Origin of the sequence: Carnobacterium gallinarum DSM 4847 (assembly GCF_000744375.1) — a bacterium.
Classification (GTDB): Bacteria; Bacillota; Bacilli; order Lactobacillales; family Carnobacteriaceae; genus Carnobacterium; species Carnobacterium gallinarum.
On sequence record NZ_JQLU01000005.1, the window covers coordinates 980414 to 1038084 of the forward strand.

Below are 57671 nucleotides of genomic sequence, written 5' to 3' on the forward strand. Positions count from 1 at the left end.
CGGCCTTCATTTGTGTCCAGAATTCACTATTCGCTGACCCCCCCATCGCACGCATCTCCCCAATTATCGCTCCAGCACTTTCCGCAACTTCGAGATTATCCTTTAAAGAATAGGCTACACCTTCTTGGCTAGCGCGAATTAAGTGAGATCTAGTTTTAGTAAAATCAAAGCCATAGTAGACTCCTTTGGCATGTGGGTTCCAAATTGGCGAACGTTCTCCTGCCATGTACGGTAAGAAAACTACTCCATCTGAACCCGCTGGGACACTTTTAGCCATTCGATCCATCTCATAATAGGCATCTGTTTCATGGAATTGAGCATTCTGCTTTTCTTCTAAACAATAGTTATTTTTCACCCAATCTAACACACCACCGCCACCAACTGTGCCTCCTTGCAATAACCAGTGATTCGGCACAACATGGTACCCTAGAATCAATCGCTTATCTGCTATACATTCATTCAGACAGATGCTCATTCCTTCAGCCTGTCCGCCTTGTTCTTGAGTTTCCCCATGTGCAATTACGCCAACCCCCAATGTGCCACACGCCGCATCTACTCCGCCAGCAACAACTGGAATCCCTATTTCTAAACCCGTTAACTGGCTAATCTCAGCTGTGATACTACCTACAACTTGATCTGATTTAACAATTGGTGGCAAGATTTCTAGCGGAACGCCCAATAACTCACAGATTTCTTGATTCCATTCACCTTTTTTCATATCAAAGCATTGCAATCCATAACCTTGAGACAAATCTTGCGTTTTAGCCCCAGTTAATTTATAGACGATATAACTATTAGCTTGCAGAACTTGATCGATTTTTTTGAATATTTCTGGATGATGTCGTTTTAACCAAAGAAGTTTTGGCAATGAATAGGTTGGTTCAAATGGGTTCCCCGATACTTCAAAAATTCTATCGCCGTACGCTGCCTTGACTTCATCACAAATATCCTTAGCACGTGTATCCATCCAAATTGGATTATTATATAAAACCTTGCCATCACTATCAATCGGAATCATTGACCAGCCTTGGCCGTCTACGCCAATCCCTACGATCGTAAACTCTTGCATTTCAGGCATTTTTAATAATTTTTGAATTGCTGAAACAACACTATCCCACCATTCTTCTGGCTTTTGCTCTGCCCACCCTTTTTCTGGATAATAAACAGCATATTTCTCACTAGCTGTCGCAATCACCGTACCATCGATGGAAAAAGTAGCTAATTTGCAGCTAGATGTTCCAATATCAATTCCTAATAAAGCTTCCTTCATTAACTTTCACCCCCGACTTCGTATAATACCTTCACTTCCTTTGAATCTCGTTTGCGACTATCATAAAATGGTCGCGCTTCATCTTCCAACTGATAAATACTTGTAATAAACGGCGCTAAATTAATCATTTCCCGTTGTAAATAGTCTAACGTTCCTGTCCATTCATAGCCGGGAAATGGCGCTGAATAAGACATCATTGAACCAGTAATTAATAATTCTTTTCTAAAAATCTGTTCAAAAACTTTAGCTGGGAAAACGACATCTTTCTCACTTGTTCCAACATAAACAACCTGTCCTTTTTTCTTAGTAAACTCTATTGCTTGAACTTGCGTAACTGGATTGCCAGCTGTTTCAAAGGTCGCATCAGCAAAACCATGCTTGGCAAACCATTCAGCTAAATTAACTTTTGTGGGATTCAAAACCTTATCCACTCCAATCGTTTTGGCAAATTCTAATCGATAATCATTTAAATCAACGATTATAATCTCTCCAACCCCTCGAGCTCTCAGCGCTGCTACCGTTAATAGCCCAATAGGACCAGCGCCTAAAACTAAGATGCGCCCATCCGCTTTAATCCGAAATCGCTCAATTGCATGTAATCCCACTGTAAATGGTTCAATTAAGGCTGCCTCTTTTAAGGAAACCGTATCTGGAATTTTGATGATATTTTCTTGTGGAACGACTACATATTCAGCGAATGCTCCTGCTTGATGGGAACCAATAAAGCCATAATCCTCGCACATTTGGGGATTGCCTGACATGCACTGAGAACATTTGCCACAAACAGTTAATGGCGCTACTACAACACGGTCGCCAACTACTGACCTTGTCACCTGACTACCAATTTCTGTTACAATTCCTGAAAATTCATGTCCTAGGATTTGTGGAAAAGCATGAACCGCTCCTTCAAAAAAACGTGGCATATCTGATCCACACACGCCACAATAAGCAACTTTCACTAAAACTTGAGTGCCTTCTTCAATCATAGGCACCTCAACATCTTGCAAAGTCATATCTTCTTTGCCATTTAAAACTAACGCTTTCATTTTATCCCACCTTCCCTATCCGAATCCAATCAACTCAGAAATCTTTACAATCACCCACATCAGTAGATTTCCACCTTCATCCCACGCACTGACTAGGGTTCCAGCAGCGATATTGTCTCCAAGAATATTGGTTAATTCTGCCGCTCCTGTCGTTAATCCAGCTAATGACGTTGCTACTAAAGTTGTTGGAATAATCCAAATTGTAGTTAGAATGACATTATACACAATATTTCCCTTCGTATAAGGGGCCATTCCACCAATCCAATAAGGCAAAGCTGCAAGACTCGCTACCGGTAGAAAATTATTTCCCGGCAATAAAGCTGATACAAAAATAGCAATTGGATACATAATAATCACGGTTGACATAACCGATGGGTCTGACAATAATAACACTGGATCCACTGCAATATTTAATTTACGCCCTTTAAATCGGTCTCTCATAAAGCTAGCCAAATTATCCGTAATCGGTAAAATTCCATCAGCTACAAATTGTAACATTGCTGGTAGAATGACTAAAATAGCTGCTAATTTAATCGATAATTGAATAATTTCTGCTATACTAATACGGCTAACAAGCCCAATAATAACGCCTAATAATGCCCCGATAACACTATTTTCTCCTAAAAGACCAAACTTTTCCTTAATATCACTTGATGATGCTTTGACTTTATTTAATCCCGGAATAATGTTGATAATCTTCATTGCAAAAAAAGCAAACGTTGCTGGGAATGTTGCTGATGGTGCAGGAACGGTTACTCCCTCCAGATGATTAAATTCCTGAAATTTCTTTGCATGAAAATCGGCTAAAAACATTGATAGAACTAACGTTCCAATTCCAACAATAATTCCTAAAGTAATACTTCCAGTAAATGCCCAGAACATGACGCCAAGAGCTTGACCATGCCAAATATTCCACATATCTACCCATAAAGTTGATGTTAAGCGCAGAGAAACTAAAATAATATTAATGACCACAATTCCTAGAATGACCCACGGTACACCTGGCCAACTCCAAGCAGCGGTAACACTACCATACCCAATATCAACGATTGAAAAATCAGCATTTAATTGTTCCGAAAGCTTTTGAGTAATAGGTTGCATCGCTTGCACCGAAAAATCAGTGATCATATTTAAACCAGTTAACCCAATTCCAATCAAGAGAGCACTTTTGATACTGACTTTAAAGCCAGCTTTACAGCATAATCCAATAATTAACATCACAATTGGAACAAAATAAGTTCCACCTAAGCCGATAAACCATTCAATTGCAGATTTTAAAATTTCCAACAAATACACCTCCATTTATCTTTAGAAAGCGATTACATTAAATCTGTTTAAATCGTGAAGAATAAGAAGATGCTCATTCCTATTCTTCACTTCAATCAGAACAAACTAATTCGTTTCATGAACAATAGTTAAGAATGTATCTAGTGCTTTGGCAGGATCTTCTGCTTGATAAATATTCCGCCCAAAAACAATTCCTGCTGTGCCTGCTGAAATCGAAGCCGCTGCCATTTTTTCAGCATCTGCATCTGCGATTTTCGAACCGCCAGCAATCAATAGCGGAGCCGGACTAATATCCTGTAACTCTTTTAGACGTTCAGGTGTATCTGGATATTTCACTTTAATAAAATCAGCCCCTAATTCAGCTGCCATTCTAGTATGAACTTTCATTAATTCTAACTTCATCGTTCCATCAGGATTGGTTTCTTTATTTTTAACCACCCGAGGTTCAATAATATGAATCAGTCCATATTTTTGACAAAGCTCATTCACTTCATAGTTACGACGCATCTCTTTCGCTTCCATCTCTGGATCATCAAATCCAATAAATAAATAGGTCATCACACCCGTTGCTCCACTTGCTAAGACACGTTCAATCGACGTAACGGGTTCAATGCTTCCCTCATTGTAACCAAGATGCTGACTAGGACGGCTGACACTTTGCCAATCATATAAAGCAATCATTTCTGGTGCATCTTTCCCTTCAAATAACGGCTGGCAATAAGGTAAAAAGCCCATCGGCATTAGGATTGCATCAGATTTTCGTAATGTTTCTGTTTGCTTTTTGATCTCTTCATTGGTCTCCATCCCTTTAATCGGTCCCAGTAAAATCCCATGTGCATACGCTACCATAACTGTTCGTTGTGACTTTGGATTTAAAAACCGACTAATACGTAACTCTTTCCCAACTTGATTTGTTACTTTTACCATCTTTTTTTCCTCGCCTTCTCTATATTAATTGATGTTTATAAATCTAATAGCCCTGGGTTAAAAACTTTTTCTGGATCAAGAGCTGTTTTAATTTCCTTAAGAATGTCGTATGAATCACCGATCTCTTGCTTAAACCACGGCAAACGTTGACGTCCAATTCCATGATGATGCGCTGTTGAACCACCTTCTGCAAGAACATTCTCCATAATGATTGACCAGATTTCATTGAATTGATTCAAGGTATCTTCTCGATCTTTTCCTTCTGCAAAAACAATGAAATAAATATTCCCACCACTTGGATAAAAATGCGAACAATGAGCCCAGAGTTTAGCGACTTTGCCTTCTAATTTTCCAGAGACAACTTCAAATATTTTAGCTAGTTCACGCCAATTTGCGCTAATCTCAATAGCATCTGCAATAATCGTATCTTCTGAATTGCCTTCTTTTAACCAATCTGCGTTATAGCGATGCTCTTCCCAACGAGTTCCGATTTCAGAACCAATATCCACACCATCACGTTTTTCAGCTGTCAATAAAACTTGCTTTAATAATTCTGGTACAACCGTTTCTGCTCCTACAATCCCGACAATCATTAAAACCTTATCTGACTGGCGCTTGATTTTATTATATAGATTTTGAGCCTCATCTGCGTTGTAAATCCGAATAACTGCTGGAACAATATCTCTTAAATAAAAATCACGAGCAACTTGAATCGCCTCTTGTAATGAATTAAATTCAATCCCACGAAATTCAGTTCTTTCAGGTATTTTTCTGACTTTTAACGTTACTTTTGTAATCAATCCTAGCGTCCCTTCTGAACCAATAAATAAATTCGGAATATGTGGGCCTGTTGCAGAGCGAGGAATATTATGATTTGTATACAGTTCGCCATTTGGTAAAATAACTTCCAAACACTGCACCATATCTTCAATATTTCCATATTTGCTACTAAATGTTCCTGCCGATTTTGTTGCCACCAGACCACCAACCGTTGCCAAATCAATTGATTGAGGATAATGACCAGTTGTATAACCACGTTCATTCAGATAATCTTCCAGCTCACGACCGAATAACCCAGCATTCACTGTAATCAATAAATTCTTTTCATCAAAATCAACAATGCCTGTAATTTTTTGCATATCAATCGTTAAAGATGGTTTTTCTGGAACGATTCCACCCAAGACTCCTGAAGCTCCACCAAACGGAACTACTGCTAAATGATGGTCAAATGCATACTTAATTGCTTCTTGTGCTTCTAGAACTGTCTCTGGAACGGCAACGATTTCTGGCAAATGAGCTTGAATTTTTCCCTCAGGCCATTTTGCAATTGCTGGCCACCAGTCGATGATGTACTTTCTTTTCTCTTGAGAATCCGTAATCCACTGAATCATAAAATCTTCCTCCTAATTAATTAATCTGTTCTACAATATACAGTATACTGTATATTGGTATAAAGTCAATGCCTTTTAATAAATTGGATTGACTTTCTCAGAAATGACTGCTGTTTGAATCTTATGAACATTCGTCAGATCAATATGTTCTAGGACTGCTCTTGTAATCTCATTTTCATGATTAATAGTTAAAACTGCTTCTGAAATTTCTTCAGTGATAGACTGATCTAAATCAATATCTGTTAAGTAAATCGACTCACTAATCACTAAGTTTGTTTGCTTTGTTTTATGCCAAATAGCGCAATCAATCTCTCCTTTAGTTACCTTCAACGGAACATTTTCATATTCCACATCTACACTAACATATTCTTGATTCGGGAAAATTGCTTTCGTTAAAATCATGTGATCGTACGACCGATAATCAATGCCGATTCTCAACTTTTCATTTTTATCTAAAATTGGACGATTTGAAACAATAACTAATGAATCTTTCTCGTAAAAAGAATGAGCTCCGAATTTTAAAGACATCTCTAATTGCTCTGCCGTTTTTTGTCGATCAATTGCTGAACCCACTGATGAAACAACAAAATCTTCCTCTGAAACCTCAGATAAAATCTTATCAAAACGTACACTTGAGCCATAACCATAGACTAAAATTAAAGGAATCCCCTGTTTGTGAAACTCTTCTCTTAATCCCATAGCAAGTCCTTGCATTTCTAAACTAATCGGGCTAGGCATCAATCCGACGATATTATTTTTCTGCAAATATTGCCACAGCTGTCCCATATTTTTATCTTCTAACACCGTTCCATAACGCGGTTGCGCTTTGATTTGAACTACACCTAAGCTTTCAAACTCTTTGATCGCACTTTGAATGGTTCCTGTACCTACGCCTAATTCCTTTTGTAAATCACTAATCGTCGCAATTCGCTCACCAATTTTTGTTACAAAGAATTTTTTAGCCAATATTTTTTGAACTTCATTTTTTTTACTTAATTGCATGTTTCTCACCACTTTCCTTTGTCTAAACACTGTAAATCATACTCTATTTTAGTTTGCCTGCTAGCACTTATTTTAGCGCTATTTTCCGATTTTTCACTTCACAATGTCTATTCTATCACGTTGTTGTGAGAGATGATACTTTGGGCGGTAAAAGACCTTAAAGAGCGACTAACTTTATAGCAAACAGAGCTTTAACTAAAAAAGCCATTTACCTATTATATTGGCTCTATAATTTAAAGACGAATTAGCGACGCCTACCTAAAAAGAAAATGGATCATTAATCATTCAAAATATAAGAGTTGGCAGAGTTTTCGACCCCCTAAATATCCTTATCAAACAGAAACAATAATTATTGACCGTCTCCTTGGCTATTTAGAACCATTAAAATTAGCTTATAGCTGCTTCCATGATATGATGGATTCTTTTAGAAATAAAGATCCTAACTTATTTATCAACATTTTAAAAGAATTATCTGAAACTTTAGATTCTGAGTTTCGTAAGAAATTCCAAAATCTCCTACCGTATGAAGAAGACCTTCGAAACTCGATGATCTACTCTTACTCCAATGGTAAGATTAAAACTAAAAATACTCATATTAAAATACTAAAACGCGTATTCTATGGATTCAACTCATTTGAGAACATGAAATTAAGAATATTTATGATTAATCATCTTATTGAAATAAGAGAATAAAAAAACTATGAATGAGATGACTTCGTTTCATTCATAGTTTCTCTTCAATTTAATTCATCAGTCCTTATTGACAAAGAGCCAAGAAACCCATCTGCTATGCAAATGAGTTTTTCTTCTTTATTGAAAATTATATTTGGTATAAATTCCTTTTTTATCTGTTATTAAAAGGATTCCCTTGGGCGGATTAGCCTTAGAAATATCTTTCATTGTAATCGTCATTGATTTTATATTTTCACCGGGTTTCAGTTTACTATCCACTTCCATATTATCATCAAACATCTCTGCCTGAGTAATATCTCCCTTATCATTCATAAAGAAAAATTTGTCTATTGGAAATTCCGCCGCTTTATTCGAAGTGATCGTAACCTTAATTTTATCATTTAAATAACCTTCACTATCCTCAGTTATTTTATGCTTCATTTGGTCAATTTTAAACGTTGAGTTAATTTCATTATTTTTTTCTTTTGAAATCAAAACTTCATTTATTTTAGTGTTCTCATACTTTTTATTTATATTTACATAACTATTTCCTAAAAATACAATCAAAAAAATACATAACAAAGTGATGATTACTAGTATTGGCCATCGATATTTTTTTAAATACACTTTCTCACCTCTTATTTTTTACTAGTTAAACAATTCTACCCTCTGATATGTTGATAATTCGGTCACTAATTTCTTCTAAGAATAGTCGATCGTGACTAGATACTAGTACAGTCTTCCCCTCGTTTTTTTGAGTTAAAATTAATTTTTTTAAAAAGACTTTCCCTTTATCATCTAATGCATTGGTCGGTTCGTCTAAAATGATAATTGGTGAATCCGAAATTAAGGCGCAGGCTAAAGATAATCTTTTTTTCATTCCAAGTGAAAATTCTTTTACTTTTTTCTCATCTTGCTTCAATCCAACATATTCCAATAATTCTTTAATTTTCTCAGCCGTCTTTGGCTTGTCATTTAATAGACTGATTAATTCTAAATTTTTACGCGCTGAAAATTCTTCCAATATGCCTTCATTATCCATTGAAAAAGCTACATCACTTGCAAACAATTCATCTTTTCTTATCTGCTTTCCATTAACAATTACATTTCCTTCATCTGGATTTAAAAAACCAATAATTGTTTTAAATATCATTGATTTTCCAGATCCATTCGGACCACTAAAACCACAGATTACTCCATCATCAATAGTAAAGCTGACTTCATCTAAAATCAGTTTGCGCTTAAGTTTCTTGGATACATTATTAAACTTGATAATTTCCATAATTAAGTCCTTCTTTCAACAAAATCAATTTTTTTAATTTTAATCATTGTTAGTAAATTAATTACTATAAAAATCAGTAGTAATATTAAATAGTTTTTAAATAGATAGTTACTATCAAATCTAGATAACATAGTTCCATCGATAATTGCGGAATAAGGAATATAGACATCTACAATAAGAAGTCCAAAAAATAACATTATAGTCATAATATTATTTAGGAAAATCGATGAAATTAATTGAAAGGTAATTAAAAAAACAAAACTAAATATACAAATATAAATGAAAAAAAACATATTTTGAAATAACATTCGATTAATTAATAACATAACTGTAAAAAAAACAATTTCGATTAATAGACTTAGAACTATCGTTGAAAAAAAATACGTAGCCAGTGAAACTCGGCTTACAATTGGATAATCTTTTCTTAATAGCTTTTCTTGGGAATCACCAACTATCAAAATAGGCGTCATTAAAAAAAACAACCACATAATCGGCAATGTTTTTCTTTCTACATCAGGCTGAACCCCATAGAGAATACTACTAATCCCATCTAATTCATTATTTTTAGAAATAACAATTAAAAATATTGATACTAAAAAAAGGATTCCAGCTCTAATTTTTATATAATTAAACAATAAAAAACCATTTCTAATCAGCAGATTAGTCATTATTTGGCTTTTTTGATATAATTTTTTTCGAATATCATCCATCGTTGAGCAACCTCCAAGATAGTGAATAGTAATAGTAAAAACAAACTATTTTTCAAGAAAACCTGCTTACTGGCATTCGCTGCATCTTTCATAAAACCATGTGCAAAAAATAATTGAATTCCTAATTTCTGTAGAAATAAGTCGCCATAACATAATAAATAGACCATTAAAACTGTCGTAATTTTATTATTCGTAAAAATATAAATGACATTCATCAGCTTTAAAAAAATAAAAATAGCAGAAAAATAAATGACTAGCGCTAAAATCTGCCAGATACTAACCTCGGGAATCAGTCTACTACCCATGAAAATTTTCATCACAAAAGAGGTTCCTACAAAAACGAGAAAATAGACTATAAAGTAAAAATAAATTTGTATATTTATAAACTTATTCGGTTGTTTTATATAAAATATTTGTGAAAATAGAATTGAAATTATTGGAAAAATAAAAATTATCGGAAGAAATGGAATCATGATCTTCTCAACATTATTATGACTTTGCAGGCTCCCTCCTGCTACCTCTAAAAAGGTAAGTTTTGGATCACTCCCTATAAATAACGAGAACTGAACAATAAAGAAAACACATAATAACAGTACATATAATCCATCAAATAAATAACTATTTCTCGATTTCATTTTAAAATAATAGCTAAATAACTCCATTTTTCTTTACCCCTTTAATGAAATAATAAAAAGATAAGCATAAAATAATAAAATAGATTGCCATAACTATACTCAAATGAGGCAGTTGTTGCACTGGGCTTAATTCTATGAGTATAAATACTGGTGAATAAACTATTGTTGGAAGAACATAAGACAATATTGTCATGACTAGCACAATTAAAAATCCAGAACTGATAGCCGTATAAATATTTTTAGTATATAAACTAATCGTGGCCGATACACAAGAACATAGCGCTGACAAACAACCTGTCATAACCATATAGAAAAAAATCAATAGGTACGGATTTGAAAAAAACAACTGACTAAAATACGTACTACTTGTACTAACACCTAAATTCGAGTTAAGCAATGCATCTGGTGCTATATTTGGAAATAGGGCTAATGCAATCAATAAATTCAGACCTAATGGAATAAATGAAATTAAAAATCCAGAAAAAAAACTAATACTAAACGTACTCAAAGAATACTTAGTAATACTTCGTTTTTGAAGAAATCTCAGAAAGTAGCCATCTTGTTTGTCTTCAAATACAATTAAATTTGCACCTAATGCCGAAAATAATGGTAACAAAAAATAGAATAACATCGAGTAACCACCACTAAAATCGTTACCTATCCATGCAGTACTTGGAATATGTAATAAATTTATACCGTCTAAATAATGCGTTCTAGGTACCATATCAAGAAAAATATGAATACTGATTAATAACAAGCCAACAAAAACACCACTTAAATATTTTACGTTCGATAATCGAATAAACCAATATTTCATATGAGAACTCCTTAATTATTCATTTATAGTCGCTTTTAAATTCTATATAGGCTAAGTTTGTGACATTATCATTTATTATATTGAGTTAACTATCGATCAGGTCGCCATGTACCATAGGCACTACCATATGTTCGGATATTATCTGAAATCCAAGCATTATTCCCTGTTCCATACCATTCTACAAGATAGTTTGTTAAATAAGTCGTTCCTCTTGATGAAATTCTATAAGTATTTCCATTGGCAACAGAAACATTACCAGTACGACCAGCTTTACTAGAGTGTCCCCATGCCTCTGCACTAATCTGTCCGCTTATTTTAGTAATATTTAAAACATATGAAGAAGTCGTCCATTTTTGAATTCGATAAGTTGTATCATAAGGATCGTTCCATCTATTTTCTAAATGAACATAATTAGGATCATATGCTTCCACTGATCCTACACTTAAAATTGCCATTCCAATAAAACTCATACTAACAAACAATAAACTAATCCACTTTTTTTTCAATACTTTCTCCCCCTTTCACAAACTTAGCTTATTCTAACTATAACATTTGAATTTTTAAAAAACAATCATTATTAATAAAAATGATTGTTTTTATATTTCATAAAATTTTTATATTTTATAAAAAATGATTCTATTGCAAAATTTTTTGATTCATAAAAGGTATGGCTACCCCTCATTTAGACCTTACTTTTTATGCAGTGCAATTACTAGCATTACTTCAATTTCATCCCATACGAAAAAGTCGAAGAACTGAAACGTTCTTCGACTTTATATTCTAGGTAAATGGCTCTTCTTTTATTTTTGACTAAAGATTTCCTCAGTCTTTCCGTCAATCGTCTCCTGAATAATAAACTCTTTAGTAGCTAGATTGGCATTTAAAGTCGCTTTCACATCTTGATTTTCCCATGTAATTAACACTGTCTGCTCGTCTAGTTGCTCTACAGAAAAAGTCCCAGAGAACGCCGTAGAACGGTTTCTAAACTTCAATAGTTCAAATAAGTTCTGGACAACTGGTCTTTGAACTTCTTGTTGAATTTCTGCTAAATCATAGTAATGACGGTTGATATTTCGTCCTTCTTTTGACGACTCTAATAACGCAATATCATTTTCCCCAGCCAGTAAGCCCACGTAATAAATCTGCGGAATCCCAGGAGCAAAACACTGAATAGCCCGAGCTAACGTGTATGCTCGATCGTCATTACCTAGAGCGCTATAGTAGGTGCAGTTAATCTGATAAATATCTAAATTATTGTACGCCTCTGAGCTATAAATCTTTTTCACGTTAGCTCCTTGACTGTACAACGATTCTCGCGTGAGTTCTATCTCTTCATCCGTCAATAAATCTTTGACATCCACTATCCCAATGCCATCATGAGTGTCTAACGTGGTAAATTGCTTTCGAGGACAGATGGTCATCCAATGAACAAGTCGTTGCACACTCCCACTGTATAATCCATGTAAAACCAACATTGGCAACGCAAAGTCATAGACATAATAATCTTGATTCGCAATTTTTTGTTGAATCGTATAATGTTCGTGGATTTCAGGTAAAACGATAGTCTCATACGGCGTCACAAGTTGACTACAAAAATCCAACATCTCCCAAATATCTGGTTCCACAAAGAAATCATTGGTTCCAATTTTTTTATTTGCATAGGCGAAAGCATCTAGACGAATAATCGACGCGCCCTGTTCTGCAAGAAACTCTAGTTGTTCCTTGATAAAATTTCTTGTGGTTTCCGTCGTAACATCTAAATCAATCTGCTGCTCGTCAAAGGTACACCAGACCTTTTCCTTTGTGCCATCAGCAAAAGTCACCTCAACATAAGGCGCTCTCGGCTTGCGCTTATAGATTAAATCAACATCCGCTTGAGTGGGTTCTCCATTTGGCCAAAAATCTTTGTACCGAATAAACATATCTTTGTACGCTGATTGATCTTTCTTAGCTAAAAAATCTTGAAAATAAGGTGATTTTTGTGAAATATGGTTAATCATGAAATCCATCATAAAATAATACTTCTCGCTAATTTTTTTAACGTCTTCCCACTCACCAAACGCTTCATCAACCTTCGTATAATCCATTGGTGCAAAACCTCGATCACCAGATGACGGGTAAAATGGAAGCAAATGCACACCGCCCACGACATCCTTTAAATGAGTCTCTAACACTTGATGCAACTCGTTTAGATTTTTCCCTAAGCTATCCGAATACGTAATTAGCATTGCTTGATTCTTTATTTTCAACTGATTTCCCCTCCTTTAAAAATTTGCCAGAACCAGACTCTGATAAGGCTGTAACTGAATTTCATCTGTACTAATGGCTATAGCATCTTGATAATTATTCAATACTACTTGTGTAAATAGTGGATCAACTGGATAAGCTACAGATTGATCTGAGAAATTAATCAAAACCAGTACGCTTTGTCCATCAAGCTTGCGTTCATAGGCAATGATTGCTGGTGTCGTCCCTGTAATTGGACTGAAATTGCCATAAGTTAGCACGTTTTTATATGGAGCGGTTGTACGTAATGTAATCATTTTTTTATAATAGCTTAGAAGCGTATCCTCAGTTTGTTGATTATCTGCATTGATGTCTTGGTAGTTAGGATTCACCTTTAACCAAGTCTGATCTGAAGTTGAAAATCCAGCATTTTTTGTGTGATCCCATTGCATCGGTGTTCGCGAATTATCACGACTACGACGATTCATACCAGCAAAGGCTTCTTCATGGCTAATTCCTGCTAAACGAGCACGTTTATACTGATCGTGAGTGGCGATGTCGTCGTATTCAGCCAATGAATCCATGTGAATATTGGTCATGCCTAGCTCTTGTCCTTGATAAATAAAAGGTGTCCCTCGTAAGAACATAAATAATGTGCCTAGCATTTTTTTACTATACTCGTTGATATCCTTCTCAGGAATGTATTTGTTAATCGATCTTGGTTGATCGTGATTTTCCAGATATAAAGCTCCCCAACCTTTTTCTTGTGTAACTAGCTGATTAGCAAAGATATTTTCCCGCAGTTCATCCAATGTCCAATTGCTAAATTTAAACCATTCACCTGTTTCAGGTACGTCAATATCGGTATAGCTAAAATCAAATACCATGCTAAAGAATCCATCTTCGCCAATATATTCTGCCAAACGTTCATCTGGAACATCTGCTTCAGCAACCGTCATACTGTTGTGTAATTTAAACGTTCTTTCATTTAATTCTTTCAGCCAGACTTCGATTCCTGGTTGATTCAAAATCCAGTCGCCAATAAATACTAAACCATCTTCACCATCAGCTTCAAAATTCCCTAGCTCAATCCTTTTCTTAACATTTAAAATCGCGTCAATTCGGAAACCGCCGAGACCTTTTTCTAGCCAGTAATTCACCATGTCGTACAAATCTTCTCTCACTTCAGGGTTTTCCCAATTTAAATCAGGCTGCTTTTTAGTAAAAGCATGCAAATAAAACATATTGTCTTCATTAGGTACCTTTTCCCAAGCCGAACTACCGAAATAAGAACGCCAATTATTAGGTGGTAACCCGTTCACGCCTTCTTTAAAAATGTAATAGTCGCGATACTTACTTGTTGGATCGTTTAAGGCTTCTTGAAACCAAGCATGTTCGTCAGACGTATGATTAATAACTAAATCCATCACGATTTTAATCTCTAGCTCAGCCGCTTTTTGAATCAACTCATCTAACTCTTCATTCGTACCAAACATTGGATCAACCGAATAATAATCTGCGATATCATAGCCACCATCGTCCATCGGCGACTTGTAAACTGGACATAGCCAGATGACCGTAATTCCTAATGCTTTTAAATAATCCAAACGTTGGATAATGCCTTGAATGTCTCCTAAACCATCTCCGTTGCTATCCTGAAAGCTTTTTGGATAAATCTGATAGACAATCGCCTCTTTCCACCACTTTTTATGCTCCATTATATCTCGTTCCTTCCATACCATAATTTTTCATTTATTTAATTGCTCCGTCTACAACACCAGAAATAATTTTCTTTTGCATCACAAAATAGAAAATCAAGACTGGCAAGAGAACTAAGACTAACGCTGCCATTGCGACATTGTAATTTGCCGTGTATTTCCCAAAGAAGTAAAAAGTCGATAAGGGTAGTGTCCGTACGTCATCATTTACTAATACTAACGAGGGAAGTAGGTAGTCATTCCACACCCAAAGGACATCTAAAATCGCAATCGTCGCTGTTGTTGGTTTTAGCATCGGCATCACGATTTTAAAGAATACTTGAAATTTATTGGCGCCATCAATAATTGCGGCTTCCTCTAATTCCACTGGAATATTTTTAATAAAGCCATGAAACATAAACGTTGCCATGCTAATTCCAAAGCCTAAATAAAAATAAATCAACATACCACGGCTGTTCAATAAATTTAAATTTCCAAAAATAGTGACAAAGGGAATCATAACAGATTGAAACGGGATAATCATAGATGCAACAAGTGCCATAAAAATAACTTTGTTAATCTTCCAGTTCCAACGAACTAAAAAGTAGGCTAGCATCGATGAAAAAATGATAATAATCGTCACTGAAATGACTGTAACGATTAATGAATTCAATACGGCTGATCCATAATTCATCGTTTGATACGCTTCAATAAAATTCGCAAAACTAAAGCTTTTTGGTAAAGATAACGGATCAGCTACTACTTCTAATCGTGTTTTAAAAGAATTTAATAGAATCAATAAAAATGGAAAAACGTATAAGACAAATAACAAGGCACACATCGTAAAGAAAATGATTTTATTTAGATTTTTCTGTAATTTCATTCCCACTATGCTTCAACCTCTTTTCTCTTCATAACAGCTACTTGTGTTAAAGCAATTGTCGCTACAATGACAAATAAAATAATCGCTTTAGCTTGTCCCATACCGTAATTTTGATATAAAAATGCATCATTATAAACATGCATTGAAATTAATTCGGTTGAACGATAAGGTCCGCCCTTTGTTAAAGACAGATTCGTATCGTAAACCATAAAGCTACGTTGTAGCGTCAAAAAGATACTGATTGTAAATGATGGCAACATCATTGGTAGCTTGATTTTTTGTAGAATTTGCCAGCTATTTGCTCCATCTAATTCGGCTGCTTCAATTAACGATTTTGGAATACCAGATAATCCGGCAATATAAAGCAACATCATGTAACCTGAATTCTGCCAAATTCCGACAATAATCAACGCCCATAAGGATTTATCAGGATCCGCTAGCCAAGAACCATTAAATAACCCAATATCAAAAGAAGTTCCTAGATAAACTAAAATCCGTGAAAAGACAAATTGCCAGATAAAACCAAGAATGACGCCACCGATTAAATTAGGTGTAAAAAAGCCCATTCGGAAAAAGTTTTGCCCTTTAAAACCACTAGTTACTAATAACGCTAAAACAAATGCAATTAAATTGGTTAAAATTAATGACCAAAATGTGTATTTAAAGGTTAAAATAATGGACTCTAAAAACTTAGGATCACTAAAAGCATCAAGATAATTCTTAAACCCAACAAATTCTGTTGAGATGTTCGTTCCTGTTGAATTGGTTACCGTCATAAAAATCCCCACTACAAATGGAATGATGACAACGGTTAGAAATACAAACACCGGAATCGCCGCAAAAATACCAAAGACTTTTATTTTATCGATTAATTTCTTTTCAGAATACATGGTTGATTCCTCCTCTATAAATGAGAGACTAGCGGGTTATTTCCCGCTGGTCTTCCAGTATTCTTCTAATTCTGTTGCTAGTTCTGTTTGATTGATTTTGCCATCAAGATATTTTTGCAAGCTTGCTCCCATTGCTGGAAATGCAGTTGCTGGATAGTGAGCATTCATCCACTCTAACGTTTTACCCTCTTGTAAATAGGCTAGAACTTCTTTTGATAGCTCATCTTTAGGCTCAACTTTATTGCTTTTTGAGACTGGAATAAAGCCTAATTTATTGACATAATATTCTTGTCCTTCGGCATCTTCGTACAACCAGTTCAAGAAGTCTTTTGCCCCATCTTGTTGTTCTTTAGAGGATTGTTCTCTATCAATTCCCCATGTTTGTGGAACCCCAATTGAAATTTGAGAGTTGCCATAACCATTAGATTCATCACTCATTGGCACTGGCATAATGCCGATTTTTGCATCTGGATTTGCTTCTTTTATTTGTGGATATGCCCAATTTCCCATAAACCACAGTCCGATATCACCGTTAGCTAAACCAAGTGTTGCTGAATCGTAATCTGCTGATAGTGGTGCTTTTTTCGCAGCGTTGTATTTTTTCATTAAATCAAAGGTAGACACCCAGTCACTATAAACCTTATTATCCTTAAGTTCAGCTGAACCTGATTTCATAGAAGCCATAAATTCTTGTCTTTTTTCAGTTGTGTCAGCTTGATCGGTAAACAATAGATTTGTATAGTGGGCACCTAAAGACCAGTCCATTGGCGATAACTCTAACGCTTTTTTCCCGTCTAAGTCAGCAATCTTTTTCATCAAATCTTCTAAATCTTTACGACTGGTAATTGATTCTGGCTTAAATTTTCCATCAACGGCTTTATCTAAAACATCTTTATTATATAAAAATCCAAAAGATTCAATAGATGTTGGAATCCCAATAACTTTACCGTTAACTGTTCCAGCATCTAGGTATTGCTGGTCGATATTTTTTACAAGTGGCAAATCAGAAAGGTCTAAAAATTTATCCTCCCATTGCGCCAATTCAGAATAAACTCCCGTATTAATTAGAACAGGAGCATTTTTAGAGGCATATAAAGAGGTTAACTTTTCTGTAGCATTCTGGCCTGCTAGCGGAATAATTTTTACTGTATATTTTTCTTGAGACTTATTATAGGTTTCGACTGTCTCATCTAATTCTTTGGCAATCTCTTCTTTACCAATCAACATGCTAACTTCCGTTTTATTTCCTTTACTAGAAGTTCCGCTGCCACTGCTACAACCTGCCAATACTGCAGCTGTTATCACTGCACCAATCATCATTGCTTTAAATCTTTTTTCATCTCTATTCCCTCCAATTTTCATTAAGTAATCGTTTTCTGATATCGATATCAGAAAACCTTCAAAAGAAATCTGCATCTCTCTAAATTATGCAGATTCTCTTATCACCAAAGTCATTTCTAACTTTTCACACTCTAATTGATAAGAGTGATTATTCAAAATATTAATCATTAATTCAACTGTTTGTCGTCCCAGCTCTTGAATAGGTTGTCTAACCGTTGTAATTCCCGGTGTAGTTAACTCTGCTAACGGCTGGTCATCAAAACCCATTACCGCAATATCTTCTGGAACTGCTAATCCTAGCTTTTGTGCTTCAATAATAAAACCTGCCGCTACTTCATCACTACCCGTAAAGATAGCATCCGGTGGATTTGTTTTCATTGCCGCAATCTTTCTAGCAATATCCTTTCCATCTGAAATTGTATGCTGATCTACAAAAATCCATTCAGGATTAACTTTTAGTCCACTCTCCGTTAGCGCTTGATAAAAGCCAGAATTTCGATCCTTATCTTTGCCGCTATCATCAAACAAACCGCCTGTGCAGTATGCAATTTTGCGTCGCCCTATATCTAAAAGATACTTCGTTCCCATATAGGCACCCTTCATTTGATCCAAGCTTACCGTTGGAAGCACACCACTTTCAAAACGTTCATTACATAAAATAACTGGACCATAATGCGTAAACGATTCAATAAAAGCTTCATTATTTTCCAACGCACACATAATGACACCATCTATTTGTTTTCTAGAAAGCAACTTTAAAAAAGAGGTTTCTTTTTCCTTATCCTCATTACTTTGAAAAATCATGATTTGAAAATCATTCTTATAGGCGACTCGCTGAATCTCATCTACGAGATAGGAGAAAAATGGATTCGTAATTCTCGGCACAATCACACCAATAATCTTAGAATTCTGCCCACGAAGCTGTCTAGCAGCCGTACTAGGTTGATAATTCAACTCTTTCATTGCCTTCAAAACCGCTTCTCTTTTATCTTCAGAGACATACTTTTGATTATTAATCACTCTAGAAACCGTTGATACGGATAACCCAGCTAATTTTGCGACATCTGATATTTTAGCCACTTCTTCACCTCACCTTTTGATAACAGCGTTTTCTGATATCGATTTCATAAATAAAATATATCACTTAAGTCAGCTTAGGTCAATACGTTTTTTAAGAAGATGACCTATCTAATTTTATTTTAATGTTATTTATAATTTTCTACGGTATTCGTGTGTTTTTGTAATTTGACCTTTTATAAACACCATCCCCCTCGGCGAATCCCAATTACGGCTTCAACAAAATAATTCAATGAGCTGAGGCAGCTCCATTTACAATAATATCAACTGCGATATCACATTTCTATTCAGAGAATGAATAATACTTAAACGCTTTACTCGTATAAGAGGCTGACCGCACAAGGCAACCAGATTACGAGCTTTGATTGCCTTAACTTGTGAACATTTAAGCCTTGTTTACTTCTTTTAAAATTTCATTTGATACTAGTAAATATTTTTCTTCATTTTCATTAATAATCCCTTTTCCAAATGAATCCAAAAATATTTTTTCAATCGCTTTTCCTAAATCAACATTAGTAGGATCTTTCTTCAATACACCTAAAATTTTATTAATTTCATTTTCATATTCATCCTTTGGGGCAAAAGGAAATAATTCCAACGGGTCCCAATTATTTATGACTTTTTCAATTTTTTCATACATATTTTCACACTACTCCCCAAATAATTTTATTATCAATTCATTCATTGGACCATCAAAATAATCGTTTGACCATGCAGTTACCAATTTACCTTCTTTTGAAATAACAACCACTCCATCTTTAGTTATAAAAGCACATTTATTCCCACCAGCTTGTTCTAATGATTTTCCATTTTTTACTATAGATTCAACTAATTCTTCTGACATTCCCCTTTTATTAAGGCTTTCTAACCCATGTTCTGCATATAAACTCCAGTCAACAGTAATATTAGGGTGGCTAATCAATTTACCCATTTTTCCCATATCATCACCAACAATGACTAATTTTTTCTCTATTTTAATCGCATTGCTTGATTTATCCAAAACTTTTAATGCGTTCCATTCTTTTTCTGTTAATTTTACCGCATCAAAGGCTTTATTGGAATGCTGTGCTAGTTTTGCACTTTTTAAAATAATGAAGTCTTCCACATACTCGACATTCCCATATTGAACCAGAAGGCATTTTATCAACAAGTTCTTTACAAACATAGGCTTCATTAATTGAATCTACTACTTTTTGAGAGCTCCATTCATCTGGAAAAAAGGTAGACTTCCCTCCATTTGATTTTTTAGGAATCCCATTCACTTCAACTTGTGCTTCATATAAAAAGCACAAGACCAACCAGATTACGAGCTTTGATTGCCTTAAATTGTGAGCATTTAAGTCATGTTAACTAACTAAATATAAATTAAATGGTCGAATTTTCCCATCGACTACTGTTTTTAAAACCTCTTTATCCCAAAATGGTAAAATATCTTCTTGAAAAACTTCTTCAAATATCACTTTTGTAACCAAGTCATCTTTTAAAAATTCAGAATACTTATTTATAACTAAACAAATACACTCTTCACTAATCCAACTCAAGTCGTTCATCCAATCAATAAAAGAATCCCAACCTGAACCCGCAGAAGGTAATTTAAATTTATCCGACATTATTTCAAAAAACATCTCCTTAGAATTTACCTGTTCTCCGTCTATTTCAACAAAAAAACAATTACTTACAGGTACTTTTTCTTTTAATTCTAATAACTGTTTATCAGATAATTTTAATATGCAATTTTTCATATTTTTTAACAATCCTTTCTTATTCAATTTTAACAAAGTTTTCATAATGGTCATTTGTATAATATAAATTCCCGTCACTACCTTTGACAAAACGCTCAGAATCTCTTCCAACATTAGGTAATTTACTATTAACGTCAAATTCTTGATAAGTTATAAACTTTCCATTCTTATCCATAGTTGGTAATCTAGCATCTCGATTTTTGAAAGAACTTCCAGCTTTCGTTCCCGGGGGGTTGACTTGCCACATTACTACTCCAACCATTTTTTTTATAAACTTCATGCGATTTTGTAACATTATCTGGCAAACTATCTAATTTTTTAACAGGAATTTTTTTCTCGATTTTTATGGCATCATTTGCTTTATCCAGTATTATAAAATTTTTTTGTACTAATAAATTTGAAAACATAGACTATAAAAAACATCGCTAATAATATTATTACTAGTCTAACATCTTTAACTATTATCAAACACTTCTTTTTCCAATTTATAAATATCTAACTTTCCTTCTTTAAAATAATGAAGTCTTCCACATACTCGACATTCCCATATTGAACCAGAAGGCATTTTATCAACAAGTTCTTCTGCCGTTTTTGGATTTGATTCTAGTACATCATAATAGTCTTTTTCAGAAAAAATCATTAAAGGGTTTGTAGTTTTCAAGGTTTCATCATTGAGTATGTTTCCACATAAGCATTTTATTTTCACGTTAAATCACTCTCCTATTTTATAAATGTAATTCTATTAACTACATCTTTTCCATATTTACCAGTTAATCTAGATATTATTTCTTCAATTTGTTGTGAAGTAAAGTTTGCTTTAGATATGTCATAAATAATCTCACCTGTTCCATCTACTTGTTTCAAAGCATTACCCACTTTTGTAACTAATGTATTGATATTATTCCCATTAAGTGTCTTAATTTCAGTTTTTACTCCATCAACAAGAAGGTCGGGAGTTTTCATAACATTGGGCGCTTCAGGAATAAGTTGAACATTTTTTCCTTGTTCTAAAAGTGATTCTACCACTTTTTTCTCATCCATTTTTTAACACTTGATAAACCGTTCCATACTTCGTTTTAATTTCTCTAATTTCATAATGGTCTTCCTGATTGGCTTGATTGTATTTGGTTAAATGACTGTACCAGCTATTCGCCGAAAGATCCGTAGCTTGATATCCATTTGCTCCACTCTCGAATTTCTTACTTTGACCTAAATAAGCTAATCCTTCTAAGTTTTAAATAACGTTACTGGTAATGTTATCCCTGCTTTTTGGCTATTTCTGCTTTAAAATCAACAATGATATCCTTAAATTTTTCCGTTGGAATTATTATTGTGGGATTTAAAGAATCGTCATCAATTAAGCCCTCAAATAAATCTGATATTTCAGTATTTTCTTTTTTTATTTCTGCAAAACTACGTTCATTTCCAATTTCTTCTAAATCACTTTGTCCTGATAAAACTAGCTCAATTTTTATTAAGATGTCATCAAGAGTAATACTATCACCATATAAATTTAAAAGATTTCCTAAACCTATATTAGAATCATCTGTAAAGTTTATAGTTAAAAGTGTTTTCCCCCATAATTCCACATTTTTATAAACATATTCCATTTTTTAACCTCCTTTTATTTTAATAAATCGGGAAAGCAGAAGTAATTTGACCTGTTTCCGGATTAGTGAACATTTTTATTTCCATTCCATTTTTAAGCTTTCCTAAAAAAGTATTTTTATCAATGTAAACTTTATTAGAATAGGCTTCATTAATTGAATCTATAACCTTTTGAGAGCTCCATTCATCTGGAAAAAAGGTAGACTTCCCTCCATTTGATTTTTTAGGAATCCCATTCACTTCAACTTTTGCTTCATATAAAAAGCACAAGGCCAACCAGATTACGAGCTTTGATTGCCTTAACTTGTGATCATTTAAGTCTTATTAACTTCTTTTGATTTTATAAATAAACTAGTTCATTGTTCATTTTTCCAATATATAATTATATAAAACTTTACCATCTTTAAAAACATATATTCTTTTACATACAGGGCAAATCCACACGTCTCTATTTGGGTAATCAATATCAACTGAATCTATTTCCCCCATATTAATAATATCGTCTAATTCTTTATCAGTATACACTCGTAATTCGATATCATTCGGTGATAACGAATCCGATAAAATATTTCCACATTTACATTGAAATCTCATTTTATCACTCCTAATTTGATTTTATAATTCCTTCAACTGTCCAAATTTCTACCTTACCAGGAAACTTTCCATTTGAAAATTTCCCTGCTGCTCGAGATAATATTTCTTTAGCTTGCTCTTTGGTCAAACCAGCATCAATCCCATTGATTATTACGTTATTAGTATTTTGTTTGAAAGCTTCTTGAATTCTTTTCATACCTGTATTTGTATTCGGATTGGATAACGTTTTTAATTCAGTTAGAACACTATCAATTTTAAAATCAGGTGTTTTAATTATTGAATTAGGGTCTACTGGGATAATTTCAACCGTTTTCCCCTCCCCAACCAATTTATTAACAGCTTTTACTTCATCATCCGTAAGTTTACCTAATTGTCCAATTACTTTACCTGTGTTTTTTTCAACTTTAATCGCATCATTTGCTTTATCCAAAGCTTTTAACGCGTTCCATTCTTTTTCTGTTAATTTTACCGCATCAAACGCTTTATTGGAATGCTGTGCTAGTTTTGCACTTTTTAGAATGTCCTTTAGTTTATCCGGTGGCAACACACTTAGTAACAGCCAGAATCCTGCTCCTGCTTTTTGCAGTTTTGTTGAACCGTCATCCATCAGGACTTCTATATCATCAATTCCCACCAACGTTTTTATGAGTTCGGGCGTTAATTCTGCCATCATACCAACGGTTTCCATAACCTTCGATTTCTGTAATTCTTCACTGGCTTTCTTTTGAATTTTCCCATTTTTTAACACTTGATAAACCGTTCCATACTTCGTTTTAATTTCTCTAATTTCATAATGGTCTTCCTGATTGTCTTGATTGTATTTGGTTAAATGACTGTACCAGACCCTCGCCGAAAGATCCGTAGCTTGATACCCATTTGCTCCACTCTCGAAATTCTTACTTTGACCTAAATAAGCTAATCCTTCTAAAATTGCTTGAATGGTTTCTTGCACCCCATCAAAACTACCTTGTGTTGTACTTTCAAAGTATTCATATCGTTTCAAAATTTCAATTTCTTTCGTCCAATCATCGTATTATTTCCAAAAAATTCTTTTAACACAGGTACATCTTTAAATAAGTCTGCCATAGCTTCCATAAATTCTAGCTTTTGTGTTTGTAAGTGCCTTAATTCATTTTCCAATTCTTGTAACTCGTCTGTATCGAGCCTGTTTTCAGTCTCTCCCACGATACTCTTAAATTCAGTTAGATAGTTCTTAAGTGAATCATCCAAGTCGTACAAAGCATTAAAAATGGCATCTGAGACCACTTTATAGTGACCATGGTGATTTTTTCCAGAGGACCAACCCATTCCCAACAATTCTCTATCTTCCGTAAAGGCATCATTTGACTCGTCATAATCCTTTAAATACCCAACAGTTTCTTGTCTTAATTTAGTGACCTCTTCAGAAAGTGCCTTTAATTCTCGGTAATCTATTCGTGGCATTTAGTTTCCTCTTTTCGTGCATCAAAAATTGCTTCTTCTAACTGGTCTCTTTGTTTGATTTTCCAACTCAATTCTTGTTTCAGTTCGTCTTCACCTTCAGTTAATTTCCCATTAAAAAAATGACTTTCTTCTTCCAAATAGTCAAATTCTCTTAAAACAGAGCGTTCAGCTTCTGTTCCCACACTTAACTGTCCAATTTTATCCCACAATTCTTTTTCTCTTCTTGAAAAGGATTGAAAACTCGAATACGCTGTTTCAATTGACCGATTCGCTTGTTTTAACCTTTTTAACTCATCTTCAACGTCTAAATAGTCCTCGTTCAACACTCGGCTACTTTTTGTCATTTCACGCCCCCTCTTTTTTTCATAGATTTTCATCTTTTTTTTGAATAGCTTCATGAATTTTGACTAAATTTCCAACATCAGTTTTTACATTTGACTTAAATTCTATCGTCGCTTTTTTCATATCACGAATACATTGTGATAAATTTGTGACAGCGATACTTTTTGAATACGAAATTTCTTGTTTTACATCAAATGAAACATGAGAACTCGCTTCAAGCATTGATTTTGTAACTGTGGAAACAATTTCTGAATTTGTAGCTACTTTTTCGATCATAGGGCTCCCCTTCCTCCAACTTTTTATTTAGCTGCTTCTGTCGCTTTTACTTCTTTACTAATTTCTCTCATACTTTTCTTCTCGCTGTTTTTCAGTTTTGTATAAACCACTGTATTCTTCGTATTTTGCTAAGGCTTTACTAGCCGCTACTGCTAAGGTTTCTCCATATATTTCTTTTTTACATTAAATTCTGTTGCTATTTCCCTTCATTCTGTGAAACTTCCCTCGACATCTTGATTAGGCAACTCCGAATTTATTCCGTGGAATTCTGTTATTTTGCGTCTTTAATTGTCCCTTTAATTGAAGACAGGTTTTCAGTATGTTGATCAACTTGTTTATGTAATTTATTTATTAACTGCTTATGTGCATCACATTTTTCTTGATACTCACTTGTTTTAAAGATCACTCCATCACCCTTTCCAGCTAATTAAAATAATTTTATCATATCCTTTAATCATTTATTTTAATCATTTTAACTAATTTCACATATTTTTTAAAAACTTAATATTAATAAAATGGATACATATTTATTAAAAAACAATTGATATTCTTTACTTTAACAACTGGCTTTATCCAAATAAAAAAACTTCAAATTAGACAGATACCGCTTGTCTATTTGAAGTTTATTAAGGTTAATTTTTTTATAACTTTATAGAATCAGTTCTTTTTATAGCTTTTTTCATGATTTAACAGCCATTCTTTTCGCTCAATTCCTCCGCCGTACCCACCAAGTGAACCATCTGACTGGACGACTCGATGACAAGGAATTACAATGGCTAGTTGATTGGCTCCATTTGCATTGCCTACTGCTCGCATAGCAGAAGGTTTTTCTAATTTTGTAGCCAATTCTTTATAGCTAGACGTACTTCCCCTCTCGATCTGGGTCAATTCATGCCAGACACTTTTCTGAAAATCAGATCCGAACAGCTTAATCGGAGTTTCAAAGTATTCCAAATCCTTAGCAAAGTAACGAGCTAATTCTGATTTTATTTGCTTAGATATCACTGTTTCTCCTGGAATAATCGCCGCATTCAAACGATTTCTTAACCGTTCAACCTCTTTTTCTAAACCCCGACGATCGACAAATTCTAGCAGATATAAAAACTCCTCGTCGGCAATACTCAACATCGGTCCTAATTCCGTATCCAACCAAAATGCAGATAAAACTACTGTCTCTTTTGATTTATTTGGTGAACGACCCATAATTTTTGAGAATGCATCACTAAAACCGCTAGATGAATCGTAACCTGAATCAACTTGAGTATAAATAATTTTTTGTCCGTCTTTGATTTCTTTCAGTGCAATCCCCATCCTTCTTGCTCGTGCATATTGAACAAATGTCATTCCATATTTCTGCTTAAATTGTCTTCTGGCTGTTGCCGCATGGATTCCTAATTCTACAAAATCAGCATCTTTCCAGCGTTTTTCAGGATTTTCTTCTACCAAATCTACCATTTGCTGGATTAGTGGCGATAATTCATTAGGATAAGAAAGTGGTTTGCAACGTTTACATGGTCGAAACCCTGATAATAAAGCTTCCTCAGCTGTTTCATAAAAATCACAGTTCTCATATTTTGGCTTCCTCGCAGGACAAGTTGCATGGCAAAAAATCCCTGTTGTTTTGATTCCTGAAAAGAAAATACCATCATAATTTGTATTTTTATCTAACATTGCCTGATAATATTTTTGCTTCGCTTTTTCATCTGTAATCATTTTCTCCACCTCTTTCTTCTACTATAATACTTAATTTTTATGTAGGGGACATTCGCAAAATGAACATTGATTTTTTATTTTTAACTAGTTCAGTTCAATCAAGCTACTTTTATTGTAACAAATGCCCTGATAACTTCAAATGAATAGTCCTGTTCTCTTTCTTCATTTCATCACGTTTATTCACAAACTTGCTCACCCAATCATATATGAAATACCCCTATTTTATGCTATCATATTACTATATGCACCCTACATTTAGATGCGTTTAATTGAAGTGCTAGAAAGGACGATTCGTGTGTTAAAAATTGATAATTTTGAGAACCTTTCAGAAGTAGAGTTAGCCATTTATCGCTTTATTTTGAATAATGACGATAAAATTAGTTTGATGCGTGTTCGCGATGTTGCCAACGGTTCCCACACTTCTGCAACTTCTGTGATGCGTTTTATTAAAAAAATAGGATTTGATTCCTTTCCTGAATTTAAACTACATCTTAAAAATACTGCCTTGGAACAAGCAAGTTCTGAAAATGGGCTAGATAGTTATTTTGATATTTTAAATAAGAAAAACTTTAAAAAAGATTTAGACGATCAAGTGGAGCGCTGTGCTGATTTGGTTATGAATGCTGGTACAACAGTTTTTATGGGCTTAGGAGCATCTGGTGCGATTGGTGATTACGCTAGTCGTAAAATGGCAAATCTAGGATTAAATTCATTTGCCTCAACGGATCGTAGTTACCCTATTCAAAGTCGTTTAAGTAAAGATAAGGTCAATGTAATTTTTGTTTTAAGTGTTTCGGGAAATACGGTGGAAATGCTGGATGTTGTAAATAGCTTTGCATCTGATTCTAACACGAAAATTGTTGTAATCACCAGTAATGCGCAAAGTCGTGTAGCTCAAAAGGCCGATTATTTACTGGATTATATCAGCAATGATGAACGAACTCATATTTACCACGATTTATCTAGCCAAATTCCATGTGTTTTTATCTTAGAATTAATCATTAAAAGAATCCGTCAAAAGCAAACACTTTAGTGGTACACCCTGTACCGTGAGAGTGTTTGTTTTTTATGCATGGTACAAATACCATCTGAATTGAAAGGGCTTCCCTTTTTTTGTTGGTTTCGTTACACTAATACCGAAGATGTAACTTAACGTAGAGCATGCCTGAAAACAACAGCCAGATCTGGATTTTTCAGATAGCCCCTCCTTAAGTTGCTGAAAATTAAAAAGGAGTTATCACATGAATAATTTTAATGCATTTATGGAAAGAACATTGGTTCCAGCCGCAACAAAACTAAACAACCAGCGTCACGTTGCTGCTATCCGGGATTCATTTATGTTTATTTTCCCGTTAACAATGGCCTCATCAATCGTTATTTTACTTAACAACTTAATTTTCTCGAAGGAAGGATTTGTCGCGAGAATTTTATTCTTACCAAAATTTTTCCCTAATTTGGAGTCTGCTCAACAAGTTTTAGCTGCTGCTGCAAATGGAACAATCAACATTATGTCCATTTTTATTGCCTTTTTAGTGGCTAGTTTACTGGCTAAACATTTTAAAGCCGATGATATGTTGGCTGGTTTAACGAGTATTGCTTGTTTTATTATTTTATATCCAACACCTTTTACAGCAGGCGACAAAAGTGTGATGGAAACCACTTATTTAGGCGCTCAAGGATTATTCGTAGCGATGCTAATTGGTTGCATCGTTGGTGAATTTTTACCAAAATTATTCAAAAACAAACGCCTACAAATCACAATGCCTGACATGGTTCCGCCAGCTGTTTCTCGTTCTTTTTCTGGCTTAATTCCAATCGTCTTTATGATTATGATGGCTTCAATTCTGAGCTATGTTATTTCACTATTTGCACCAAACGGGATTAATGAAATTATCTATACAACTATTCAAACACCGCTACGGAATATCGGCGGAAATATCTTTGGCGTCCTAATCATTGCCTTCACACAAAATATCTTATGGGCAATTGGAATTCATGGACCGAATACACTTAATGCTGTTCGTTCAGCAATCTTTACTGAACCTGATTTAGCAAATTTAAGCCATATTAACCAAACGGGGAATTTAAGTGATATTCCTTATCCAGCAACTTGGACGATGTTAAATGATGCCTTTGCAAATATGGGTGGAAGCGGGATGACTCTTGGTTTGATTATTGCGATTTTTATTGCCTCGCGTCGACCTGAGTATAAAGAAATTGCTAAACTCTCACTAGTTCCAGGATTATTTAATATTAACGAGCCGTTAATTTTTGGCTTACCGATTGTTTTAAATCCAATTCTAGTCGTGCCTTTTGTCTTAACTCCAATGGTGAATATCGTGATCGGGTACCTAGTAACTGCGGTATTCCACATTATTCCTTCCCCAGCCATTGGCGTACCGTGGACCACGCCTGGACCTTTGATTCCGTTTCTTGGAACCGGCGGAAACTTCTTAGCTTTAATTATTGGGTTCCTATGCTTGGCGATTTCCGTAGTAATCTATCTACCATTTGTAATCGCTGCAAATAAAGCGGCAGAAAAAGAAATGATCCATGCTTAAAAAATTCGACAAGATGAAAGTAGGTTTTGACTATGTTTAATAAAGATTTTTTATGGGGCGGCGCTGTTGCCGCTCATCAAATTGAGGGCGGTTGGAATCGTGATGGGAAAGGACCTAGTATTGCTGACGTAATGACGGCTGGAGCTAATGGAGTTGCTCGTGAAATTACAGAGGGCATTTTACCAGATAAAAACTATCCAAATCATGAAGCTATTGACTTTTATACCCACTATAAAGAAGATATTGCGTTATTTGCCGAAATGGGCTTGAAAGCTTTTAGAACGTCAATTGCTTGGAGTCGTATTTTCCCAAAAGGTGATGAAACAGAGCCTAATGAAAAAGGACTGCAATTCTATGATGATTTATTTGATGAATTGTTAAAAAATGGGATTGAGCCAATTATTACATTGTCTCATTTTGAAATGCCTTATCATTTGCACACTGAATATGGTGGCTTCAAAAATAAAAAAGTCATTGATTTTTTTGTACATTATGCTGAAGTTGTAATGAATCGTTATAAAGATAAGGTTCACTACTGGATGACGTTTAATGAAATCAACAATCAAGCTGGCGGTCACCATAAATTGCATAACTGGACAAATTCTGGCGTGATTGTCAAAGATGGCGAAAATGCGGAAGAAATTATTTATCAAGCATCGCTGAATGAGTTAATTGCCAGCGCTAAAGTTGTAGCACTAGGTCACGCCATTAAAGCGGATATGCAAGTTGGTTGTATGATGGCTTATGTTCCCGTCTATCCATATTCATGTAATCCTGATGATATGATGGCCTCTGTCAAAGCTATGAACGGGCGCTTTTTCTATAATGATATTCATGCATTTGGTAAAATCCCGGGCTATATCTTAAAAGAATGGGAACGTAAAAATTACAACATTGAGTATTCTCAAGAAGAACTTGATGCCCTAGCAAAGGGCAAAGTTGATTTTATCGGATTTAGTTATTATATGTCTGGTACGGTTACGGGAAACCCAGAAATAGAAGGTTTTGAAATTGAAAAAGACGTTAAGTTGGTAGAAAATCCTTATATTAAATCAAGTGATTGGGGCTGGCCGATTGATCCAGTTGGACTGCGTTATGTATTGAATATCTTACAACAACGTTATGATTTGCCAATGATGATTGTCGAAAATGGCTTTGGTGCTTACGACAAAGTTGAAAAAGATGGCAGTATTAATGATGACTACCGCATTGATTATTTAACAGAGCATATCCAGCAAATGGAGCTTGCCATCAATGAAGACGGTGTAAATTTAATCGGCTATACGCCATGGGGAATTATTGATATCGTCAGCTTCGGTACTGGTGAAATGGAGAAACGTTATGGTTTCATTTATGTCGATAAAGACAATCAGGGCAATGGAACATTAGCACGTAGTAAGAAAAAATCCTTTAACTGGTATCAAGAAGTAATTGCTACAAACGGTAGAAGCACTTTAGAAAAATAGGTAATCTCCACCCTCAAAGTTAAGTGAATTCTACTAACTTTGAGGGTGAATTTTTAATTTTTATAAAATTTAGTTTTCATTTTTTGAAAATTTGAAACAAACATAGTATAATAAAAAAACGCTAGATATTATTTTTGTAAGATAAACTAATACGATTATATTTTGAAATGAGGTGCACTGTGGAAAGTTTAAATACTGAATACAAAGAAGAGATGCCTGAACCTAAAAATATGAAAGCCGAAATTATTTCATTTTTAAATAGCCCAACAGGTGGGCATATTTATCTTGGTGTGAACGATAATGGAAAGCCTGTAAAATTTGCTACAGATGAATTACGAATTGAAAAATATAAAGAATGGGCAAGACTCCTTAATCATTGGATATCGAATGCTTTTAAACCTAATATCGCCGGACTAATTTTTGTAAATCCTGATGCTGAAATTTTCACAATTTCAATCCGCTCAGGTCTAAATAAGCCTTATTATTACATGGATGAGGAAAAATTAAACAACAAAGACCTTTACATTAGACAAGATCATTCTAACAGATTAGCTAGTGATATTGATGTCACACGAATAAGGCAAACTCCGCTGATGAATTCTTTTGATAGTGAGTTGATTACCCAATCGGACCTAGCTTTTTCTTATGCTCAACTTACTTTTGACTCTCTAAATAAAGAGTTTGACATTATTGATTTAGAATTCAAGAAGCATCTAAGGGGTACCTTCAACAATGCCGCCTTAATTGTTAGTGACGCTAACCCACATACGGCAAAATTAGCTGTTTATAAGGGCTTGGATGCCCTCTCTTTTAAAAATAAAGAACAATTTGAAGAATCTATTGCCAAGCAAATTGATGAAGTAATTCATTCTATCCATTTAAATAATAAAATGAAGGTAACTATTGGAAGTACTGGTAAAAGGATTGAATACTACTCCTATCCAGAAGAGGCTATCCGAGAAGCTGTTGTCAATGCATTTGTACATAAAGACTACACATTAGCATCTGATATAAAGATTGAAATCTACGATGATCGATTAGCGATTTCTTCTCCCGGATCGCTACCTAGTGGTTTAACCGCAGACGATGTAAAACAAGGTGCCCATGCTAAAAGAAATCCGCTTATAATGAATGCCCTAGATCAGATGGGCTATATTGAAAATGAAGGTTCCGGAATCAGACGAATCTATTCTTTGTATAAAGGATTTGCTCGTCAGCCTGATTTAATTGCAACGCACAATCTGGTTACAGTTATTCTGTATAATCGAAATTACCGGCTAAATACTGTTGTATTTAACAATAATACATTAATTGAAATTATTGACTACCTCAGCGATGGAAAGTTCGCATCTATAGAAGATATCCAAGAGGCATTAACTTTACAAGAAAGTTACACCATTGAGCTGATTACTAGTTTACGAAAAAAAGGCCTCATTGAATCAGAGGCTCAGGATTCAACACCTAAATATTATCTGAAACATCGAAGCTAACAAATACAGCTTAGTTCTAGCTGAGTACATCAAACAACTCAGCTAGACTGATTCACCCTAATACAAAATGTGAGCTTCTTAATTTTTTTTGCGAAGCTCATTCTGTTTTAAATTTAATTAACTGGATAACCCATCTCTTTTAATTCATCCAAAATCCGTTTACTTTCATCTGAAAAACCATACTCGCTTAATATCCTTTGATTTAATGTTTTTTGTGCATAAATCATCTCAACTAGCTGCTTACCCTGCTGATTGAGATCCTGTTCATAGTAGTCCGCCACCCACTCAATATGCTCATCAATCGTTGGATGAACATACCCAATTAGATAATCTTCTCCGTCACTTTCACCTTCTGGAATAAGCACAGAACCCTTTTGCCAATTGCCTTTATCGCTTTCTCGCCAAAGACAAAAAGTTACACTTTCCATCTCAATTGCTGGATCAGCTAATTGTTTTAATAGTTCTTGAGGAACCTCTTCATAGATTCCTTTATATACTCCAAATTTTTCTTGAACATAAGGGGATAAAACAGATTCATGGTCAAATCCTTTTAAAATACACTTTTCTTCACCAAATAACCCAACTAGTTCATCACCTCCACCATTATTGATATTTCCAAAAGCAAATCCTTGATCCCACTTCGGAACCCATTCATAAACACGGGCATCAAAATCTTCCTCTAAAAGAATGTCTAACGCCGCCCAAGCAATAAAACATTGTTCTAATTCTCTACTATTTTTAAATCCTTCTATCTTTTTTGATATTCTTTCACCTCACTTTATGACATCAGTTTTCTTAAATTCAACAAATTATTTTCTAAAATTCAAATTTAATAGCTTTGTAATTAAGTAACAGCTTGTTTTATTTTGTAACCCTTCCCTAAAGATGAAAAAGCATTCCAACTTATTAAGAAAGCATTTACATTAACTGAACAACACTATATATTAACTTTATATCTATGCAATAAAAAAATTGATTTACAAAAACTACTTAAAAAAGGAGAATACAAAGATGAAAAAAAAGCATTTGCTATATACTCTTTCTGTACTATCTCTAGGAGTCGCGCTGATTGGATGTGGAGCAACCACAAAAACCGAAGCTTCAAATAAGGAAAAAACCAGGATTTCCCTTCAAACACCTGCAAAAAAAGAAATTGCGATGGAACTTGTTTCTAGTGCTGAAAATTCCTCATTAGATTGGAAAGCACAGTATGAATATATCGAAGATATCCATGATGGTCGAGGATATACTGCTGGGATTATTGGTTTTTGCTCGGGTACAGGCGATATGTTAGAGCTGGTTGAAGATTATACAAAAGATGTTCCAGATAATGTCTTAGCAAAATACCTACCTGCTTTAAAAAAGGTCAATGGATCAGATTCTCTTGAAGGATTGGGAAAGAATTTTGAAGAAGATTGGAAAAAAGCAAGCCACGATGAGAAATTCAAACAAGCACAAAATACTATTCGCGATCGAATCTACTTCAACCCCGCTGTTGAACAAGCAAAAAAAGATGGTTTATCAACATTAGGTCAATTTATGTACTATGATGCCATTGTGATGCATGGACCTGGAGATGGTTCTGTCCCACCAGAAGAAAGCTTCCCAGGAATTCGAGAAGAAGCTTTGAAACAAGCAATAACACCTAGTGAAGGTGGCAATGAAACTGAGTTTTTAAAAGCTTTCATTAGTGCTAGAGATGCCGTTATGAGGTTAGAAGAAGCTCATGAAGATTTAAGTCGGACAATTGCTCAAGGGAAGTTTTTGAAAGAAAAAAACTTCGACTTAGCACCACCCTTAAAGTGGAAAATGTATGGGACGACATTCGAGATTAAGAAATAACCCAAAAGCCCTTTTCATTTTTTTGAAAAGAGCTTTTAATCTTTATTTGCCAGCACTCTAATCCCTCGTTAAAATCATTTCCACTGAAAATTCATTGTATCGATGTACTGAAATGGAATATTCAAAAGCGGCTCCTGTATCAAAATAACCAATTTGCTCAGCAACAGCAACAGGATCACCTTCCTTCAGCTCCAAATACTTAATTTCATCAGCATTTGCCTTTCTAACTGTGACTTTTCGATGAGCGCTCTGAATCTTAAGTCCCAGATCTTCTTCAATATATCCATAAATTGATCCCTCTACATTCCCCTTCTTCAATCCAGGAATTAGATCAATAGGCATATACATTTTCTCCATCACATGAGGAATTCCATCAATGTACCGCGCACGATAAATATCATAAACAAAAGTATCTGCAATTAAATTCAACTTATTTTTAGCTAATTCTGGTGCAGGGATAACCGAAAATTCCAAAATCTGACTTTCAACTTTTTTATCTGGGTGTAAAGCAGTTGTTCCGCGAAATTGATTCGCTACAGCAATTCGCTCAATTTCATCTACTGATAAATCCTTGACAAATGTTCCTGAACCACGCCGCTTAATGATTAATCCTTCAGATACTAATAGATCTAACGCTTTTTTCACTGTCATCTTACTCGCATCGTATTCCACACATAAATCTTTTTCAAAGGGTATCTGCTGGTTCGCCTTATAGACGCCCTCAAGGATTCTATTACGCATATCATTGGAAATAAATATATATTTTTGCATAATTAACCCTACCTTTCGCCTTAGTAAATATAGTTTAATTCTATCTTTTTTCGATTATTTTGTCTATCAAACCTTATAAAAAAGTAGAAGAAATCCTGGAAAATAACAAGACTTCATTCTACTATCTAAATTAATCATTAACCCATTTCTGTATTTTTATCCAATAATCTAAGGAATGGATACCAAATAAATCCAACAATCACTACATCAATTATTTGTAGCAACCCACCTAAAATGGAATTTGTTGCTAACATACCACTAAAGAATATCGGAACAGTCCATGGAACTGAGACTCCTGTTGGCGCCGGTACTAATCCAGCCGCCATCACTAAATAATTTAATGTAGTAACAATAAGTGGCGCTACAATCCATGGTATTAAAATCGTTGCATTTAACACAATTGGCATCCCAAAAATAACAGGTTCATTTACATTAAATAATGCTGGTGCCAAACTCAAACGCCCAATATCTTGATATTGCTTCTTTTTCATCACAAAAGCCATAATTAAAACAACAGCCAAAGTCATCCCAGAGCCACCTAAGCCAACTGTAAAAGTTTCCATAAATGGTTTCGTAATAATATGCGGCAGTTCTTTTCCAGCTTTATACGCTTCCAAATTTTCTAACATTAATGTATTCCAGATTGGATCCATCACCGAATTAACAATGATTTGACCATGTAAACCGAAGAACCATAAAAATTGAACAAAGAATAACGCAATCAAGGTTGCTGGTAAACTACTACCTAAACCAACCAATGGTTTTTGAATAACCTCATAAACCACATCATGTAAATTCGTGTTAAATAAACCTGTAACTCCAGCATTCACCAATAAAAAGAAAGTTAAAGTTAGAATTGCTGGGATTAATGCGGCAAATGATTTGGCAACTGCTGGCGGCACACCATCAGGCATTTTGATTTGCCACCCTTTTTTCGTCACAAAACAATAAATTTCTGCGGCAATAAAAGCAGCAATCATCCCAATAAACATCCCCTTGGCACCCAAACGATCCAATGATAAAACCCCACTGATTTCAGTACCTTCTGAAGTCGTCATAAAAAATGGCGTTACCAGTAAAAAACTAGCAAACGAAACCGCACCGCCATAAATACCTTCTACATCATAAGATTTACATAAATAATAGCCAATACCAAACGTAACAAAAATTGACATAATACTCATTGTAGCATTTTGTCCATTTCCAAACAGCGTATTCAAAGTTCCTTTTGTTGCGTCATTGAAAAAAGGTAAATTATTCATAACTACAATAATTGATCCAAACATAGTTAAGGGAAATGACAACATAAATGCATCTCTTAATACAGATAAGTACCGATTTTGACCTAACTTATTAGCAATTGGCATAATTTTCTGCCCCAACGAGTCCATAAATCCATTCATAAACATTCAGTCCTTTTTAATATATTTTTGTAATCGATTACAAAAACATTGTAACACCACTATTTTTAAATGTCTATACTTTTAATTTTAATATATGTATTTTAAAAAACTGACTTTAAGAGAAGCCAGTTTTTTATTATAAGTAATTATCATGATTTATCCTAAAGAAACTTCCGTCAAAATCAATGAAAGCTTTTTAATATATACCAAAAATATCGACGTACAATGCGTACAAGCCAACACTAACAAGAAACGCAGGATGCCATTTCCTTCCCATATCCAATCTAGACCAAACAATGAAAAAATGAATGGAAACCAAAACAGAAAAATTCCATGTGAAAAATAATAGTATTTACTCGTCTCCCTTAGCTCAGCAATCGAAAAGGACCAATCAATAGATTGTTGCAGTAAAAATTGAAATAGAACAAATGACAGCGGAACTAGCATCACCAAAAAGTTCATATCTAATCGTGTTTGTTTGTATAGGTAAGCTGCTTCTAAAGCCACTAAACCACCACAGATTAAGAGCAACCAACCATAACGATATTGGCTTAATTTTGCTTCAAAATCTGACATAAAAAAGCCTATAGTAATGAAGATTAAGCCTAAAAACAGACCATTGCGAGTCGTACCTAAAATATGCATATACTGATCAATTCCTGCTAGAATTAGCTTATTCTGAATCACTCCATAATAGGTCTCTAAGCAACCAAATCCATATAATACACCAGATAATGTAAACACAACTTTATAACTAAAACGGTTCAGCAACCAATGAACAACGACTAATGAAAAAATTAAAGCCGGTATGTACCATAAATGATAATAAACGCCCACATAAAAGACTCCTGCAATCAAGGCGATTGGATATAAATAAATCGGTAAATCGAGATTGGTAGCAATCCATTCCATTCCAATTGGAAGATAAATTAAACTCCAAATTAGATAGGATTTAACTGTCGAGTGCATATATTTTCTAAAATAGGTTTTATCTCTATAAACTCCTTTACGAAAAAAAAATGCAGAAGAAACAAAGAAAAAAGGGACAGCCACTCGTGCAATCACATTCATTAATCCATAATTTAGTAACTTGCTTTGTTCTAATAAAGGTGCAGTATGTATCACAATAACTAAAAATGACGCAATGTATTTTGCGATGTCAAGATTCTCATAACATTTCGTTTTACTTTTCGGCAGTGCTTTTTGATTATTTTCCAAATAAATAGGCTCTATCATAGCGTTTTCCTCTCCATTCTAAACGTTATGAATTTTAAAACTAACTTTTTCTATGTTAGTTTAGTTAGCTTTACCTGCATCCAATTCATCAACTACCAAAAGTATAGCATCGAAGAAAAAAACACTCTTCCGACTTAAGTCTGAATATTCTCGGGACTAAAGCTTGATTTATATCATTGGTATGTTTACTTTTCCTATATACGCTTATTTTTTATTTAAATTTATCACATAATCTATTGTAAAGAATTACGAATAAATCAACTATGGATAGCCACCTAGAACATCTCCCGCTTTTGACTTTTTTACTCTCCTAGATTTATCATATAATCATCTCATTAAACTTATATATATTTATAAAAATAATCATCATTTAAAATCAAACCATATTATTTATTTGTTTTACGCAAAAAAATAGTGGTCACTAAACTAATCTAGTAACCACTAAAATCTTTTCACTTAAATAAAATCTTCCCTCATTGGAGTAAAGATATCCAACAATTCACCAGCTTCTAAACAAATCGCTCCATGAACAATATTCGGTTCTTTATAAATCGTATCCCCAGCTGTCACAACACGCTTTTCGTCGCCAACAGTAAATTCAAACTTACCCTTTAGCACGTACGTAATCTGTTCATGGGGATGATGATGTGGTTTTCCTTCCGCTCCCTCTTCAAAATAAACATGAATGGTCATCAGATTATCTGCATACGCTAAAACTTGACGTTTGACCCCATCTCCTAAATCCAGTATTTCAAGATTTTCTGTTTTAAAAAAATGTTGAATCATTTTAACTGAACCCTCATTTCGTAATCATTATTTTTTTGTTCTTATATTCAACTTGATACCCATTTACTAAAGCTTGTACCTCTGGACTATCCTCTGGACTATCCACTTCAACACTTCCATAATGTCCGCTAATCAGCACATGTTCGCCTACTGCCAATGTTATTTTCAGCGTTGGAATCACTGTATGCTGAAAAAGTAGATTCGTATTAGGATCAGCAAAAAGTCCTTCATATTCATGATATCCTTGGATATTTAGACTAGCAATCGTCCCAACCTCACTACGATGAAGTAAGCCATTTTTAAACTCAAAAATCTTTTGATCCTTAGCATGACCATTCGTCGTACAATTGCTAAAACCTCCATCTGCAATATCCAGCTCACGTTGTGTCTTAATCTCGTGAATCCGAACATGCCACGCTCCTAAAGGAACAATCCACGTAGTCACTTCAACATCTGGCATTGGTATCCATTGATGTTTTAGATACTCTTGAGTTACTTGGCTATGATTTGTTCGTTCCTTGATAATATAATGATCTAAGCCCTTTTCTGAAATCGCCAATGTGTTATCAAATGCACCTTGTTTTAAAGTTAGCATATCTTTACTTACACTAAATCCAAAACGGCTACTATAAACAAATTTACTGTATTTTTCTGCCGCATGAGCTTGAGTCGTAAATTGATCTGCGGGATAAAGCAAGACATTCTGATTACTTTCATTCGTCAGCATCATTTTAGCAGTAGAAATCAGATGTTCTGCATTTTTTTGAGGATAAATCGCTTCGGCTTTCCAGAACGGATGATCCTTTGTCACACCTAGTAGTAAAAAAGTTTTAAAAGCCCAATATGGTGAGCCGGGACTGTTGTAACTTTCTGTCATATACATATTTTCATAACCATACCCTAGACTTAAAATACCATCTAGACGACAAGCAGACTGACCTGACCAATAAGTGAAATGCTTCAATAAAATTCCCTTAATCTCACCCCAAGGCAAAGCTTCAACATCGGCATATACTAACGCTGACCAAAAAGCACCTTGCGCAAAACGATAGGTCAAACTACGACCATAAGGCACCGCCGCGCCATTCTCATCAAACCAATAACGAAAATCCTGTGCAAATTCTGTTGCTCGTTCAATAAACAAACGTGACTGCTCTGGATCACGTTCCATCATTTCACTAGCATAAATTAAACCATAATAATGAAACGCCCAAGGAATATAGTAATCCATTTGCTGTGGATTGCCATCAAAATACCACCCTTTCTCCAAATACATACTATTAATTGCATCTAAATCTTCCTTCAACCAAGCTTCAGAATAAGGTTTTTCTAATTTAATAAACACAACATTCACTAAAATTCTAAAAAAGCGCCAATTATTCCGATGAACCCCTACATGATTAATTTGATCTAGCCAGTTATATAAATTTAGTTGATTCTCTTCATTTAACGAATCCCAAAACTGTTCCTTCGTCGTCATAATCGTGACTGCTAGTGCCGCCATTTCAACAATTAATTGATCAAAATCCTGAACAGCTCCCCAGTAATGCTCTGACTTAGGATCAACACCAGCCAAAATCCCCCCTTTAAAGTAAGCAAAATCTTCAGATGATTCAGCTCCTTCAAGAGGTCCCGCGCCCCATAGCAATCTCAGAAAACCTTCGATTTCTGCTTGATCGTCATCATAATGGGCGCTGGAATAGCCTAATTTTAAGCGACCGTTCCCCTCCTCTCGATACGCCTTAGTAGCGCCTACCAATTTCTGATAATAGGCAACTAGCTCTTCACGATTAGTTATTTCACTCATTTTGCTCCTCCTATCCATTACTTTCTGACTCTACCAAATATCAAAGGCTTTGTTTTGTAATCTTAAAATTCCCTCAACAAAGAAATAATCCCCATAAACCAAGGGAATATGCGTTTCTGCGACTTGATGATAGGAATGACTGCCATTTTCAATCATTCCATCTTCCTCAAGATTCCAATTGCCATGCTTTTCCTCCGTATTACGTAAGATTTTCTCAGCAACTTGACGATAAAGAACAGCATCGCTCTCGTTAACGTATTCTGCAATCTCCAACAAACCACAGGCTGCACACGTTCCAGCACTTGTATCTAATTTAGTGGTGCCAATCGGTGCTTTAAAGTCAACAATCGGTACATAATCCGTCTGACTGACATGAGCGATAAAATAATTCGCGATTTTTTGAGCTACCGCTAAATAGCGTTCATCTTTAGTATATTTATAACATAATGCAAAGCCATAAATCGCCCATGCTTGACCACGTGTCCATGCAGAATCTGGTGCATATCCTTGCCCAGCCAACAGCTCAATAAAGGCTCCTGTCTCAGAATCAAAACTCCCAATATGCCCAACAGAACCATCTGGACGAACTAAATGTTCAATAATCGTATCCGCATGAGTGGTGGCAATTTGTGCAAAACGGGTGTCTCCTGTCACTTCTGCCGCAAAATACAAAAGCGGCAAGTTCATCATACTGTCAATAATTACCCAACCTAGGAAGTCTTTATTCCAAGCTCGAATGAATCCACCGTTTAAATTAAATCTACCTGCCAATAAGGTAGCTGCATGAATGGCCCTTGTCTTAGAAAATTCATCTCCTGTTAAACGGTAATTCGCAACGGATGTGTGCAACCACATGAAGCCTACATCATGATGCAAACCAACAAATTCAATCAGCGAGCGGTCTAATAAGCTTTCGATTTTTTCTGCATTCTCTCGGTAAGCCACTTCTTGAGTTTCTTGATATAACTGCCATAACGTTCCTGCAAAAAAACCGTTCGTCCACCAAGCAATATTTATCTCGTTCATATCATTATAATGACCATCAACCGCAATATAAGGAATTTTCCCCGTATGTCGTTGGTTCATCACTGACATTTTTTCATGAATTTTTTCTAAAACTTCTTTTGACCATATTTGTGTATCCACCTTGTTCCCTCCACTTTAACTAAACATTTTATGAGTAAGCAAGGCTAGGACAAAAGCATCCTAGCCTCAATTTTCTTACGCTTATTTATAATCCTCTTTAACTGTCAATTCAGGATATGCTGAAGTCATCTGATCGCCTAATTCCTTAAGAGCATCCTTTCTTGAAACAGATCCACTACCATAGGCGTCTAATAAATCACCTAAGAATTTCACCAAATTCACGTCGTATTTCGTAACGATATCTTTGTATTCTTTCTCTTGAATGGTAGCTTGTTTTTGATATTCGCCAAAAACATCTTGATTCCCAAGTAGCGGTTCCACATAGTTTTTATCAACTAGTGCTTGCGCAGCGGTTTTGCTTGAAGGATAACCTAATTTAGTAAACTGATCTTCAATTAACGTATCTTGATTAACTGTTTGCGATTTAATATATTCCCACGCATTCTTTTTGTTAGCTGCTTGCTCTGTAATAAAGAAGTAGCTACCACCACGATTATATGCATAGGTCGGACTCGTCATCCCCCAATTACCAGAGCCTTCTTTGTCCGTAATCTGTGGTCTGATCTTAGAATTAAAGCCCCAGCTTGGTAAGAAATCAATGAAAAAGTTATCGTTATTAAAACCTGCGAAATAGGCATCACCTTCACCTTTTTCTAGGTACATCTTGTTATCGTGAATGACTTTAGCCGTATCAAACCAATCGGCAATATCTTGCGTAATCGTAAATGTATCATTTTCAACAAATGGTTTCTGTCTTTGGGCAAAAAGCATATTGTTTACATTTTGCATTGTTCCAAATAATTTCACTTTGCCGCCATATTCTTTTTGAAGCTTGTCGTTGACTTCAATCCATTTTTTTTCAGAACTCATTGCTTTTGCAACTTCGGTTAAATCTTGTGTACCTAGGACTTTCTCAGAAACCTCACGATTAAAGAACATCATACCTACTGGATATTCAGCTGTAAATCCGCGCAGGTTGCCTTTGGAATCCGTTCCGAGTTCAACTAATTCTTTATAGGCATTTTTTTTATAATCTGCCGCTTCATCTGCAAAAACTTCACTAATGTTCAAACTCACACCAGGCTTGTCTACCCATTCTTTAACTGAATCTTTCGTTACAACAAAGACATCAGGTGCCGTTTTAGGGTCCGATACACCTTGTTTTAATTTTGTTTGGAAATCGGCAGTCGGCGTAAGGACAACTTGGACATCTTTGTTATTATCTGCTCCCCATTGCTCTGAACTCGCTTTGACCTGATTCGCTGATGTCCAAACAACTAGCTTATCCGTTTCAACAATCTCTTCTTTTTTAGCTGCATCGCCAGTCCCAGATCCCTTTGAATCCGCTTGACTGCCGCTATTTCCACAAGCAGCTAACGTTAACATCGTTCCACAAACTACCACACCCGTCATCATCTTTTTCAACGTACTTTTTTTCATTTTCCATTCCCTCTTCTCTTAAATTAGTTGAAAATCATTTTATACCTACTATTCCTTCTCGCCACCTGAGCCAACGCCATCAATGATATAACGAGAAAACATAAAGAATACAACCATAATCGGAACAATTGAAATCGCAATAGATAAGTACATTGCTCCAACACTTGGATCTTGAACGTCCGAATTTATAATCCGAATAATCAATGGTAGCGTGTATTTTTTGGGATCTGACAATAAAATTAAAGGTGTTAAATAGTTATTCCAACTCCCTACAAAACTTGTAATTCCCATCGTGAAAATCGCTGGACTCATAATTGGCAAAGCAATTCGATTAAAAATACCAAATTCAGAAGCTCCGTCAATTCGAGCTGATTCAATAATACTGCGAGATAAGGCACTTTCGGTATACTGTTTGATAAAGAAGACCGTTGCTGCGCTAGCAATTGCCGGCACGATTAGTGGTACATATGAATTTAATAGATTCATGTTTTTAACGAATTTATAAAATCCAATAATGCTTAACTGTGACGGAATCATCATAATAACGAGAACTGCTCCAAATAAGGCATTTTTATATTTGAAATCGTAGGCCACAAAGGCATATGCCGTTAAAGATGAGAAGTAACACGTTAACGCCGTTGACAAAGTAGCAATAATCAAGCTATTTTTAAAAGCTGCTACCGCATCTACTCGAGCCTGCATGTCTTTAAAATTTTCAGCTAAAAAGGTACTTGGAATCAAAGAGAACCCCGACATAATATCGCCCGTACTACGAGTTGCGTTGACAATCATAATATAAAAAGGAAAAAAGGTAATCAATGCCAAGATCATCAAGAAAGCATATAAGCCAATTTTTTTACCTGTGATTTTTTTCGTCATTTTTTATTTCCTCGCAATCGACTAATTAATAAGAATGAAGAGAAGAAAGCGATAAAGATAAACAGATAGTACGCAATTGCTGCTGCGTAGCCAAAGTTGTTGTATTCAAAAGCCGTGTTATATAAATACATGACAACCGTCATCAGTTTGCCTCTTGGTGCGCCCATTCCTCCAGTTAAAACTTGTTGCACATCGAAGCTTTGCATTCCCCCGACTAACGAACTTAAAAACAAGAAGATAGTAATCGGTTTCAAAAGTGGCATCGTAATCTTCCAAAAGATATGCCAGGAATTCGCTCCATCGATTTTAGCCGCCTCATACATACTTGGCGAAATTGCTGTCATCCCCGCCATCACTAAAATCATTGTATTTCCAAAATACATCCACCAATGAATAAATCCGACTGAACCTTGAGCAAAGATTGGATTCGCTAAGAAATTAATAGGTTCTGAAATCCAGTGAATATCTAACAAAACTTGGTTGACAATTCCAGATGGATAACTTAAGAATTGATTGAATAACGCTGAAATAGACACGGCTGTTACGAGTCGAGGTAAATAATACAAAGCTCGATAGACGCCTTTTCCTTTGATATTGTTGTAGCTAAAAATAGCTGCTAGCACAAAGGCGAAGCCAAATTGTGGAATAACGCCAATCACCCACATGACCACCGTATTTTTTAAAGCATCATAAAATTTTGCATCTGTGAATACACGGAGATAATTAGCCATTCCGATATTAACCGGATCCGTGAATCCGTCATATGCGGTAAAACTTAAATATAATGTGTAAATAATCGGGTATAGACTAAAGACTAGAAAAACTAGGAAAAAGGGTACTAGGAAATAATAGCCAAAACGATTTTTTTGTACTCCTTTTTTCTTTCCATTCAATGTAACATTTGCTTGTTTACTCACTCCTCTTTCATTCCTTTCTGTTTTCATTTACTTATTTGCTCTTTTTTAAAGAATGCTGATAGCGCAACGAAATAATAGAACCATGTACAGATTAAAACGATTAATTGCAACGGTAGGTTCTCAATGATAAAAAATGTTAAAACCATCATGGCCACAAAACTAACCGTTCGACATCCGAATAGCTGTTTATGTGATAATTGACGATAATGAGGAATGATTCCTTCTGTTAAAACTAATACAATAGCGACGAACCAAGTTAACATGATAACCTCCTTAACTTTAACGTTTAACCTAAAAATATAAAGCGTTTACACGTTTAATATACTGATTATTTATATAGATGTCAACACTTTTTTTGAAATAATTTTAATCGTTTAACCTAACGTTAAATAAAGGTTGCTCACAAATGAACAATATCAAGTATTTTCCTAACCTTCCGCTGATTCCTTAATTTTCAAAAACAGGTTTATTTCTCATAATAACTCTTCTAGCTTTATAACGATTTATCTCAACAAACTTAATTTATTCCAAGTAGATTGGTTCATTTTTCAGTTAGATATGGTAAAATTCAAAAGAACGAACTTTTGGTAAATGATTTAGTAGTTAAACCTTTAAATAATATCCTAGATAGGGAGGAAATAAAAATGAGCCAAACGATTACTCTCAAACAAATAGCCGATATTGCTGGAGTTTCTGTAGCGACGGTTTCTTACGCCTTAAATGGCTCTAAAAAAGTCAGCCAAAAAACACGTCTTTTGGTCCTAAGTATCGCCAAAGAGTTAGACTACACACCGAATATTTTAGCGAAACAATTACGCACCGATCAGTCTAAGCTAATCTTCGCTTTAACCAATAATTTTTCCAGCACATTTAACGGTGCGATTATGCAGCATGTCGAAGAAGAGTTTGAAAAAGAAGGTTATCAATTGTTAGCCTTAACCGGTGACATTCCTGAAGTAATTAAAACCAATATTTTCAATGGTGGTATTGTTCTAAATTATCAGCTAACGCCAACTGAAGTCGACCAACTAGCAAAAGCTGTAAAAAAACCATTAGTCTTACTTTCTGGTGATTTCTCAGGGGACTCGGTCGCTAGCGTCAGTATGGATAACGAACTAGGTATGTCCTTAATTATGTCAGAAATCCAGCAATCGATTCATCATAATATTTGCTTTATTAAAGGACCAGATTCTTCTTTTAATAACAAAGAACGGATGCTTTATGCGGAAAAATACTATAAAGAACTATTCAATCGTGATGATTTTACCATTCGGACTTATGATGGCGATTTCCAAGCAGATCAAGCCTATCATTTGGCTCGAGAGCTACTAGCGAATACGGATTATAATGCATTTGTTTGCTTTAATGATTTTATGACAACTGGTATCTATCAAGCAGCCTATGAGCAGAACTTAATTGTCGGTAAGGACATTAGCGTTACAGGTTTTGATAATAGCTTTTACGCAAAAACCATGACTCCAAGGCTAACCACCATCAGTCTAGATAAACGTCTTTGGGCGAAAGAAGTTGTGAAAACTTATTTTGGATTAGTGAATCACCAACAGTACGAGCATACACGGATTCCCGTTCACTTAAAAAAACGTTTATCCATTAATTATGGTGACTAGCTTTAATGAATTTTCATCGACTTATTAATAAAAAAATGAATCTAGCAACTCTGAACATAACGAGATTGCTCTAAAAAAAGCAGTTTGTGACTGGAACAAAAGTCTTAAAATAATAGAAATCCCAAGAAATCCATTTTTCAAAATGTTGATTTCTTGGGATTTTTCATTTTTTAGTTCACTTATTTTGATACAACACGGAAATTTTTTTATATTTGAGACGTATTGGTACTTTTATTTCTGGTGTTCCGTTTCTTCTTTTTTTATTTCTTGGACTGTTTTGCTCTTAAGTTCATATTCTGGTTTGATTTCAGGTGATTTTTCGTCATCCAACCAGTTTAAAGCAGCACTAAAATGTTCATCATAAATCCCTGCATCAAATTCCATTTCAGGATTTTTATTAACAAATCCCTGTATATGTTTGATACCGGTAGGGTTAGTATGAACGGTTTCAAATTTTACATCAGTTATATTTTTATAAGTATATTTTAAATATTTTTCAATAAGTGGACCTTCTTCTTCAATAAGTTTTTTATTTCCTGTATATTTTATAATACTTCTCACCCCTATCAAACATAAAAAAACAAAAAATAGTAATACTATTTTTTTATATTTTAGTTTCTTTATTTTCATTATTAACTCCTGTATAATTTTTACTATAGTATACAGGAGGAAACAACATGATGCAATTGACAGATGAACAAAATTTTAATTTGGCCGATATAGTTTATGAAGATATTAATTTGAAAATCAACAAGAAAATACGGATAAAAGATGGGAGTCAATGGATAACAATTAATTCTGTTAATGACCCCAGTGGACTTCAAGCAATCGCAGTCGTCCCGCTTAAAGATTATCAAGCGATGCAAGCAGGAAAGGTTACGACCTATCCTGATGTTATTTTTTCTTCGAGAGGGAGTCAAACGGATCATGCCGGTGAAGCGTTAAAAGATTGGCTTGAAACAGATACTGTTGAGTTAGGTTTAGCCCAAAAACCTGAACATTACCAAAATATGAAAGATAAAAATGGAAAACTGTTAACACCAGAAAAGGAGTCCCAATTTAGAGGGTATGAAAAATTTGTGCGGGATACGCTAAATTCGACACAATTTGATAAGACAACTTGTTCCTTTACAGGGCATAGCTTAGGTGGTTCTTTAGCCCAGTATATGGCGGTTCTAACAGATTCCAAAGCGACCACTTTTGCTGCTGCTCGTGCATATCGACTATTACCACCAGAGCTACAAAAGGCGGTCCGTGAGGGAAACTATGACGATTTGATTCGTGATTATCGTCATAAGAATGACCCTGTAGGATATGTTCCTTTAGGAGAAATAATTGGTTCTAGATATATGGCTAAAAGTGCCAGCAGTGATCTCGTTGGAATGGGACATACGAGAGGTAGCTTTCAAGGGATGTTTAACGGGGACGGCTCTGTTATGGTACGTATTCATCCAGAAGCGATTTTAAACCAACTACCTTTGTTTGATTCCGCTATCCAAAATCTTTATTTTACTCAGGAAATGATTGAAACAGTGACCGATAATTTAGACAGAGAAATTCAAAAAATTTATACTACTTATCTTGATAAAATGGGAACAGATAGCTTTAGTCATTTGAAAAGTACCGACGTAGAAGATATTTTTGAAGAGTTTGCCCAATCCCGTGAAGGAAGTTCCTACTATTTTTATGATCGTCAACAAAAAGAACTACTACTAGATAACTTAGAAAAAACAAAAAGACAATTAACCCATCAAAAAAACACCATTGAAACGGCTGCAATATTGTTTAAGACGCAAGATCAGCAGTTAGAAAAAAAAATAAGTCAATTATTTGGGAGGTAAACTAAAATGGATTTTGAATACGAATTAAAAAAAGTACAACGAGAAATAGAACAATTAGGCGAAGATGTTTCAGCTACAGTTCGTCAGTCGCTAGAAGATGTGCTGAATTGGGCAAAAGCAGGCTATCAAAAACAAGCGTTAAGAGAGCAGCTGAAAAGTGAATTTCAACGAACGATTTCTAGTGAAAAAGAACGCGTCACAAAGGAATGGTGCCAAGAAAGTAGCGATTCAGTCACTAGAGCAAAGATTAAATTAGAGGATGCTTTTTCCAGTAAATCAGGAACAGAGTTACAAGAAGAGATAAGGAAATCCACTGATTGTTTAAAGGATTCTCAAGAAGCTATCCAAAAATTCAAACAGTCATTTAAATCGTCAAATTGGATTTAAAGACCCAGCTGGTTCTTTATTTATCAAATAATCGAGGAAAGAAGCCTTTTTTTCTGTGGAAAGGTGTCCTTACTTCTTGTTTAGCAACTTTTGATAGTATCACTTTATTAAGCTTAAATCATCATTTTACTTTAAAATTTTTTGTCTGTTATTCCTGGATTTCAATTAGTTTCTTGATAAAAAAGCGCCCAACTATACTTACATAGAACTTCATTTTTTACCCTTCTAGAACCATGTACAACAAATTGATGCTGTCCATGTGCTGTTTTTCCTTCACTTATCGGAACTGCTACTACCTCAATATTATCAAAGCCCTCTAACATGACTTGTCGAATCAAACCATCTGCAAATTGAACCCGATTGCCTCTTACCGTTGGCTGACTTGAAAACACTGGAATAGCTAGCGTTAATTCAGCAGTTAACGCTCCCTCTTGCGACTCGTAACAGCCTTCTCCTCTAACTTCTCCTTGCTTAAACAAATACTTGCCCTTAAAGGAAATTGCCGCATTAAAAACTGGCTCATCTGACTCTGTAGCTGAAACTGCCGCTACTTGATAGCTAACCTCTTGTTGTTTTTCAGTAGATTCAACCGTGACTTCAGCAAATTTAGAAAGAGGCAAATACGTATCTTCTTTCGTTTTAAGTGCCGCTAAAAAAACAGGTTGTTTGGAGTCAGGTGCGACTTCAATGACCCGATTCGCCATAGGAATACTCATATAAGGTGCTGTATTATAGTACGGCGTTCCACCATTAATAAACGGCAACATAAAGACTTGATTGCTTGAACGAACAATAACAACGCTTTTTTCACCCTCTTGCTGAGAATAAATATTTTTTTGAATGGGGCTGATTTGAGCGAATTCACTCGCAAATGGTTGTTTTTCTCGTTCAGCTAGTGTTGTTGCATGTTTAAAATGATTATAAGAATTAATCATCTGCATCGGCACACTCATATTTTCACCTAAAATACGATTTTTATTACGGTAGCCGTCTGTTCCACGTCCATGCTCCCACATATTGATCGACTGCATTTCATGATCAAACCAAAAGCTGTCGTACTTTTCCATAATCCGAAGGCTATATTGAAGCGCCAATTCTTTTTCTGCTGACGTCAACACTTCCAACGCCACGGCAATTGACAACACTTCTAAAACCGCTGTATCACCATAAGGTCCAATACTTCGACCATAGCTAATGCCATCGCCTTCTTCATTCGCAATCGCTAAACAAATTCCCGCTGATCTTTTCAACATCTCTTTAATATCCGCTGGAACTTCTAAACCAGTTTCTACAATTAAAGCCGAGATTTCTGCTGGAATTAAAATACTATAACGATCAAAACGCCCTTCACCAATCGTTTCATCCATGAACATAAACTCACCGGAATACGAACGAATATGCTTCATTAATTTATCTAAGAAAATCTGACTATATTCTTCATCACTCCAGCCCAATAATTCTTGATAACGAGCAATTCCAAAAGCAACGCCATAGTAATTCGTCGGACGATCAATCAAACTTAAGTCACTTAAATCAACCAAATCACGCCAATGGAGACGAGCTTTTAATAAAGCTAATGTTTCTGGTGATACCAATTCAGTTAATAAATCAGCTTTCTGTAAACGTTCCAATCCAATTAGTGCATTTAAGATTCCCCAAGTAGCATAGTTATCTTGTGTTGCTAAAAAATCTAAAATTTGTGAGAATTTCTGGAAATTTTCTATTTTTATTTGTTCATTAGGAAAGTCTGTATTGAGTAAATAATAACTAAATGCATTAATTAATTTACCTTCAACAAACTGACTTTTAGGATTAAAGGCTTTTACACCATCAAATATTAACTCACCTTTTTTTTCATAAACTGGATTAAAGAACAGACCAATCTTTGGTAAAATTTCTTGTTTGATTATGTCATCTATGGTTTTATTTCCGGTGATTATCATTGTCTCATCATTCCTTTTCATTGATTAATTCAAGGGTAATTGTTATTTTTTCGGCTGGATTTAAGCTAATTTCAAAAGGTAATGCCACAAATCCGCCGATTGGGTTAAACTGATGTTGATTTAACTGGCATTTTTGATTTGCAGTTAATCTTATTGTTGGTTTATCTAATTGCTTAATCAGAATTTCGTTATCAGAAACGTGCTGAACTTCAGCATTTAAACTAGCAATTAACGGCAGATAAAAGCGACTTTCTTCCGAAGCTTCTAGTGAAACGATTAAGTTTTTTCGCCCAACAGTTAGTTGTTGTTGGAACATAGCGCCAGCAACTCCGTCTCGATTACATAACACGCCACTACTTATAATTTCCATTGGTTCTTGATTTATAATTTCAACTGTTGCGGTTCTATCATTCAAATTCGTGTAACAGTCATTTCCTAGTATTTGCTCAATTCTTGGTGTTTGGCATTGGACGTTCTGTTCTTTTGGTAGCTGCATATTATGCGGTTCAATCAATTCATAGGTGGTTGTCGTTCCTGCAATTAATGGTCCATACACTTCATGATGAACCAGCGTCAGCGCACCACCAGTAGCAGATGCCTCCGGTCGATAGGCAAAATCATTTTCTGTCACCGTTAAACGCCAGACTCCATGTTTCACTAAGGAAACCCCGCTTTCCATCGGCTGTAAAATTGCATCTGCCTCTTCTAAGGGCAATTTTCCACTTGCATGCTCAACTTGCGCCAAATCAAAATCAACCATCGTAGCGATCCCTTTTGCGTGACAAAATGTATGATGAACACAAGGCGGAATACCATTCTCTGCGTACATTGGTCCACCATGTAATAGCCCATTATGGGTCGTTTCCGTTAATAATTTCAAATTGCGTTTTAACACCTCTTGAAATAATGGCTCATCCTTGCCAAGCAATCCGTAGGCCAGTTGACAGCCATCCGTCGTTCGACTTCCCCAATAAGTCCATTTATAATTACGCGAGCCCCAACTGTTGTCCCAAGCACCATCTGGCAACATAAAATTAGCATGAAAAGTCAGTGATTTCTTCAAGAAATTCGTTAATGCTTCATCTTTTTCCAACCACGCATACAAAGCCAAATTTCCTAAACTTTCCTCTACGTTATAACCGATATCAATTGGATGAAAACCTTTCTTAGTCAAGCCATCTTTTGGTGATCCTTCGCCAAATAATAAACCTTCAGCTGTGAAAAATTTTTGAGATTCTTGGACATATTTTGCTGCCACTTCACGATAACTAGATTCATTAAAATAACCTCCACCTAAGCTTAGTAGCGCGCCTGCCGACATTAAATAGTTCACATTAGAGGTTAAGCTTGCAATCTTAACAATCGTATAATCAACACTCTTTTGAAATTGTTGCTCCCATTGTTGACGAGTTGCTGAATCCAGCAACTCTCCATGGTACATCAAGGCCTTTCCTAATTGAATTCCCCAGAAAATCGTCACACCTTTCCAAGTATGCTTCAAATCATTATTGGTGCTTCCATCTTGGCAGATAACGTTATGTTTTGACCACTTAAAAAGCAGTTTCGCCGCTTCTAAATACTTACTATCTCGAGACTGACGATACAACACCATCAACGGGTAAATCGCATCCCCACTACGCCCGTGGATGGTTCCACAGGCCGGACACATCATTCCTCCATCTAATTCTAGACGACCATAGTCCGTTAACTGCAACTCAATTAATTGATCGCACCATGTTTTTAATAACTCTAGATACATATAATCCTCCTTTAGTTTCTATCCTAAACCATTTAGTTAATCGTTTAAATTAATCGTTAAATAAAAAATCAATTTTTTTAAACTCCTGAATAAGCAGAAAACCCGCCATCAATCGGCAAGACGACCCCTGTAATAAAGCTCGCTTTTTGATTATCCGTTAAGAAAAAGAGTCCACCAATTAATTCTTCCGGCTCACCAAAACGCTCTAATGGTGTATTTCGCAAGATTTTTTCTGCACGAGCAGTCGGTTCCCCAGTTTTACTAAATAATAAATCACGATTTTGATTACTAACTAAGAACCCTGGTGCAATCGCATTACAACGAATCCCCATTTTTGAAAAATAAACAGCTAACCACTGAGTAAAATTACTAATTGCTGCCTTCGCCCCTGAATAAGCTGGGATCTTAGTCAACGGTGTAAAAGCATTCATACTAGAAACATTCAAAATATTTCCGGCTTTTCCCGCTACCATATCCGCCGCAAAAACTTGCGTTGGCAAGAGCGTGCCTAAAAAATTCAAGTTAAAAACAAATTCGATTCCGCTAGCGTCTAAATCAAAGAAACTACGAACATCCTCCTGAATCGTTTCTTGATGGTATTCAATATCTGTTTGTGCCTTAGGATTATTACCACCAGCCCCATTTACTAAAATATCACAAGGTCCCAAATCAACTAAGATTTGCTGGTGAACGGCTTCAATATTCTCTTTGTCTAATACATTGGTTTTATACCCTTTGGCTGTACCACCTGCTTGATTGATTTTAGCGGCCACCTCTAAAACACGTTCTTCGTTCAAATCCAACAACGCAACTTTTGCCCCTGCCTTAGCGTACTCTTCACAAAAATAAGAACAAAGAACACCGCCAGCTCCCGTAACAACTACTACTTGATCTTTAAAATTCATCTCAGTCATTTTAATGATTTCCTCCTTTTTGAATGCCTTCCCATAATCCTAATAAATAATTAGCTCCTAACGCACGATCATATAACCCATAGCCTGGACGCCCTGTTTCTCCCCAAATCATCCGACCATGATCTGGACGAATCGCGCCTTGATAATCAGCTTCTGATAATGCCTGAATGACTTCATACATATCAATCGAACCTTCAGAACTTAAATGAGCCGTTTCACAAAATGAACGTTCATCAATTAATTTAATATTTCGAGCATGAACAAAGTTTACTCGTTTTTCTGCCAAGAAATGCTGCAGCATCGCAATAAAATCATTGCTCCGGATTGCCCCAAGAGAACCTGAGCACATCGTTAATCCATTATAAGGACTATCGTAAAGCTTAATAAAACGCTCTAGATTTTCCTGATTTGTAATAATCCGTGGCAAACCAAAAATCGCATATGGAGGATCATCGGGATGAATCGCCATTTTCACATTTGCTTTTTCCGCTACCGGTATGATTGCCTGAATAAAATAAGTCAGATTTTCCCATAATTTCTCTTCGTCCACTGATTCGTATTCGGCAAATAAATCTGCTAGCGATTCCTTTGTATAACTCGCATCCCAACCGGGCAAGCTTAAATCACCTGTTAACGGATCCATCTTAGCAATTTGCTCTGCGTCAAACATTAAGGCATTTGAACCATCTGCTAAAGGATAGGCTAAATCCGATCTCGTCCAGTCAAATACTGGCATAAAATTATAACAAACTGTCGCGATACCCGCTTCACCAAGATGACGCAATGTCTGCTGATAATTCGCAATATATTTATCGCGGCTCGGCTTGCCTAGCTTGATATCTTCGTGAACCGGTACACTTTCAATCACCGTCAGCTCTAACCCTGCATCCTCAACACTAGCCTTTAGCGACAAAATCTTTTCTAGCGGCCAAACTTCACCAACCGGAATATCATAAATAGCCGAGACAATCCCTTTCATACCTGGAATCTGGCGAATGTAATCCAACGAAACTTGGTCATCTTGACCATACCAACGAAAACTCATTTGCATTCTAAACACATCCTCTTCTTATTTTTTAAAATAACTAATTGCGTTGTCATAACAGCAATTCTTCACTAACTTTTGAAGCAAAGGCAATTCATCTGGATAATGATTTTTAGCAACTTCTTCACTAATATACTCGCATAAAATCCGGCGGAAATAATCGTGCCTTGTATACGAAATAAAGCTTCTTGAATCGGTTAACATCCCAACAAAATGCATTAACAAACCTTGATTTGCCAACGTTTCTATTTGTAAGCGCATTCCCTTTTCTGTATCGTTAAACCACCAACCGGCACCAAATTGAATCTTGCTTTTAATGCCTTCTTCATTTCCTTGAAAATTCGCTACCGTACAAGCGACAACATCATGAATCATTGGATTTAAATTATATAGAATTGTCTTCGGTAACTTGTTTTTCACATCCAGGCTATCTAAAAAGCGATTTAACTCGAGGGCGATATTATCCTGATCTCGAATAGTATCTGTACCAACATCTGTGCCAATAGACTGCAATAAGCGTGTATTCGTATTACGTAAAACACCAAAATGAATTTGCATAACCCAGTCATAGTCATGGTATTGAACTGCCATTTCATGCAATAACTGACCTTGCCATCTCCCTAATTCCTGTTCATCAATTGAGTCACCTGCAAGCCCTTTTTGGTAGAGAGCTGCCATTTCTTCATCTGCCACCGGTTGATACATCACTTTCCCGAGACCATGATCCGCTACAAAGCAACCACGTTGATTAAAATAACTAATCCGCTCGAATAGAAAGCGCTTAAATTTAAAATAATCCAGTAAATCAGTCGTTGCTAATTGATTCGCCCGGGCGATAAAGTCAGCAAACCCTAAGTGTAGATTCAAAGCCGAATCCGGTCTAAAGGATGGTGCGACTTCTACTGGAAAATCTGACACTTTAATTTGTTGATGATCCTCTAAAGAACTAAGCAAATCATCCGTTGTGCCAACATAAGCCACATTTGAATCAGAAATTAATGATTGTGTTGTTACCTGATTATTTTTCAGATAAACATTACATTGCTCATAAATCATCGCTGCATTCTCAGCAGTCAATAGCTCCGTTATACCAAAATAACGTTTTAATTCCAAATGCACCCAGTGATACAAAGGATTTCCGATAGCGTTCTCAATCGTTTCCGCCCAAGCTTGAAACTTCTCTAAAGGTGCCGCATCTCCTGTAATCAGTCTTTCAGGTACACCGTTGGCTCTCATTGCTCGCCATTTATAGTGATCCCCACTTAACCATAAATCCACAATATTCAGAAAGCGATAATTTTCAGCAATTAACTGTGGATCAAGATGGCAGTGATAGTCAAAAATCGGTAACTCTGCTGCTGTTTCGTGATAAAGTTTTCGGCTCAAATCATTCGTCAACAAAAAATCATCTGTAATAAACATCCGCAACGCTCCTTCTCTTATTCATTGATGGCAACAAAATAATCTGAGTGTTTTTGATAAACTTCATTAAAATGATGAGAAACGTCTTTAATATGCCCGTTAATAAACGTTTCAATTCCTGATGCATCTTGACGCTGAATCAAATCAATTAACTCTCTATGTTGCTTGAAAACATCACTTAATGAAATATTTTCAATCGCATTTAACTGTCTAAAACGATTATAATGCGTGCTTAAGCCTTCAATCATTGACCAAACCGCTTCTTTTTCAACAGCTTCATAAATAAGCAAATGAAATTGATTGTCTAATGCATAAAATGCTGATAAATTATCGCCAGCATTTAAAACCAATTTTTGCAGTTCAACTAGTTGGCTCATCTCGGTAACTAATTGTTGATTAGGAGTTTGCACAACCATTCTTAAAATTTCTTGTTCCAAAGTTGCTCGCACAAAAATAGCATTTTGTACTTTTTTCATATCAATTTTTGAGACAATTGTTTTTCTTTTCGGCTGAATCACAACTAAGGCTTCTTGTTCCAACAAAATCAGCGCCTCCCTAACAGGAGTCCGACTAATCTTTAATTCCTCAGCAAGCTCCGGTTCCGATATTCCTTGCCCTGGAATTAAAGTTAAATTCATAATATTTGATCTCAACACTCGATACGCATATTGACGAGCACTCTCACTATTTAACGACTCCAACACTTTCATTTTTTCACCTTCTTGTATACATCATAATTCTTTTGTTAATAAAATTCAATAAAAAGTCGATTTAAAGTTAAAAAAAATAAAAAAAAAGAGAATCTTGTATGCAAGATTCTCTTTTTAAGCCAACTCTTTTTTCATCACTTTGTAACGCTTTTTCTATTTGTATTAGAAAATTCGTTACAACACTTCCCCACTATAATCCTTAATAACATCTGGTAACATTTTATCGTTTACGATTTTCTGCAAGCTAGTAATACACTCTGCATAAGAAACTGGATTATAAATAAAGAATTGAGTCACTTCATTATAATCTTTCTCATAAACAGCTTGATCAATTATTTCTTGTAAAATTAGATTAGGTTCTTGACCTTTTCTACATGAAATTGTATTGCTTCCTAGTAGTTGTCGCTGTTCAATTACTCGCTCAGTAAGTACGGCTAGTTGTTCATTTTTTAAATAAGTACTTTTCCAAATTTTATGAATATCGTAAATGTGCCTTGAATACCTGTTGTATTTTCCATTTAAATGATAGTCGCAAATGGCAAATAATTTATCAATAAACGTTCGATCGATTGTTTGGATAGCCATCTCAAAAGGTTGTAATTCAAATTTTTCAATAATATTCTGATAATCAGGATCTGCCTCTAAAAATTTTGTTACATAATTGCTAACTTCTCGATTTTCGCATGGGTAAGGTTGATAAACAACGATCGTCTCAACAATTATATGGGGTACCATGTGCTTTTCCGTACCGAATTGCTGTGGATAGCTAACTTCATACATATTGAAATCTTTATTCGCCTCTACTGCTGCCTCATTCAAAAATTCAAATCCTAGCTCCTCAATTGCTGCTTTTATGCCATATTTCAATCGTTTGCGTAAACCTTTTCCTGCTTTTTCATTGGGAAATTGTATCGCAATATCAATATCTTCTGAAAATCGGTCAATGATGCTGTAGCATTTAGACAAGGATGTCCCACCTTTAAAAACAACTGAGACATCCTCAATTTTTGCAATTCTCTCTAATAACAACGAAACAAAATAATCTTTCTCTACTTGAAATTCCGTTAAACCTATCTCATTTGCTGCCCCAGTAATTATTTCCTTGAAACTTTCACTATCCTCGTGTAATTTCATGATATACTCCTAACTTATAGAATTTGACTTGAGTTGATAGAGGATACTTCGATACACAGTGCTCCATATAGTCAGCCGCTATCTCTAAATCTTCAAGATATCTAATCAGGTATCTTTTTGCCTCATATTCATTGGATTCACTATACTGTTCAAAATTATACAGTAAGTCTAGCACTTGCAATAATTTATAATTAAAAGCAGTGACTTTTACTCTAGGCGCCACAACAATGATTTTAGTGTTATTTATTCTCACTATTCGTTTTTTATCAGAGA

Annotated in this window: 61 protein-coding genes and 1 pseudogene (2 of these 62 running past the window's edge); 9 read left to right on the plus strand and 53 right to left on the minus strand. The window is 35.2% G+C overall.

The annotated features are described in order from the left end of the window. From BR43_RS09360 to BR43_RS09385, 6 genes are all read right to left on the minus strand, one after another. Nucleotides 1-1270, minus strand: partial view of a xylulokinase gene (locus BR43_RS09360; RefSeq protein ID WP_034561444.1) — the 5' portion only. It extends 236 nt beyond the left edge of the window; only the first 1270 of its 1506 coding nucleotides appear in the window; it begins with the start codon at nucleotides 1268-1270; its stop codon lies off the left edge, out of view. Beyond that, complete coding sequence (locus BR43_RS09365; protein ID WP_034561445.1) at nucleotides 1270-2316, minus strand: galactitol-1-phosphate 5-dehydrogenase; 1047 nt, start codon at nucleotides 2314-2316, stop codon at nucleotides 1270-1272. The genes BR43_RS09360 and BR43_RS09365 overlap by 1 nt, the downstream gene beginning before the upstream one ends. Before the next feature lie 15 nt (nucleotides 2317-2331). After that, the gene (locus tag BR43_RS09370; protein ID WP_034561447.1) at nucleotides 2332-3603 is read right to left on the minus strand and encodes a PTS transporter subunit IIC; all 1272 of its coding nucleotides are present in this window, start codon (nucleotides 3601-3603) and stop codon (nucleotides 2332-2334) included. Nucleotides 3604-3708: 105 nt separating this feature from the next. After that, nucleotides 3709-4530, minus strand: coding sequence for a class I fructose-bisphosphate aldolase (locus tag BR43_RS09375; RefSeq protein ID WP_034561448.1), 822 nt, complete (start codon nucleotides 4528-4530; stop codon nucleotides 3709-3711). Between the two features lie 35 nt (nucleotides 4531-4565). Then, nucleotides 4566-5921, minus strand: a complete 1356-nt coding sequence (locus BR43_RS09380; protein ID WP_034561449.1) for an FAD-binding oxidoreductase — start codon at nucleotides 5919-5921, stop codon at nucleotides 4566-4568. A 75-nt stretch (nucleotides 5922-5996) separates the two neighbouring features. After that, nucleotides 5997-6923, minus strand: coding sequence for a YhfZ family protein (locus BR43_RS09385; RefSeq protein ID WP_034561450.1), 927 nt, complete (start codon nucleotides 6921-6923; stop codon nucleotides 5997-5999). A gap of 258 nt (nucleotides 6924-7181) precedes the next feature. On the opposite strand from BR43_RS09385, the pseudogene BR43_RS19565 reads away from it, so the two are divergent. Beyond that, nucleotides 7182-7616 (plus strand): annotated as a pseudogene (locus BR43_RS19565) (transposase); the annotation flags it as partial. A 117-nt stretch (nucleotides 7617-7733) separates the two neighbouring features. Here the strand turns inward: BR43_RS19565 and BR43_RS09390 are convergent. The 27 genes from BR43_RS09390 to BR43_RS09515 form a co-directional block, all read right to left on the minus strand. Then, nucleotides 7734-8222 carry a hypothetical protein gene (locus BR43_RS09390; RefSeq protein ID WP_034561451.1) on the minus strand — a complete coding sequence of 163 codons (489 nt, stop codon included), beginning with the start codon at nucleotides 8220-8222 and terminating at the stop codon, nucleotides 7734-7736. A 25-nt stretch (nucleotides 8223-8247) separates the two neighbouring features. Continuing rightward, nucleotides 8248-8877 carry an ABC transporter ATP-binding protein gene (locus BR43_RS09395; RefSeq protein ID WP_034561452.1) on the minus strand — a complete coding sequence of 210 codons (630 nt, stop codon included), beginning with the start codon at nucleotides 8875-8877 and terminating at the stop codon, nucleotides 8248-8250. A gap of 2 nt (nucleotides 8878-8879) precedes the next feature. Beyond that, the gene (locus BR43_RS19120; RefSeq protein WP_051933893.1) at nucleotides 8880-9587 is read right to left on the minus strand and encodes a hypothetical protein; all 708 of its coding nucleotides are present in this window, start codon (nucleotides 9585-9587) and stop codon (nucleotides 8880-8882) included. Beyond that, entirely contained in the window at nucleotides 9545-9907 is a 363-nt protein-coding gene (locus tag BR43_RS19895; RefSeq protein ID WP_157463984.1) for a hypothetical protein, read from the minus strand. The genes BR43_RS19120 and BR43_RS19895 overlap by 43 nt, the downstream gene beginning before the upstream one ends. 328 nt (nucleotides 9908-10235) lie before the next feature. Beyond that, nucleotides 10236-11039 carry a hypothetical protein gene (locus tag BR43_RS09410; protein ID WP_034561456.1) on the minus strand — a complete coding sequence of 268 codons (804 nt, stop codon included), beginning with the start codon at nucleotides 11037-11039 and terminating at the stop codon, nucleotides 10236-10238. Between the two features lie 89 nt (nucleotides 11040-11128). Beyond that, nucleotides 11129-11545: a hypothetical protein gene (locus BR43_RS09415; RefSeq protein ID WP_034561457.1), complete on the minus strand. Its 417-nt coding sequence runs from the start codon at nucleotides 11543-11545 to the stop codon at nucleotides 11129-11131. A gap of 294 nt (nucleotides 11546-11839) precedes the next feature. After that, nucleotides 11840-13288, minus strand: a complete 1449-nt coding sequence (gene gtfA / locus BR43_RS09420; RefSeq protein WP_034561458.1) for a sucrose phosphorylase — start codon at nucleotides 13286-13288, stop codon at nucleotides 11840-11842. Between the two features lie 15 nt (nucleotides 13289-13303). Further along, nucleotides 13304-14983: a glycoside hydrolase family 13 protein gene (locus tag BR43_RS09425; RefSeq protein ID WP_157463986.1), complete on the minus strand. Its 1680-nt coding sequence runs from the start codon at nucleotides 14981-14983 to the stop codon at nucleotides 13304-13306. A 34-nt stretch (nucleotides 14984-15017) separates the two neighbouring features. Then, nucleotides 15018-15845: a carbohydrate ABC transporter permease gene (locus BR43_RS09430; protein WP_034564988.1), complete on the minus strand. Its 828-nt coding sequence runs from the start codon at nucleotides 15843-15845 to the stop codon at nucleotides 15018-15020. A 5-nt stretch (nucleotides 15846-15850) separates the two neighbouring features. Further along, a complete protein-coding gene (locus BR43_RS09435; RefSeq protein ID WP_034561460.1) occupies nucleotides 15851-16735 on the minus strand; it encodes a carbohydrate ABC transporter permease in 885 nt (294 codons plus the stop codon). A gap of 36 nt (nucleotides 16736-16771) precedes the next feature. Continuing rightward, nucleotides 16772-18097, minus strand: a complete 1326-nt coding sequence (locus BR43_RS09440; RefSeq protein ID WP_034561461.1) for an ABC transporter substrate-binding protein — start codon at nucleotides 18095-18097, stop codon at nucleotides 16772-16774. A gap of 63 nt (nucleotides 18098-18160) precedes the next feature. Then, nucleotides 18161-19156, minus strand: coding sequence for a LacI family DNA-binding transcriptional regulator (locus BR43_RS09445; RefSeq protein ID WP_034561462.1), 996 nt, complete (start codon nucleotides 19154-19156; stop codon nucleotides 18161-18163). A gap of 382 nt (nucleotides 19157-19538) precedes the next feature. Beyond that, the gene (locus tag BR43_RS09450; protein ID WP_034561463.1) at nucleotides 19539-19793 is read right to left on the minus strand and encodes a DUF1871 family protein; all 255 of its coding nucleotides are present in this window, start codon (nucleotides 19791-19793) and stop codon (nucleotides 19539-19541) included. A 9-nt stretch (nucleotides 19794-19802) separates the two neighbouring features. Then, complete coding sequence (locus BR43_RS19125) at nucleotides 19803-20258, minus strand: hypothetical protein (RefSeq protein WP_084679876.1); 456 nt, start codon at nucleotides 20256-20258, stop codon at nucleotides 19803-19805. Continuing rightward, entirely contained in the window at nucleotides 20206-20451 is a 246-nt protein-coding gene (locus tag BR43_RS19570; RefSeq protein WP_342668047.1) for an EndoU domain-containing protein, read from the minus strand. Before BR43_RS19570 ends, BR43_RS19125 begins: the two co-directional genes overlap by 53 nt. A 48-nt stretch (nucleotides 20452-20499) precedes the next feature. Beyond that, nucleotides 20500-20922 (minus strand): barstar family protein, encoded by a 423-nt coding sequence (locus tag BR43_RS09460; RefSeq protein WP_245617851.1) that lies wholly within the window; start codon nucleotides 20920-20922, stop codon nucleotides 20500-20502. Further along, nucleotides 20915-21190, minus strand: a complete 276-nt coding sequence (locus BR43_RS09465; protein WP_084679880.1) for a ribonuclease domain-containing protein — start codon at nucleotides 21188-21190, stop codon at nucleotides 20915-20917. The genes BR43_RS09460 and BR43_RS09465 overlap by 8 nt, the downstream gene beginning before the upstream one ends. A 159-nt stretch (nucleotides 21191-21349) precedes the next feature. After that, nucleotides 21350-21601 carry a hypothetical protein gene (locus tag BR43_RS09470; RefSeq protein WP_034561466.1) on the minus strand — a complete coding sequence of 84 codons (252 nt, stop codon included), beginning with the start codon at nucleotides 21599-21601 and terminating at the stop codon, nucleotides 21350-21352. A gap of 14 nt (nucleotides 21602-21615) precedes the next feature. After that, nucleotides 21616-21936, minus strand: a complete 321-nt coding sequence (locus tag BR43_RS09475; protein ID WP_034561467.1) for a CdiA C-terminal domain-containing protein — start codon at nucleotides 21934-21936, stop codon at nucleotides 21616-21618. Nucleotides 21937-22151: 215 nt separating this feature from the next. Further along, on the minus strand, nucleotides 22152-22505 hold the full coding sequence (locus BR43_RS09480; RefSeq protein ID WP_034561468.1) for a hypothetical protein: 354 nt from the start codon (nucleotides 22503-22505) through the stop codon (nucleotides 22152-22154). A 19-nt stretch (nucleotides 22506-22524) separates the two neighbouring features. Beyond that, entirely contained in the window at nucleotides 22525-22773 is a 249-nt protein-coding gene (locus BR43_RS09485) for an EndoU domain-containing protein (protein WP_245617852.1), read from the minus strand. A 93-nt stretch (nucleotides 22774-22866) separates the two neighbouring features. After that, nucleotides 22867-23097, minus strand: coding sequence for a hypothetical protein (locus BR43_RS09490; RefSeq protein WP_034561470.1), 231 nt, complete (start codon nucleotides 23095-23097; stop codon nucleotides 22867-22869). A 10-nt stretch (nucleotides 23098-23107) separates the two neighbouring features. Further along, complete coding sequence (locus tag BR43_RS09495) at nucleotides 23108-24100, minus strand: CdiA C-terminal domain-containing protein (RefSeq protein ID WP_034561472.1); 993 nt, start codon at nucleotides 24098-24100, stop codon at nucleotides 23108-23110. Continuing rightward, entirely contained in the window at nucleotides 24097-24540 is a 444-nt protein-coding gene (locus BR43_RS09500) for a T7SS effector LXG polymorphic toxin (protein WP_034561473.1), read from the minus strand. Before BR43_RS09500 ends, BR43_RS09495 begins: the two co-directional genes overlap by 4 nt. Continuing rightward, entirely contained in the window at nucleotides 24528-24884 is a 357-nt protein-coding gene (locus tag BR43_RS09505; RefSeq protein WP_034561474.1) for a PHP domain-containing protein, read from the minus strand. Before BR43_RS09505 ends, BR43_RS09500 begins: the two co-directional genes overlap by 13 nt. Nucleotides 24885-24903: 19 nt before the next feature. Beyond that, nucleotides 24904-25158, minus strand: a complete 255-nt coding sequence (locus BR43_RS09510) for a DUF3130 family protein (protein WP_034561475.1) — start codon at nucleotides 25156-25158, stop codon at nucleotides 24904-24906. 657 nt (nucleotides 25159-25815) lie between these two features. After that, nucleotides 25816-26871 carry a bifunctional transcriptional activator/DNA repair enzyme AdaA gene (locus BR43_RS09515; protein WP_034561476.1) on the minus strand — a complete coding sequence of 352 codons (1056 nt, stop codon included), beginning with the start codon at nucleotides 26869-26871 and terminating at the stop codon, nucleotides 25816-25818. A gap of 259 nt (nucleotides 26872-27130) precedes the next feature. Here BR43_RS09515 and BR43_RS09520 point away from each other — a divergent pair, with 259 nt between their 5' ends. From BR43_RS09520 to BR43_RS09535, 4 genes are all read left to right on the plus strand, one after another. Then, a complete protein-coding gene (locus BR43_RS09520; RefSeq protein WP_084679884.1) occupies nucleotides 27131-27904 on the plus strand; it encodes a MurR/RpiR family transcriptional regulator in 774 nt (257 codons plus the stop codon). A gap of 208 nt (nucleotides 27905-28112) precedes the next feature. Next, nucleotides 28113-29432: a PTS sugar transporter subunit IIC gene (locus BR43_RS09525; protein ID WP_034561477.1), complete on the plus strand. Its 1320-nt coding sequence runs from the start codon at nucleotides 28113-28115 to the stop codon at nucleotides 29430-29432. 32 nt (nucleotides 29433-29464) lie between these two features. Next, the gene (locus BR43_RS09530; protein WP_034561479.1) at nucleotides 29465-30898 is read left to right on the plus strand and encodes a 6-phospho-beta-glucosidase; all 1434 of its coding nucleotides are present in this window, start codon (nucleotides 29465-29467) and stop codon (nucleotides 30896-30898) included. 179 nt (nucleotides 30899-31077) lie between these two features. Then, entirely contained in the window at nucleotides 31078-32388 is a 1311-nt protein-coding gene (locus tag BR43_RS09535; protein ID WP_051933896.1) for an ATP-binding protein, read from the plus strand. Between the two features lie 113 nt (nucleotides 32389-32501). Here BR43_RS09535 and BR43_RS19130 read toward each other — a convergent pair whose 3' ends face one another. Further along, the gene (locus tag BR43_RS19130; RefSeq protein ID WP_051933897.1) at nucleotides 32502-32816 is read right to left on the minus strand and encodes a hypothetical protein; all 315 of its coding nucleotides are present in this window, start codon (nucleotides 32814-32816) and stop codon (nucleotides 32502-32504) included. A gap of 583 nt (nucleotides 32817-33399) precedes the next feature. Between BR43_RS19130 and BR43_RS09545 the strand changes: the two genes are divergently transcribed. Then, nucleotides 33400-34230, plus strand: a complete 831-nt coding sequence (locus tag BR43_RS09545; protein WP_034561481.1) for a chitosanase — start codon at nucleotides 33400-33402, stop codon at nucleotides 34228-34230. A gap of 57 nt (nucleotides 34231-34287) precedes the next feature. Here BR43_RS09545 and BR43_RS09550 read toward each other — a convergent pair whose 3' ends face one another. The 10 genes from BR43_RS09550 to BR43_RS09595 form a co-directional block, all read right to left on the minus strand. Continuing rightward, nucleotides 34288-35001 carry a GntR family transcriptional regulator gene (locus tag BR43_RS09550; protein ID WP_034561482.1) on the minus strand — a complete coding sequence of 238 codons (714 nt, stop codon included), beginning with the start codon at nucleotides 34999-35001 and terminating at the stop codon, nucleotides 34288-34290. Between the two features lie 137 nt (nucleotides 35002-35138). After that, nucleotides 35139-36404 carry a PTS cellobiose transporter subunit IIC gene (gene celB, locus BR43_RS09555; RefSeq protein ID WP_034561484.1) on the minus strand — a complete coding sequence of 422 codons (1266 nt, stop codon included), beginning with the start codon at nucleotides 36402-36404 and terminating at the stop codon, nucleotides 35139-35141. Nucleotides 36405-36560: 156 nt separating this feature from the next. Further along, entirely contained in the window at nucleotides 36561-37640 is a 1080-nt protein-coding gene (locus BR43_RS09560) for an acyltransferase family protein (RefSeq protein ID WP_051933898.1), read from the minus strand. Between the two features lie 456 nt (nucleotides 37641-38096). Further along, the gene (locus BR43_RS09565) at nucleotides 38097-38426 is read right to left on the minus strand and encodes a cupin domain-containing protein (protein ID WP_034561486.1); all 330 of its coding nucleotides are present in this window, start codon (nucleotides 38424-38426) and stop codon (nucleotides 38097-38099) included. 13 nt (nucleotides 38427-38439) lie between these two features. Further along, nucleotides 38440-40233 carry a DUF2264 domain-containing protein gene (locus BR43_RS09570; protein WP_034561487.1) on the minus strand — a complete coding sequence of 598 codons (1794 nt, stop codon included), beginning with the start codon at nucleotides 40231-40233 and terminating at the stop codon, nucleotides 38440-38442. Between the two features lie 30 nt (nucleotides 40234-40263). Then, nucleotides 40264-41379, minus strand: coding sequence for a glycoside hydrolase family 88 protein (locus BR43_RS09575; RefSeq protein WP_034561489.1), 1116 nt, complete (start codon nucleotides 41377-41379; stop codon nucleotides 40264-40266). A gap of 81 nt (nucleotides 41380-41460) precedes the next feature. Continuing rightward, nucleotides 41461-42819 (minus strand): hypothetical protein, encoded by a 1359-nt coding sequence (locus BR43_RS09580; protein WP_034561490.1) that lies wholly within the window; start codon nucleotides 42817-42819, stop codon nucleotides 41461-41463. Between the two features lie 48 nt (nucleotides 42820-42867). Next, on the minus strand, nucleotides 42868-43698 hold the full coding sequence (locus BR43_RS09585; RefSeq protein WP_034561491.1) for a carbohydrate ABC transporter permease: 831 nt from the start codon (nucleotides 43696-43698) through the stop codon (nucleotides 42868-42870). Then, nucleotides 43695-44642: a carbohydrate ABC transporter permease gene (locus tag BR43_RS09590; protein ID WP_051933899.1), complete on the minus strand. Its 948-nt coding sequence runs from the start codon at nucleotides 44640-44642 to the stop codon at nucleotides 43695-43697. Before BR43_RS09590 ends, BR43_RS09585 begins: the two co-directional genes overlap by 4 nt. Next, nucleotides 44639-44878 carry a hypothetical protein gene (locus tag BR43_RS09595; RefSeq protein ID WP_034561492.1) on the minus strand — a complete coding sequence of 80 codons (240 nt, stop codon included), beginning with the start codon at nucleotides 44876-44878 and terminating at the stop codon, nucleotides 44639-44641. The genes BR43_RS09590 and BR43_RS09595 overlap by 4 nt, the downstream gene beginning before the upstream one ends. A 381-nt stretch (nucleotides 44879-45259) precedes the next feature. On the opposite strand from BR43_RS09595, the gene BR43_RS09600 reads away from it, so the two are divergent. Further along, nucleotides 45260-46243, plus strand: a complete 984-nt coding sequence (locus tag BR43_RS09600) for a LacI family DNA-binding transcriptional regulator (protein ID WP_034561493.1) — start codon at nucleotides 45260-45262, stop codon at nucleotides 46241-46243. A 231-nt stretch (nucleotides 46244-46474) separates the two neighbouring features. Here the strand turns inward: BR43_RS09600 and BR43_RS19135 are convergent, their stop codons facing one another. Further along, the gene (locus BR43_RS19135; protein ID WP_051933900.1) at nucleotides 46475-46873 is read right to left on the minus strand and encodes a DUF1433 domain-containing protein; all 399 of its coding nucleotides are present in this window, start codon (nucleotides 46871-46873) and stop codon (nucleotides 46475-46477) included. A 47-nt stretch (nucleotides 46874-46920) separates the two neighbouring features. Here BR43_RS19135 and BR43_RS09610 point away from each other — a divergent pair, with 47 nt between their 5' ends. Further along, the gene (locus BR43_RS09610; protein ID WP_051933901.1) at nucleotides 46921-48084 is read left to right on the plus strand and encodes a Tle-like phospholipase domain-containing protein; all 1164 of its coding nucleotides are present in this window, start codon (nucleotides 46921-46923) and stop codon (nucleotides 48082-48084) included. 6 nt (nucleotides 48085-48090) lie between these two features. Continuing rightward, the gene (locus tag BR43_RS09615; RefSeq protein ID WP_034561494.1) at nucleotides 48091-48471 is read left to right on the plus strand and encodes a hypothetical protein; all 381 of its coding nucleotides are present in this window, start codon (nucleotides 48091-48093) and stop codon (nucleotides 48469-48471) included. Between the two features lie 161 nt (nucleotides 48472-48632). On the opposite strand, the gene BR43_RS09620 is transcribed toward BR43_RS09615, so the two are convergent. The 8 genes from BR43_RS09620 to BR43_RS09655 all read right to left on the minus strand — a co-directional run. After that, entirely contained in the window at nucleotides 48633-50414 is a 1782-nt protein-coding gene (locus tag BR43_RS09620; RefSeq protein WP_034561495.1) for a hypothetical protein, read from the minus strand. Between the two features lie 7 nt (nucleotides 50415-50421). After that, the gene (locus tag BR43_RS09625; protein ID WP_051933902.1) at nucleotides 50422-52173 is read right to left on the minus strand and encodes an ulvan lysase-like protein; all 1752 of its coding nucleotides are present in this window, start codon (nucleotides 52171-52173) and stop codon (nucleotides 50422-50424) included. Between the two features lie 77 nt (nucleotides 52174-52250). After that, nucleotides 52251-53087: an SDR family oxidoreductase gene (locus tag BR43_RS09630; protein WP_034561496.1), complete on the minus strand. Its 837-nt coding sequence runs from the start codon at nucleotides 53085-53087 to the stop codon at nucleotides 52251-52253. Nucleotide 53088: 1 nt separating this feature from the next. Continuing rightward, complete coding sequence (gene uxuA / locus BR43_RS09635; protein ID WP_034561500.1) at nucleotides 53089-54138, minus strand: mannonate dehydratase; 1050 nt, start codon at nucleotides 54136-54138, stop codon at nucleotides 53089-53091. Between the two features lie 18 nt (nucleotides 54139-54156). Continuing rightward, nucleotides 54157-55554, minus strand: coding sequence for a glucuronate isomerase (uxaC, locus tag BR43_RS09640; RefSeq protein ID WP_034561502.1), 1398 nt, complete (start codon nucleotides 55552-55554; stop codon nucleotides 54157-54159). Between the two features lie 17 nt (nucleotides 55555-55571). After that, nucleotides 55572-56264: a GntR family transcriptional regulator gene (locus BR43_RS09645; RefSeq protein WP_034561509.1), complete on the minus strand. Its 693-nt coding sequence runs from the start codon at nucleotides 56262-56264 to the stop codon at nucleotides 55572-55574. A gap of 174 nt (nucleotides 56265-56438) precedes the next feature. Then, nucleotides 56439-57398: a nucleotidyl transferase AbiEii/AbiGii toxin family protein gene (locus BR43_RS09650; protein WP_051933903.1), complete on the minus strand. Its 960-nt coding sequence runs from the start codon at nucleotides 57396-57398 to the stop codon at nucleotides 56439-56441. Beyond that, a protein-coding gene (locus BR43_RS09655; RefSeq protein ID WP_051933904.1) for a hypothetical protein crosses the window boundary here: on the minus strand, nucleotides 57379-57671 show its end. Its footprint extends 352 nt past the window's final position; the window shows 293 of its 645 coding nt (coding positions 353-645); its start codon lies off the right edge, out of view; the stop codon is at nucleotides 57379-57381. The genes BR43_RS09650 and BR43_RS09655 overlap by 20 nt, the downstream gene beginning before the upstream one ends.

What these genes read in the sequence shown, in the direction of transcription:
- BR43_RS09365 (WP_034561445.1), bottom strand. Translation starts at nt 2,316, where the DNA reads ATGAAAGCGTTAGTTTTAAATGGCAAAGAAGATATGACTTTGCAAGAT.
- BR43_RS09375 (WP_034561448.1), bottom strand. Translation starts at nt 4,530, where the DNA reads ATGGTAAAAGTAACAAATCAAGTTGGGAAAGAGTTACGTATTAGTCGG.
- BR43_RS09380 (WP_034561449.1), bottom strand. Translation starts at nt 5,921, where the DNA reads ATGATTCAGTGGATTACGGATTCTCAAGAGAAAAGAAAGTACATCATC.
- BR43_RS09385 (WP_034561450.1), bottom strand. Translation starts at nt 6,923, where the DNA reads ATGCAATTAAGTAAAAAAAATGAAGTTCAAAAAATATTGGCTAAAAAA.
- BR43_RS09395 (WP_034561452.1), bottom strand. Translation starts at nt 8,877, where the DNA reads ATGGAAATTATCAAGTTTAATAATGTATCCAAGAAACTTAAGCGCAAA.
- BR43_RS19120 (WP_051933893.1), bottom strand. Translation starts at nt 9,587, where the DNA reads ATGGATGATATTCGAAAAAAATTATATCAAAAAAGCCAAATAATGACT.
- BR43_RS09410 (WP_034561456.1), bottom strand. Translation starts at nt 11,039, where the DNA reads ATGAAATATTGGTTTATTCGATTATCGAACGTAAAATATTTAAGTGGT.
- BR43_RS09425 (WP_157463986.1), bottom strand. Translation starts at nt 14,983, where the DNA reads ATGGAGCATAAAAAGTGGTGGAAAGAGGCGATTGTCTATCAGATTTAT.
- BR43_RS09430 (WP_034564988.1), bottom strand. Translation starts at nt 15,845, where the DNA reads ATGAAATTACAGAAAAATCTAAATAAAATCATTTTCTTTACGATGTGT.
- BR43_RS09435 (WP_034561460.1), bottom strand. Translation starts at nt 16,735, where the DNA reads ATGTATTCTGAAAAGAAATTAATCGATAAAATAAAAGTCTTTGGTATT.
- BR43_RS09440 (WP_034561461.1), bottom strand. Translation starts at nt 18,097, where the DNA reads ATGAAAATTGGAGGGAATAGAGATGAAAAAAGATTTAAAGCAATGATG.
- BR43_RS09450 (WP_034561463.1), bottom strand. Translation starts at nt 19,793, where the DNA reads ATGTATGAAAAAATTGAAAAAGTCATAAATAATTGGGACCCGTTGGAA.
- BR43_RS09465 (WP_084679880.1), bottom strand. Translation starts at nt 21,190, where the DNA reads ATGTTACAAAATCGCATGAAGTTTATAAAAAAAATGGTTGGAGTAGTA.
- BR43_RS09475 (WP_034561467.1), bottom strand. Translation starts at nt 21,936, where the DNA reads ATGGATGAGAAAAAAGTGGTAGAATCACTTTTAGAACAAGGAAAAAAT.
- BR43_RS09480 (WP_034561468.1), bottom strand. Translation starts at nt 22,505, where the DNA reads ATGGAATATGTTTATAAAAATGTGGAATTATGGGGGAAAACACTTTTA.
- BR43_RS09490 (WP_034561470.1), bottom strand. Translation starts at nt 23,097, where the DNA reads ATGAGATTTCAATGTAAATGTGGAAATATTTTATCGGATTCGTTATCA.
- BR43_RS09500 (WP_034561473.1), bottom strand. Translation starts at nt 24,540, where the DNA reads ATGCCACGAATAGATTACCGAGAATTAAAGGCACTTTCTGAAGAGGTC.
- BR43_RS09505 (WP_034561474.1), bottom strand. Translation starts at nt 24,884, where the DNA reads ATGACAAAAAGTAGCCGAGTGTTGAACGAGGACTATTTAGACGTTGAA.
- BR43_RS09510 (WP_034561475.1), bottom strand. Translation starts at nt 25,158, where the DNA reads ATGATCGAAAAAGTAGCTACAAATTCAGAAATTGTTTCCACAGTTACA.
- BR43_RS09515 (WP_034561476.1), bottom strand. Translation starts at nt 26,871, where the DNA reads ATGATTACAGATGAAAAAGCGAAGCAAAAATATTATCAGGCAATGTTA.
- BR43_RS09520 (WP_084679884.1), top strand. Translation starts at nt 27,131, where the DNA reads ATGCGTTTAATTGAAGTGCTAGAAAGGACGATTCGTGTGTTAAAAATT.
- BR43_RS09525 (WP_034561477.1), top strand. Translation starts at nt 28,113, where the DNA reads ATGAATAATTTTAATGCATTTATGGAAAGAACATTGGTTCCAGCCGCA.
- BR43_RS09530 (WP_034561479.1), top strand. Translation starts at nt 29,465, where the DNA reads ATGTTTAATAAAGATTTTTTATGGGGCGGCGCTGTTGCCGCTCATCAA.
- BR43_RS19130 (WP_051933897.1), bottom strand. Translation starts at nt 32,816, where the DNA reads ATGGAAAGTGTAACTTTTTGTCTTTGGCGAGAAAGCGATAAAGGCAAT.
- BR43_RS09545 (WP_034561481.1), top strand. Translation starts at nt 33,400, where the DNA reads ATGAAAAAAAAGCATTTGCTATATACTCTTTCTGTACTATCTCTAGGA.
- BR43_RS09550 (WP_034561482.1), bottom strand. Translation starts at nt 35,001, where the DNA reads ATGCAAAAATATATATTTATTTCCAATGATATGCGTAATAGAATCCTT.
- celB (WP_034561484.1), bottom strand. Translation starts at nt 36,404, where the DNA reads ATGAATGGATTTATGGACTCGTTGGGGCAGAAAATTATGCCAATTGCT.
- BR43_RS09560 (WP_051933898.1), bottom strand. Translation starts at nt 37,640, where the DNA reads ATGATAGAGCCTATTTATTTGGAAAATAATCAAAAAGCACTGCCGAAA.
- BR43_RS09565 (WP_034561486.1), bottom strand. Translation starts at nt 38,426, where the DNA reads ATGATTCAACATTTTTTTAAAACAGAAAATCTTGAAATACTGGATTTA.
- BR43_RS09570 (WP_034561487.1), bottom strand. Translation starts at nt 40,233, where the DNA reads ATGAGTGAAATAACTAATCGTGAAGAGCTAGTTGCCTATTATCAGAAA.
- BR43_RS09580 (WP_034561490.1), bottom strand. Translation starts at nt 42,819, where the DNA reads ATGAAAAAAAGTACGTTGAAAAAGATGATGACGGGTGTGGTAGTTTGT.
- BR43_RS09585 (WP_034561491.1), bottom strand. Translation starts at nt 43,698, where the DNA reads ATGACGAAAAAAATCACAGGTAAAAAAATTGGCTTATATGCTTTCTTG.
- BR43_RS09590 (WP_051933899.1), bottom strand. Translation starts at nt 44,642, where the DNA reads ATGAAAACAGAAAGGAATGAAAGAGGAGTGAGTAAACAAGCAAATGTT.
- BR43_RS09595 (WP_034561492.1), bottom strand. Translation starts at nt 44,878, where the DNA reads ATGTTAACTTGGTTCGTCGCTATTGTATTAGTTTTAACAGAAGGAATC.
- BR43_RS09600 (WP_034561493.1), top strand. Translation starts at nt 45,260, where the DNA reads ATGAGCCAAACGATTACTCTCAAACAAATAGCCGATATTGCTGGAGTT.
- BR43_RS19135 (WP_051933900.1), bottom strand. Translation starts at nt 46,873, where the DNA reads ATGAAAATAAAGAAACTAAAATATAAAAAAATAGTATTACTATTTTTT.
- BR43_RS09610 (WP_051933901.1), top strand. Translation starts at nt 46,921, where the DNA reads ATGATGCAATTGACAGATGAACAAAATTTTAATTTGGCCGATATAGTT.
- BR43_RS09615 (WP_034561494.1), top strand. Translation starts at nt 48,091, where the DNA reads ATGGATTTTGAATACGAATTAAAAAAAGTACAACGAGAAATAGAACAA.
- BR43_RS09620 (WP_034561495.1), bottom strand. Translation starts at nt 50,414, where the DNA reads ATGATAATCACCGGAAATAAAACCATAGATGACATAATCAAACAAGAA.
- BR43_RS09625 (WP_051933902.1), bottom strand. Translation starts at nt 52,173, where the DNA reads ATGTATCTAGAGTTATTAAAAACATGGTGCGATCAATTAATTGAGTTG.
- BR43_RS09630 (WP_034561496.1), bottom strand. Translation starts at nt 53,087, where the DNA reads ATGACTGAGATGAATTTTAAAGATCAAGTAGTAGTTGTTACGGGAGCT.
- uxuA (WP_034561500.1), bottom strand. Translation starts at nt 54,138, where the DNA reads ATGCAAATGAGTTTTCGTTGGTATGGTCAAGATGACCAAGTTTCGTTG.
- uxaC (WP_034561502.1), bottom strand. Translation starts at nt 55,554, where the DNA reads ATGTTTATTACAGATGATTTTTTGTTGACGAATGATTTGAGCCGAAAA.
- BR43_RS09645 (WP_034561509.1), bottom strand. Translation starts at nt 56,264, where the DNA reads ATGAAAGTGTTGGAGTCGTTAAATAGTGAGAGTGCTCGTCAATATGCG.
- BR43_RS09650 (WP_051933903.1), bottom strand. Translation starts at nt 57,398, where the DNA reads ATGAAATTACACGAGGATAGTGAAAGTTTCAAGGAAATAATTACTGGG.